This window comes from Pseudomonas sp. 3B-A001-10F (assembly GCF_056313565.1).
Genome location: NZ_JBQYFW010000002.1, coordinates 1 through 57,671 on the forward strand (window position 1 = coordinate 1; position 57,671 = coordinate 57,671).

Below are 57,671 nucleotides of genomic sequence, written 5' to 3' on the forward strand. Positions count from 1 at the left end.
TTGGTTACATCTTTGATTTCTCGCGGAGTAACTTGTGATGCTGATAATCTTGTTGACTATCAGTCTGACTCCACAAGCACCCACACGAATTGCTTGATTCAGTTGTTAAAGAGCGATTGGTTAAGATCTTTCGTCTCAACCGAGGCGCGAATTCTACAGCAGCCTCATTTGCTGTCAAGTGATTATTTTCAGAAGCTTTCGAAGATTTCTTCAACAACTTCAACCACTTGCGCCTCCGATCTCTCGTCAGCGGGAGGCGAATTCTACAGCGTTACACGCTGATGTCAACACCTCTTTTTCAACTTCCTTTCGGCTTCGATGAACTGAAGCAACCTGCCGCCGAAACCTACATAACTCATTGAATCTCAAGGAGTTTTCCGTTTCGGCTGCGCCGGAAGTGGGGCGAATTATAGACATCCTGAATCTGCCGTCAACCGTTAATTTCACTTTTCTATCGATAGGCGGAAAAGACGGCCTTTATATAGACGTAATGGCAACGAATGCGCAGTATATTGCCCACTATCAAAATAAAACCCTGCTTTTTTACCTTGGACGATGCCGCGCAATGAATGACCAGCCACGCTCTCTTGCCTCAATGCTGTTCCCGGTTGGCCTGCTATTAATAGCCATGGCATCAATCCAGTCCGGCGCCTCACTTGCCAAAAGCATGTTCCCCATCGTTGGCGCTCAGGGAACCACTACGCTGCGGCTGATCTTTGCCAGTGTCATCATGCTGTTGATACTGCGTCCCTGGCGAGCCAGGCTGACCGCCAAGTCGCTACGCACGGTCATCGTTTACGGCATGGCTCTAGGCGGAATGAATTTCCTCTTCTATATGTCATTGCGCACTGTACCGCTGGGGATTGCCGTTGCCCTCGAGTTCACCGGGCCGCTGGCCGTAGCCATCTATGCCTCCCGTCGTGCTATCGACTTTCTCTGGATCGCTCTCGCCGCCGCAGGATTGACGTTGCTGATTCCAACAGGTGCCACCAGCGCCGGAATCGATCTGGTCGGTGCTGGGTATGCATTGGGAGCAGGTATCTGTTGGGCGCTATATATCCTGTTCGGCCAGAAGGCAGGTGCCGATAACGGTGTGACGACCGCAGCATTAGGCGTAATGATCGCGGCATTGTTCGTGGCCCCTATTGGCATCGTGCATGCTGGTTCAGCGCTTTTGACCCCCTCCCTGATTCCCATTGCCATTGGCGTCGCCATTCTATCCACCGCCCTGCCCTACACACTGGAGATGGTCGCCCTTACCCGCATGCCGGCACGGACATTCGGCACACTGATGAGTATCGAACCGGCTTTCGGAGCCTTATCGGGACTGCTGTTTCTGCACGAATTCCTCACACTGTCACAATGGATGGCGATCCTGTGCATTATTCTGGCGTCTGTCGGCGCAACCATGACCATGGGTAGCGCCGCGAAGCCTGCAATAGCGGCTGATTGAAAGAGGTTTTGACGAAGGTCTGGCAATTGGTGCGTATTTAGGCCATGTTTAGACCTGTAACCCAATGCCAGACATGGATTTTTTCGGACAGGGATTTCAAAACGCTTAGAGCGCAGGCGAACACAGGCAAACCCGGGCATTAGACTCGTGGCCGCTATAAGGACGGTAATGAAACGAATTTTGATACTGATCGCCATACTGGCTATTGCGGGTTGTGCGGCGACTTCGGAAACCAAGGTAAAACGCGGAAAAAAAGGGCTGCACATCAACTGCTCAGGGCTATCGTCCTCCTGGGACAAATGCTACGCCAGCGCCGCCAATGCTTGCTTGCCGAAAGGCTATAAGGTCATCGCCAAATCCGGTGACACCGTCGAAGAGCCCGGCGATTACCCGTTCGGTCTCAATCCTGCGGGTTACACCAGTCGCAGCATGATTGTCATCTGTAAATAGATCAGCGCTGCCCGGCGATCTGCCGGCCAATTTCTTCATGGCTGGACTTCAGCACCGCTTGCTGAACGTCCGGCGTGGCCAACATGCGCGCCACCACCAATGCCCCAACGCATTGCGACAGCACCGACCACGCCAGGGTCTCGCTCTCAAGTATCTGTGCCCAACGCTCCTGAAGCCGGCAAATCCACAGCTCGGCCTGCTCGCGCACCCGAACATCCGATCGAGCAATTTCTGCGCCCAACGCCGGCAATGCGCAACCGGCCTCAGGTTGCTCTACGTGAGCCATGCTCAGGTAGTGCTTGAGACAGCGCTCCAGTCGCTCACGATCCCGCGTGCCCTCCCCGCCCAATCGTTCAAGGCTTTGACCCAACTCGCGCTCGACGATGGCGGTGAACAACGCATCTTTCGACGAAAAGTGACTGTAGAACGCCGCGCCACTCAATCCGATAGCCTTCATCAAGCCGTCGACGCCTACCGTGGAAAACCCCGAACGCTTTGCTGACAGCGAGCTGCTCTGCAATAGCTTTTCCCGGGTTTCCAACTTGTGACTGGCGGAGTAACGCATGTGTTTGCCCTCGAATCGACTGCCTTGACGTGGTCTGGATCCTAGCATAACGTTCGTTCACTTAACGATCGTTTAATAAAGGCACCTACCCATGAATAACAAGAAGGTCGTATTAGTGGTTGGCGCTGGCGATGCCACGGGAGGGGCGATTGCCAAGCGTTTTGCCAAAGAAGGATTCATCGCCTGCGTCACCCGGCGCAGTGCCGATAAACTTCAACCGCTGGTGGACGCGATCAAGGCTGAAGGCGGCGAGGCCCACGGCTTTGCCTGCGATGCGCGCAAGGAAGAAGACGTCATCACCCTGATTGAAGACATCGAAACCCGCCTCGGTCCGATCGAAGCCTTTGTGTTCAACATCGGCGCCAATGTGCCATGCAGCATCCTCGAAGAAACTGCCCGCAAGTATTTCAAGATCTGGGAAATGGCCTGTTTCTCAGGCTTCCTCAATGCCCGTGAAGTGGCCAAACGCATGGTCACGCGCAATCGCGGCACGATTCTCTTCACCGGTGCTACCGCCGGACTTCGCGGTGCTTCCGGATTCGCCGCCTTCGCCGGTGCCAAGCACGGCATCCGCGCCCTGGCGCAAAGCATGGCGCGGGAACTCGGGCCGATGAACATCCACGTCGCCCATGTGGTGGTCGATGGAGCGATCGACACCGATTTCATTCGCAACAGTTTTCCGGAAAAGTACGCGACCAAAGATCAGGATGGCATCCTCAATCCCGAGCACATCGCCGAGAACTACTGGTTTCTACACAGTCAGCCGCGGGATGCCTGGACGTTCGAGCTGGATCTGCGCCCCTGGAATGAACGCTGGTAAGCCAACGCCATAACAATAACGACAGAGACGCGAAAATGACTAAAACCGTGGAGTTCTATTTCGACCTTGGCAGCCCTGCCACCTATCTGGCCTACACCCAATTGCCGAAGATTTGTGCCGAGACGAACAGTGAGCTGATTTACATCCCGATGCTGCTCGGTGGCGTATTCAAGGCAACCGGCAACGCATCACCGGCAATGATTCCGGCGAAGGGTCGGTACATGTTTCAGGATCTGGATCGCTACGCGAAACGCTACGGGGTGCCGCTGAGATTCAATCCGCATTTCCCGATCAACACACTGATGCTGATGCGTGCGGTCACGGGTATCCAGTTGCGTCAGCCAGAACGCTTTGAGGCGTTTATCGATGGTCTGTTCACTGCGCTGTGGGTTGAAGGACGCAGCCTCGACGAGCCCGCGACTGTCGTCGCTGTACTGAGCGAACACGGTTTCGACCCGCAGGAAGTTCTGGCGCTGAGCAACGATGAATCTGTCAAAGCAGCGCTTAAGGAGAACACCGAAACGGCGGTTAAACGCGGCGTGTTCGGCGCACCGAGCATGTTCATCGGTAATCAGCTGTTCTTCGGCCAGGATCGGCTCGACTTCGTTGAGGAAGCCTTGCGCCAGGGCTAGGCGATCATTCAGGCGCTGGTAACAGCGCCTGAATTGCAACCAGTCAGATGGCGGCAGTACGGGTGTTCAGCCATTCCAGCGCAGCACCCTCAAGCAACGGACTCAAGCGCTCACGCACTTGTGCGTGGTAAGCGTTAAACCATTGCTTCTCTTCCTCAGTCAGCAGCGCCGGCAGCAGGCATCGGGTATCGATCGGGCACAGCGTCAAGGTTTCAAACCTGAGGAATTCACCGAACTCACTGCTGCCCGCCTCGCGGTTCATCGCCAGGTTCTCGATACGCACACCCCAACGGCCCGGACGATATGTACCCGGCTCGATCGACGTGATCATCCCCGGCTGCATGGCCGTCTGCGGTGCCGGCGCGGCCTGATAGGCAATCACCTGCGGGCCTTCATGGACATTGAGGAAATAGCCAACGCCGTGACCGGTGCCGTGGCCGTAATCCACGCTGTCGGCCCAGATCGGCGCACGGGCAATGGCGTCCAGCAGCGGCGAGAGAATGCCTTTCGGGAACTGCGCGCGCGACAGCGCGATCACGCCCTTGAGCACGCGCGTGCAATCGCGCTTCTGCTCTTCGCTCGGCGTACCGACCGGCACCATCCGCGTGATGTCCGTGGTGCCGCCCAGGTACTGTCCACCCGAGTCGATCAGCAGCAAGCCGTCACCCTCGATCACCGCGTGTTCTTCTTCGGTCGCGTGGTAATGCGGCATGGCGCCATTGGCGTTGAACGCGGCAATCGTGTTGAAGCTCAGCGAGACATAATCCGGACGACGCTCGCGAGCAGCGGTGAGCTTCTCATCGATGGTCAGTTCGGTAATGTGTTCGCGGCCCCACGCAGATTCCAGCCAGGCAAAGAATTCGCACAGCGCCGCACCGTCCTGTTCCATCGCTTGGCGGATGTGTTGAGCATCGGCTTCACTTTTCTGCGACTTGGCCAGCGTGGTCGGGTTCAAGCCTTCGACCAGTTTCACTGCGCTGTCGAGATTATCCAGTAAACCGCTGGTCACTCGTGCCGGATCGACCAGCAGGCTCGCGCCACTCGGTACGGCACGCAGGGCATCAGCGACTTCGCTGTAATCACGCAGCGTTACGCCATCCTGTTCCAGCACAGCGCGCAATTCGCCATCAACTTTGCTCAGCGCCACGAACAACGTCGCCTGCTGCTGATCGATCAAGGCAAACGAAACAAACACCGGGTTGAACGACACATCGCCGCCGCGCAGGTTGAACAGCCAGGCAATGTCGTCGAGGGTGGAGATGAAATGCCAATCGGCCCCGCGCTCCCGCAAAGTTTCGCGCAGTTTGGCGAGTTTCTCGCCACGGCTGACCGTCGCCTGCGGTGGCAGATGCTGATAGATCGGTGCATTCGGCAGGCCCGGACGATCGCTCCAGACTTCCTGCAGCAGATCGATATCGGTACGCAGGCGCGCACCGCGTGCTTCCAGCTTGCTGCTCAGGGTACGCGCCGACGCCACGGCCATCACCGCACCGTCAACCGCGACCACACCACCTTCCGGTGTTTGCTCAGCCAGCCAGTCCAGCGGACTCGGCTGACCCGGTTGCAGTTTGACCAGTTCGATGCCGCTGTCCTTGAGCTCCTTGGTCGCTTGCTCCCAATAACGGCTGTCAGCCCAGACACCGGCGAAATCAGCTGTGACGATCAACGTCCCGACCGAACCATGGAAGCCCGACAGCCACTGCCGGCCCTGCCAGTAACCCGGCAGGTATTCCGACAAGTGCGGGTCGGCGGACGGCACCAACAACGCATGAATGCCCTCACGGCGCATCAGTTCACGGGTCTGCGCCAGGCGCTGGGGCACCGATCCTTCGGTCGAGGTCTGGGTACTCATCATGTCTCCTGCTAATCACTTCATCGTTATTGTTCGTAGCCGAGAGGTCGGCTCGTTTAAAGCCCGGTCGCCCAGAATGCCGGAGCACTGGCGCAGGCGGTCTTGATCAATGCACTAGCCTTGTCGATATCTTCGGCGGTGGTGAAGCGGCCGAGGCTCAGCCGAATGGTGCGACCGGCCAGGTGCGCGTCATGCCCCAGCGCCAACAACACGTGGGATGGCGTGTTACTGGCCGAGTTGCAGGCGGAGGTCGCGGAAAAGGCAATCGAATGGCTCAACGCCGCGCTGTTGAATTCACCTTCGCTGAAGGTCAGGCTCAAGGTGTGCGGAATGCGTTGAGTGGCGCAACCATTGAGGCGTACGCCCGGCAGGCTGAGCAGTTGTTCGAGCAAGCGTTCACGCAACGCGACAATAGTTTTTTTCTCGTCATCGAACGTCTCGGCGGCCAGCGCGAACGCTGCGCCCATGCCGGCAATCTGGTGCGTCGCCAACGTCCCGGAGCGCAAGCCACCTTCGTGTCCGCCGCCGTGAATCTGCGCCTGCAACCGCTGCTGCGCCCGAGGGCCGACATACAACGCGCCAATGCCTTTGGGGCCGTAGAGTTTGTGTGCGGAGAAGGACATCAGATCCACCGGCCATTGCCCCAGATCGATGGCCACTTTGCCGGCGCCCTGCGCCGCATCGACATGGAACAACGCCTCGCGGCTACGCACCACTTCGCCAATCGCTTGAACATCATTGACGGTACCCAACTCGTTGTTGACCAGCATCAGCGACACCAGAAAGGTATCGTCGCGCATAGCTTCACTGACCGCTTGCGGGGTGATCAGGCCATCGGCGTCCGGCACCAGATAGGTTACGGCGATGCCGGCGTCCTGCAATTGGCGGGCGGTATCGAGAATGGCTTTGTGTTCGATCTGACTGGTAATGATGTGGCCGCCGGGGACACCGCGGGCCTGCGCCACGCCTTTGAGGGCGAGATTATTGGACTCGGTGGCACCGGAGGTCCAGACGATCTGCTCAGCCTTGGCGCCGACCAGTTCGGCGGCCTGTCGGCGGGCCTGCTCGACCGTGTGTCGGGCTTGCTGGCCGAACGCGTGGGAGCTGGAAGCCGGGTTGCCAAAGTTACCGTGAAACCCCAGACACTCGATCATCACCTGGATGACCCGCTCGTCAACCGGGGTGGTGGCGGCGTAATCGAAATACAACGGACGTGTGTTCATAAAAGACTCGCAGAGCGTGTTCCGGGATCAGGAGGCTCGTGTCTGCAAACGGCACGGCGCAGCCTTGTGAGCTGCGCGTCGGTTCGAGAGCGTCATCAATACCTGATCGGATGCCGTTAAAGAAGAACAACTTCATTTAAAAGTGCGTAGGAACGCTCCTGAAGCCGAGCTTAACAGGCATCCGGCCTGCGGTTGAAGCAATGCGTCAGCTAAAGCTTTCGAGAAGTAACGGGTACAGCGAAATCACCAGCAATGCGGCCATGCCCCAGTTGAACACGCGCAACCAGCGCGGATCCTTCAGCACATTGCGCAACAACGTACCGCAGGCCGCCCAGACGCCGACGCTGGGCAGGTTGATGATGGCGAACACCGCGGCAATCACCACGACATTGGTGAAATAGCCCTGCATCGGCGTGTAGGTGCTGATGGCCCCGATGGCCATGATCCACGCCTTGGGATTGACCCACTGAAACGCGGCGGCGCCGAGGTAGCTGATCGGCTTGGACTCGCCTTCGGCGCTGTCGCCGACCGGTCCTGAGTGAGCGATTTTCCACGCCAGATACAGCAGATAGGCCGCGCCAACATAGCGCAGAACCGTGTAGAGAATCGGGTAGGTCTGAAACACCGCACCGAGGCCAAAGCCCACGGCCACGACCAGAACGAAGAAGCCGCAAGTGATCCCGAGCATGTGCGGGATGGTGCGGTTGAAGCCGAAATTAACTCCCGATGCCAGCAACATGGTGTTGTTCGGCCCCGGCGTAATCGAGGTGACAAGGGCAAACAGGGCAAAGCCCAACAGCAGGTCAAGCGAGAGGTTCATGGCAGGCAATCCATCAGGGTCATTCAGGTGTAGACCCTATCCCACACCGCCCGGCAAGCCCACGGACAGTTGGGGAAAACTTCCAGCAGTACAGTTTGTTTTCAGCTAGGACGACCGTGCAGCTGTACGGCACGTTCGGCACTCATTTCAGCTTTCTTGTCGAACTGCGACTGGCCGAGCAGTTGGGCTTTTTTCGCGTGGTATTCGTCGAAGGACAAGCCGCTGCGATTCAGTGCTTCCATCGCCAATTCACGGGATTCTTCATCAGTGTAAGGGCGCAGCTCAGGCGAAACATGTCCGGCACAACCGGCGAGTACGGAGACAGCGAGCAACAGGGAGACAGTCAGTAAACGATTCATGGGAGCGTCCTGGCGAGCAATGGGGAGTCGATGGACAAAGGCTACGCCCGGGCACGCGTGCGCAGAAATCAACGCTCTCAATAGTGGCTATCAGGAAATCGACACGTGCTGGCACATATCTCTTAACGATCTATAAATATCAATTAACGTTCTTTTACGGAATAACAAACTGCCTTTATAACTCCCTGCATGGGCTGAGCACTGTTGCTCCAGCAACTGTTGCTCAGCCAACACTGATTCAACAAAGCGCCCTGCTACTCACAGGGGCGACCGCCGCACTAAAGCTCAACGCCTTGTAAACCGGGGCTTCCAGGAGTTGGTACAGCGCTTGCTCTGACCCGGTGACTCACTCACTGCTCGCTGAGCAACTGTTGAAAAAAGGAACTGATCATGTCGCGTCCCCTGAAAGTCGTCGCCCTCTCCGGCGGCACCTGGCGTCCGTCCCGCACCCTGGTACTGACCCAAGCTTTGATCGCCGAACTGGCCGAGCACTTGTCCATTGAAAGCCATTTGATCGAACTCGGTGATATCGCTCGCCCGCTCGGCGGCGCGCTGTCGCGTCAGGAACTCAGTGCAGAGGTTGAAGCCGAGCTGCAAGCCATTGAACAGGCCGATCTGCTGATCGTTGCCGCGCCGGTTTATCGCGGTTCCTACCCGGGCCTGCTCAAGCACTTGTTCGACCTGATCGACCTCAACGCCTTGATCGACACCCCGGTGCTGCTCGCCGCTACCGGCGGCAGCGAACGCCATGCGCTGGTGCTCGATCACCAGTTGCGGCCGCTGTTCAGCTTCTTCCAAGCCATGACCTTGCCAATCGGCGTGTACGCCACCGAAGCCGACTTCGCCGATTACCAGATCACCAGCGAGCTGCTGAAGGCGCGCATCCGCCTGGCCGCCGAACGCGCTGCGCCGCTGTTCGCCACACAAATCAAACCCTTGCTGAAAATCGCCTGAGGAGCCGTTCATGGATGTTTTCTGGTTCCTGCCGACCCACGGTGATGGCCACTATCTGGGCACTACCCAAGGTGCGCGCCCGGTCACCCTCAACTATCTGAAACAAGTGGCGCAGGCGGCTGACAGCCTCGGCTACCACGGCGTGCTGATCCCCACCGGACGCTCCTGCGAAGACTCCTGGGTGATCGCCTCGGCGCTGGTGCCGTTGACCGAACATCTGCGTTATCTGGTGGCGATCCGTCCGGGAATCATCTCGCCGACGGTGTCGGCGCGCATGGCTGCGACGCTTGACCGGTTATCCAACGGCCGTTTGCTGATCAACGTCGTGACCGGTGGCGATCCGGACGAGAACCGTGGCGACGGCAGTTTTCTCAGTCACGCCGAGCGCTATGAAGTTACCGATGAATTCCTGAAAATCTGGCGCCGCGTGTTGCAGGGCGAGGCGGTGGATTTCGACGGCAAACACCTGAAGGTGCAGAACGCCAAAGCCCTCTATCCGCCCGTGCAGAAACCCTATCCGCCGCTGTACTTCGGCGGCTCCTCCGATGCCGCGCATGATCTGGCTGCCGAACAGGTCGATGTCTATCTGACCTGGGGCGAACCGCCGGCCGCGGTTGCGGAAAAACTCGCCGACGTGCGCGAACGCGCGGCGCGGCATGGGCGCAAGGTGAAGTTCGGCATCCGCTTACACGTGATCGTGCGCGAGACCGCCGAAGAGGCGTGGAAAGCGGCGGACAAACTGATCGAACACATCAGCGACGAGACTATTGAGGCCGCGCAGAAATCCTTCTCGCGCTTCGACTCGGAAGGTCAACGGCGCATGGCGGCTTTGCACGATGGTCGTCGCGATAACCTCGAGATCGCTCCGAATCTGTGGGCCGGTGTCGGTCTGGTGCGTGGCGGTGCCGGTACGGCGCTGGTCGGCGATCCGCAGCAAGTGGCGGCGCGGATCAAGGAATACGCGGATCTGGGCATCGAGAGTTTCATCTTCTCCGGTTATCCGCATCTGGAAGAGGCTTACCGCTTTGCCGAGCTGGTGTTCCCGCTGCTGCCCGAGCCTTACGCCAGTCTGGCCGGGCGTGGCGTGACCAATCTGACCGGGCCGTTTGGCGAAATGATTGCCAATGATGTGCTGCCCACAAAAGCCTCGGCGTAAACCGGATCTCTTGTGTAAGAGCTGCCGCAGGCTGAGTGAATTCAGGAGTGTTGGTGTGACCGCCAAACCGCAAAGTACTTTGTTATCCCCATTGCAGACCGCCCGCCAACTGGCTGCCGAGTTTGCCCTGACCGCCGTCGAACGTGACGAACGTGGTGGCACGCCAAAAGTCGAGCGCGATGCCCTGCGCGACAGCGGCCTGCTGGCCCTGAGCATTCCCACCCGCTACGGCGGCCTCGGCGCGAGCTGGAGTGAAACCCTGCAGGTCGTTCGCGAATTCGCCAAGGTCGACAGCTCGATCGCCCACGTTTTCGGTTTTCATCATTTGATGCTCGCCACCGTGCGCCTGTTTTCCCGGCCGGAACAATGGCAGCCGTGGTTCGAACAGACCGCGCGGCAGAACTGGTTCTGGGGCAATGCGCTCAACCCGCTCGACACTCGGACCGTGGTCAAGGATCTCGGCGGCTGGCGCGAATTTTCCGGGAAGAAAAGCTTCTGCTCCGGCGCCAGCGACTCACAAATGCTGATCGCCTCGGCCGTCGATGAGAGCGCTGGCGGCAAATTACTGATCGCGGCGATTCCCAGTGGCCGCAGTGGTATCACCCTGCACAACGACTGGAACAACATCGGCCAGCGCCAGACCGACAGCGGCAGCGCGACCTTTGAACGGGTGCGGGTCGAAGAGTCGGAATTGCTCCTCGATCCCGGCCCGCTGAGCACGCCGTTCGCCTGCCTGCGGCCATTGATCGCGCAGCTGACGTTCACGCATATGTTTCTCGGGATTGCCGAAGGCGCCTTTGAAGAAGCGCGGCAATACACCCTCAGCGAAACCCGGCTCTGGCATAAATCCACGGCGCGTGATGTGCGCGAAGATCCATACGTGCTCGCGCATTACGGCGAGTTCTGGGTGGCGCTGGAAGGTATTCGTCTGCTGGTCGAACGCGCGGCCGCATTGCTCGATGAAGCCTGGGCCAAGGGTGCGAATCTCAGTGCCGAGGAGCGCGGCCAAGTCGCGACAGCGATTGCCACCGCGAAAGTTGCCGCCAGCCGTCAGGGCCTGGAAATTTGCAGCCGTCTGTTCGAAGTGACCGGCGCGCGTTCCACCCACGCCTCCCTGCGCCTCGACCGCTACTGGCGCAACCTGCGCACGCAAACCCTGCACGACCCGCTGGACTACAAACTCCATGAGCTGGGCGACTGGGCGCTGAACCAGTCGCTGCCGGTGCCGACTTTCTATTCCTGATCTGCCTGCATTTGAACTAAAAAGAAGGACGAGCCCATGCAACTGCTGACCCTACCCCCCTCCCCCGCGCTCGCCACGTCGATCCGCGCCACCGCGCAGGTGTTCGAAGACCCGAAATCCCAGGCCCTGCTCGCGCATTTGCAACAGGTCGCGCCGAGCGAAGCCAGTGTGCTGATCATCGGTGAGACCGGCACCGGCAAAGAGCTGGTAGCGCGGCATATTCATAACCTCAGCAACCGCCGTCATCGGCCGTTTATCGCGGTCAATTGCGGGGCGTTTTCCGAGTCGCTGGTGGAGGCAGAATTGTTCGGTCATGAAAAAGGCGCGTTCACCGGTGCGCTGAGCGCCAAGGCCGGATGGTTCGAGGAAGCGGACGGCGGCACCTTGTTTCTCGATGAGATCGGCGATCTGCCGATGGCGATTCAGGTGAAGTTGCTGCGGGTGTTGCAGGAGCGCGAAGTGGTGCGGCTGGGCTCGCGCAAAAGCATTCCCATCGATGTGCGGGTGCTGGCAGCGACCAACGTGCAGTTGGAGAAGGCCATCAATGCCGGCCATTTCCGCGAGGATCTGTATTACCGCCTCAACGTGGTCAATCTGGAATTGAGCCCGTTGCGTGAGCGTCCCGGCGATATCCTCCCGCTCACGCGCCATTTCATCGAGGCCTACAGCCAGCGCCTCGGTTATGGCCGCGTCAGTATCAGCCCCGGTGCCGAGCACAAACTGCGTGGCTACAGTTGGCCGGGCAACATTCGCGAACTGGAAAACGTCATCCATCACACCCTGCTGATCTGCCGCAATGGCGTGATCGAACGCGATGATCTGCGCCTGTCGAACCTGCGTATCGATCGCCCGGACGATCATCACAGCAGCGCCGATGATTCACCGGAAGCGTTGCTGGAACAGGCCTTTCAAAAACTGTTCGCGCAACAGGCCGGTGCTTTGCACGAGAAAGTCGAAGACGCCTTGCTGCGCGCAGCGTATCGCTTTTGCCATTACAACCAGGTGCACACCGCAGCACTGCTCGGTCTGAGCCGCAACGTCACCCGCACGCGTTTGATCAAGATCGGCGAACTGGCAGTCAACAAGCGGCGACTCACGGAAAACCTACAGGGCGAGCGCCTGATCCAGTTGTCGATCTAGCCGACCAGGTGGCAGTGCAGCGCATCGTCGGGACTGCGGGCGATGCTGCTCAACATCTGAAACGAATTGAAGGTGATGGTTTTCGCCTGATGGGTGTGAATCAGTTGCCAGAAATCCTGCTCGCCGCTTTCAAAGCTGCGAAACGCCGCCTCCCCTGCCTCGCGGGTCTGCCATTGGAGAAAACTCAGCACGCGCCGGCCGTCATCGCTGGCCTGCACACTGGCGCTGACAAAACCGTCGTAGCGTTGAGCCAGACGCTCGGTTTGCCTCGATAGTGCAGTCACCAGCGCAGATTGTTGGCGTGGTTCGATTTCAAATTCGATCAATTGGGTAAAACTGCGGTTGTTCATGGAATGCCCCCACTCAGCGTAAGACGAGCCTTGCGACTCGAAGACCTGCAGGGTAAAACCTCTAGTTAAGTCAAGGTCAAGAGCTGTCTGCAGATGATCAGCAAAGAAAATGTGCACAAGCCGTTAACAGTCGGCGAAGTCGCGGCGCGCAGCGGTGTCGCCGTCACCGCCCTGCACTTTTATGAGTCCAAAGGCTTGATCAAGAGCCAGCGCAATGCCGGCAATCAGCGCCGTTATCCGCGCGAAGTGCTGCGCCGGGTGGCGTTGATCAAAGTCGCGCAGCGGCTGGGGATTCCATTGGCGGAGATTGGCGAGGCGCTGAAAATCCTGCCGGATGATCGTGCGCCCAGCGCGGCCGACTGGAAAACCCTCTCGGAGCAATGGCGCCGAGAGTTGGATGAACGGATCGAACAATTGACGCTACTGCGTGACCGGCTCGATGGCTGCATCGGTTGCGGGTGTTTGTCGATGGAGGCTTGCCCGCTGCGCAATCAGGGCGATGTACTCGGCGAACAAGGCCCGGGGCCGCACTTTCCAAAGGATTGACTGCTCGTCGGGCAAAAACCTGCACGGCGAGGACGGTTCTATAGTGAATCTTCCACAAATCCGGTGGAGTCCTGTCCCATAGAACAACAATTCAGGGAGAACGTCATGAGCGTCAAACCCATTCCCGAGGGGTATCACAGCATTACCCCGTATCTCGGCATCCACAAAGCCGCCGAGGCCATCGATTTCTATAAAAAAGCCTTCGGCGCCACCGAAGTCATGCGCCTGGCCATGCCCGGCGGCGGCATCGGCCACGCCGAACTGCGCATTGGCGACAGCGCGATCATGCTCGGCTCGCCGTGCGATCAGGGGCCGTTGAGCAATCCTGATAAAAGCGTGTCAGTTGGTTTGCATCTGTACGTGACCGATGTCGACAAGTCCTTTCAGCGCGCGCTGGACGCGGGGGCGACGACGGTGTCCGAGGTCAAGGATCAGTTTTACGGTGATCGCAGCGGCACCTTGAAGGACCCGTATGGGCATCTGTGATTTCTGGCCTCGCGCAAGGAAGATCTGACTGAAGAACAGATCAAGCAGCGGGCGATGGAGATGTTTCAGCAGGGTTGAGCATTTCAGTGTCTGGACTGGCCTCTTCGCGAGCAAGCTCGCTCCCACAGGGTTTCGTTGGGTGGCATAGATAATCGTCACACCGGAAACTACTGTGGGAGCGAGCTTGCTCGCGAAGGGGCCGGCACCGAAAACACATAACCCCATCAACACACTTCATGAACCTGCCGACCACGCTTTGCCCCTTGCCGCGAACGCCGGACGATTTCAGGATGCAGCCAACCAGAACCCTGAAAAAGGATCAGCCCGATGTTTGCCGGATTCCGCAAAGACCAGCGTCACGTCAACGGCGTCGACATTGCCTACCGCCTCGGCGGCAGCGGCCCGGGCCTGTTGCTGTTGCACGGGCACCCGCAGACCCATGTGATCTGGCACAAGATTGCCGAACAACTGGCCGAACACTTCACCGTGGTCGCCGCCGACCTGCGCGGTTACGGCGACAGCAGTCGCCCGGCCGCTGATGAGCTGCACGCCCATTACTCGAAACGCGAAATGGCCCGCGACAATGTCGAGTTGATGCAGGCGCTGGGCTTCGAGCAGTTTTCGATTCTCGCTCACGACCGTGGCGCGCGGGTCGCCCATCGTCTCGCGCTTGATCACCCGAACGCCGTGCAGCGCATGATGCTGCTCGACATCGCCCCGACCCTGTCGATGTATACGCAAACCAACGAAGCCTTTGCCCGCGCGTATTGGCACTGGTTTTTCCTGATCCGCCCGGCACCACTGCCGGAAACCCTGATCGAAGCGGATCCGGAAGGCTATCTGCGCAGCGTGATGGGCAGCCGCAGCGCCGGGTTCAAGCCGTTTACCGATGCAGCCTTTGGCGAATACCTGCGCTGCCTGCAACGACCGGGCAGCGCTCGCGGCATCTGCGAAGACTATCGCGCCAGCGCCGGCATCGATCTTGTGCACGACCGCGCCGACATCGCCGCCGGGCATCAGCTGAATCTACCGCTGCGCGTGTTGTGGGGCGCCGAAGGTACGGTCGGGCGCTGCTTCGATCCGCTCAAGGAATGGCTGCAAGTGGCGTCGAACGTCAGCGGTCAGGCATTGCCCGCTGGCCATTACATTGCCGAAGAAGTCCCCGAACGGTTGCTCGCCGAAGCACTGGCCTTTCTGCGCTGACCGGAAACACTGGATCTCGGTGCTATGCTGGCGGCTTCTGCCGCCAGTGTTCGTTTTTGACATGTCCCAGAAGAAAGACACCGTGCCCCTGCCCGAAGACCTGCGTGTACTGCTCACCGTAATCCGCAAGAACGGCTTTGCCGCTGCAGCAGATGAACTAGGCCTGTCACCGGCCTACGTCAGCAAACGCATCCAGATTCTCGAAACCACCCTCGGCACGCGTCTGTTGCACCGCACCAGCCGTCGCGTCTCGCTGACCGAGGACGGCGAGCGCGTGCAGCGCTGGGCGTTGCGCATTCTCGATGATTTCCAGCAGTTGCACGATGAACTGTCCGACGCCCACGACAGCCCGCGTGGGCGTTTGCACATTTGCAGCAGTTTCGGTTTCGGTCGCAATCACGTAGCCCCGGCGGTGTCGTTGCTGGCCGAACGTTATCCAGACTTGGAGATTCGCCTCGACCTGTTTGACCGGGTGGTGGACATCATCAACGAAGGCTTCGATCTGGAGATCCGCGTCGGCGATGACCTGCCCGGCCAGCACATCGGTCGACACCTGGTCAGTAACCGGCGGGTGCTGTGCGCCGCTCCCGGTTATCTGCAACGGCGCGGTACGCCGCAGACGCTGGACGAACTGCAACAGCACGATTGCCTGGTGATCAAGGAGCGCGACAACGCCTTTGGGATCTGGAATCTGGATCGCGATGGCGGGCAAGAGAGCGTGCGCGTCAGTGGGCCATTGTCATCAAACAACGGCGAAATCGTTTTGCAATGGGCGCTGGATGGACGTGGGGTTTTGTTGCGGTCGTTGTGGGATGTGAAGCCGTTGCTGGAGCAAGGACGCCTGGTGCAGGTGCTCGACGATTACAGCCAGAGCGCCAATGTCTGGGCGGTGTACCCGACGCGGCTGGCACACTCGGGGAAACTGCGCGCGTGTGTGGAGTTTTTGCAGGCGCATTTCAAAGGGCTTTCCCTTTAGCTGAAACACCCGATATCAAATGTGGGAGCGAGCCTGCTCGCGAATGCGTCCAGTCAGTCAACATTGATTTCGACTGAACGACCGCTTTCGCGAGCAGGCTCGCTCCCACAAGGGATCAGCGGTGGGTCAGGACAGCCAAGGGTTGTTGGCCAAATGCTCGCGCTCGAAGATCTTGATCTGTTCGCGGCGTTGCAGGGTGCTGCCGATGGCATCCAAGCCGAGCAGCAATGCGGTTTTGCGCAGGGTATCAATCTGGAACTCGATCACCGTGCCATCCGCCAGACTGATCTGCTGAGCCTCCAGATCAATAGCGATCCGCGCCGTTTCAGGCTCACTGACAAGTTGTCCGATGCGTTGCACCTGCGCTTCATCCAAGGTGATCAACAACACCCCGTTACGCTGGCAATTGTCGTAGAAGATCCCGGCAAAACTGCTGCCGATCAACGCGCGGATGCCCATCTGCTGCAAGCCCCAAACCGCATGTTCGCGGCTGGAACCGCAGCCAAAATTCGCTCCGACTACTAGAAAACTCGCGCCCTGCCATGTCGGTTTGTTCAACACAAAATCGGGATCGGGGCTGCCATCGCGCAGAAACCGCAGATCGAAAAACAGCCCGCGATCGAGTCCTTGGCGATCAATGCCTTTGAGGAATTGTTTGGGCATGATCACGTCCGTGTCGACGTTGGCCGCCAGTAACGGTGCGGCCCGACCGCTGATGTGGGTGAAGGGTTGCAGGCTCATGGGCGTTCTCCAAATTGGCGAATATCGGTGAGTCGACCGCAGATCGCAGCGGCGGCGACCATGGCCGGGCTCATCAAATGAGTGCGCGCACCGGCGCCCTGACGGCCTTCGAAATTGCGGTTGGTACTCGACGCGCAGCGGTCGCCGGGCGCAAGTACGTCGTCGTTCATCGCCAGGCACATCGAGCAGCCGGACTGACGCCACTCGAACCCGGCATCGATAAAGATCTGCGCCAACCCTTCGGCCTCGGCCTGAGCGCGAACTTCGCTGGAGCCGGGGACGATCATCGCCCGCACATGTCCGGCCACCTGCTGACCGCGCACGACGCTGGCGGCATCGCGCAGGTCTTCTATCCGCGCGTTGGTGCACGAGCCGATAAAGGCGTGGCTGATAACAATGTCGCTGAGCGCCATGCCCGCTTCGAGGCCCATGTAACTGAGGGCGCGACGCATGTCCTGACGCAGGACCGGATCGCTGATCGCTTGCGGATCCGGCACCCGCGCACCGATTGCAGCGGCCTGATCGGGGCTGGTGCCCCAAGTGACCATCGGTTCCAGAACGCTGGCGTCGAGGTGAATCTCGCGGTCAAACCGCGCACCGGGATCACTGCGCAGTTCGCGCCACTTCTCCACGCCCCGTTGCCAAAGCTCACCTTGCGGCGCACGCGGCTTGTCCTTGAGATAGGCGAAGACTTTGTCATCCGGGGCCATGAATGCGCCGCGCGCTCCAGCCTCGACAGCCATGTTGCAAATGGTCATGCGCGCTTCAACGCTGAGGGCATCAATGGTCGAGCCGCAGAATTCGATCGCGTAACCGCTGGCCCCGGACGCGCCGATCCGGCCGATCAGGGCCATGATCACGTCTTTCGAGGTCAAACCCGGCGCCAACCCGCCGTCGACGGTCACGCGCAGGCTTTTCAGTCGTTTGTAGACCAGCGTCTGCGAAGCCAGCAGGTGTTCGATCTCGGAGGTGCCGATGCCGAAACCGAAAGCACCGAGTGCGCCATAGGTGGTGGTGTGGCTGTCGCCAGCGGCAATGACCATGCCAGGCAGAATAAAGCCCTGCTCGGGGGCGATAACGTGTTCGATGCCCTGACGCTTGTCGAGGATGTCCAGCAACTCGATGCCGAAGTCCCGGCAGTTCTCCGCCAGATACGACACTTGCCGCGCGCCGCCGGCGTCGGGCATTACTGCGATGCGCACAGGCGTGGTCGGGTTGACGTGATCGACCACCGCCAGCGCCGTGCCCGGCCGCCAGACGTCGCGCCCGGCCGCGCGCAAACCGCTGAAAGCCTGCGGGCTGGTGTATTCGTTGATCACCTGACGATCGATATACAACAGGACATGACCCTGATCGTCGAGGCGGCACACCGTGTGCGAATCGATGTGTTTGTCATAGAGGGTTCTGGCGGTCATCAAGGCGCTCACTCAGGGAAATCAGGTGATTCCCATCATAGGGAGCGCGGGTCGGCCATCAATTGGCAGACAGTGATGGCGTGGATCATGAATCGTGTTTGATCCCCTGTACGCAGCAAAGCCCTGTGGGAGCGAGCCTGCTCGCGAAAGCGGTGGATCAGGCAACGGATGAAGTGACTGACCCGGCGCTTTCGCGAGCAGGCTCGCTCCCACAAAGGGATTTGTGGTGAGCGGGGAATTGGGAAACATTTGCTTTCATATCACCTTTCGGGATTTGTCCCGCTCATTCGTCCTATAGAGATGCAGGCCGTTCGCGTAGGCAAAAGCCACGTTCGGTCTTTCGGGGTCTGCCGTGCTGCGAAGCCCGTAGCCACGCGCCCTTTCACCGCTATCAAGACGCGCAATCATGTCGAAGAAATCCCGCTCCAAACTGTGGTTCCTCGTTCATAGCTGGCTGGCGTTACCGATCTGGTTCTTTGTCCTGATCGTCTGTGTCACCGGCACGCTGGCGGTGGTCAGCCAGGAAATCGTCTGGCTGGCCAACCCGCAGATGCGCGCCAGCCAGCCTGCGGACGATGCGCCGCTGCTCAGCTATGACCAGATCATGGCAGCGATCAAAACAGCCGAACCGCAGACCATCGTTGAAAGCATCAGTCGTCCCGACGAATCCCACTTCGCCCTCGACGTTGCGGTCAGCTATCCGGACGGTCGTTCGCAGACGGTCTACGTCAATCCTTACACCGGGGTGATTCAAGGCCCTGCCCCGACGTTCGATTTCAAGGCCTTCACCCGCGCCCTGCATGGCTGGTGGCTGGTGCCGTTCACCAACGGTTTCAGTTGGGGCTGGTATCTGGTGTCGTTCCTCGGCGTGCCGATGCTGGTGTCGCTGATCACAGGCCTGGTGGTCTACAAGCGCTTCTGGAAAGGTTTTCTGCGTCCGACCCTGCGCGTGCGTCACGGCGCGCGGATCTTCTGGGGTGACTTCCATCGCTTGTGCGGTATCTGGTCGATCTGGTTCATTGCGGTGATTTCCATCACCGGGATCTGGTTTCTGATTCGGGCGATTCTGTTCGACAACCAGATCGCCATTTCCAGCGAGCCGATCATTCCGGCCATGTCCCGCGAGAGCGTGCCGATCTCTGCCACCGGCACACCGCCGCCACGGATCAGCCTGGACCGTGCCGTCGAGCTCGCGCAAGAGAAGATTCCGGGGCTGGAAGCCAGCTTCGTCAGCCTGCCGGGCAATGCCTACAGCCACATGAGCGTCGGTGGGCGCGGCTGGTATCCGTTGATGTTCCAGACCGCCACGCTCAATCCGTACAACGGCGACATCGCCGCTTCACGGCTTCTGTCCGATCGTTCGTCGCTGGAGTTCGTCACCGAGTCCATGCGGCCACTGCACACCGGCGACTTCGGCGGCATCTGGATCAAGCTGATCTGGTTCTTCTTCGGTTTGATCCTGAGCATGATGATCCTCAGCGGCTTGTTGATCTGGACCAAACGCACTGCGCTGGCCACCGCCAACGCGTTGAAGCGCGAAGACAAGAAACACCGCCTCAAGGCACAACCGGCGATGAGCCGTGAAACCTCGGAGGCCAGCCTGTGAGCAGATCCATCACCAAGGCACAGCCTTCTCGACTCGCGCGTTTCTGGCACACATGGCGCTTCCACATCAATGTCCTGCTGCTGTTGATCCCGCTGGGGTTCATGCCCAAATACTTCGCCGACGCCTCTCTGTTTCGCGGTGACAGCGGGCTGGGCCAACATGAAATCGGCAATATCCAGGTTGGCCCGTGGAGCCTGCGCCTGGCCGAACTGCGCAACGAAGCGCCGGTGCTCACTGGCCCGGCCGGCTACATGAAAGACTTCAGCGCCGCCCTTTGCGATGCCTGTGTCGAGCAGGTCAAGGCCACCTACCTGCGCATCGGCAAGCCACGCAGCCTGCGCGCCGCCGGTACGATTTTCTTTGGCACGCCATACCGCATGGGCACGCAGATGCCGATCCCGGAGAAGACCAGACCCGACGCCGAACTGTGGATCACCATGGAAGGCTGGGACGGCAGCATGCATCAGGCTTCGATTCCCCTGAGTCAGGCCTCCCCCGCCACCTTCGCCTGGCTGAACAAACAAGGAGTCAAACCATGACTTGTTCCCAACGCCCTTCCCGCCTGCGCCTGAAGGCCGTGCTGCTGGTGCTGTGCGCCGGTTTCAGCGCCAGTGCGCTGGCTCACAACCCGATGTGCGAATGTAAAGCCATCGACGCCGAGCAGATCAAATGCACCGGCGGGTTCTCCGACGGCAGCGGCGCGCCGGGGGTGACCCTCGATGTGATCGGTTACGACGAAACCATTCTGGTGCCGGGCAAACTCGGCGCCGATTCCACACTGACGTTCAAGAAACCCGGCAGCGAATTTTACGTGCTGTTCGACGCGGGCCCGGGCCACGTGGTGGAAATCGACCAAGCGGATATCGAAGCCCCATGAGTACGCCCACTCGACAAATCGTGCGTCCGGCCGGTGCCGGTCATGAAACCCTCAATGTGCTGCTGTTGTGCCTGTTGATCCTCGCGGTCGCAGGTTCTGTGGTCGCGTGGCGCGGGGTTTCCCATGAGCCCGAGCCAGTGGCGACTCACCAACTCGACGCACGCCGCGACCTCAGTGCTGCCGAGCAAGGCATCTATGCCGACCTGCGGGTGACCCTCGATGAAATCCGCTTGCTGCGCGAGGAACAACAAGCCCTGCCGACGCCGCAGAATCTGGCCGACGAAGGGATTGCGCCATTTGCCCAGGATGCGAGTTCGGTCAGCCGCGGTGGTCATGCCTGGCAATTGCTGGCGGACGCCGCGTATTTCGGCCAAAGCCAGAATCCGGCCGTCGCCGGTTCGTTTGTAATGCTGCTCAGCGCCGATGACAAGGCTGCGCCGGACATCTGGCTCAGCCGCGATGCGGCCGCTCAAGCCCCGGCGCAACTCACCGCGGCGGCGCTGTCCGCTGCCGGCTGGAAACAGATCGTCGCGCAATACGATGCCGGGGTTACCCGCGAACATCGCCATTGATTCCTCGCCCTCCTCCGAGAGAAGACCGCTTGCCCATGTCTATTTCATCGCCACGCCGTCCATTGTTACGCCTCTTTTTATTGGGCCTGTGTGCCTGCCTGCTGAGCCCGTTGGCCAGTGCCGATCAGGCCAAACGCCTGCGCATCGGCATCACCCTGCACCCTTACTACAGCTATGTGGCCAACATCGTCGGCGACAAGGCCGAGGTGGTGCCGCTGATCCCGGCCGGTTTCAACCCGCATGCCTACGAGCCACGGGCCGAAGACATCAAACGCATCAGCGGGCTGGATGTGATCGTGCTCAACGGCGTTGGCCATGACGACTTCGCCGACCGCATGATCGCCGCCAGCGAAACGCCAAACATCAAAACCATCGAAGCCAACGAAAACGTGCCGTTGCTGGCGGCCACCGGGGTTGCCGCGCGCGGGGCCGGCAAAGTGGTGAACCCGCACACGTTCCTGTCGATCAGCGCTTCCATTGCCCAGGTCAACAACATTGCCCGCGAACTGGGCAAACTCGATCCAGACAACGCCAAGACCTACACCCAGAACGCCCGCGCCTACGGCAAACGCCTGCGGCAGATGCGCGCCGACGCCCTGGCAAAACTGACGCAAGCGCCGAACGCGGAACTGCGCGTGGCCACGGTGCACGCGGCTTACGACTATCTGCTGCGTGAGTTCGGCCTGGAAGTGACCGCCGTAGTCGAGCCGGCCCACGGTATCGAGCCCAGCCCAAGCCAGTTGAAGAAGACCATCGACCAGTTGCGTGAACTGGACGTGAAAGTGATCTTCTCGGAGATGGATTTCCCGTCCACTTACGTCGACACCATTCAGCGTGAGTCCGGCGTGAAACTGTACCCGCTGTCGCACATTTCCTACGGCGAATACACCGCCGACAAGTACGAAAAGGAAATGACCGGCAACCTCAACACCGTGGTGCGGGCGATTCAGGAGTCTGGCGCATGACTTCCAGAGAAACGATCTCGACCGAATTCGAATCCCCTGTGGGAGCGAGCTTGCTCGCGAAGGCGCCAGGTCAGCCAACATCTTTATCGAATGACACACCGCATTCGCGAGCAAGCTCGCTCCCACAGGTTTCGGGGCCGACTTTGGATTTTGCGGAGGTTTGTCTGACGCTGGGGCGCACGACGATTTTGGATAACGTCACCTTCCAGGTGCAGCCCGGCAGCGTACATGCTCTCGTCGGCCCCAACGGTGGCGGCAAGAGTTCGCTGATCAAAACCCTGCTCGGGCAAATGCCCCATCAGGGCCAGCTCAGCCTGCAATGGCCCGGCGAACCCGGCACCATCGGTTATGTACCGCAGGCGCTGGAATTCGATCGCGGTCTGCCGATGACGGTTGACGATTTCATGGCTGCCATGTGCCAGCGGCGTCCGGCGTTTCTCGGTTTGAGCAAGCGTTACGCCGGCGCCATTGGTGAAGCGCTGGAACGCGTCGGCATGCAGGACAAACGCAAGCGCCGCATGGGCGCGCTGTCTGGCGGTGAGCGGCAGCGGGTGCTGCTCGCCCAAGGGCTGATCCCGGCGCCGCAATTGCTGGTGCTGGATGAGCCGATGTCGGCCCTCGATGAAGCCGGGATTCAGGTATTCGAACGTCTGCTCGGCGATTGGCGTGCAGCGGGCATCACCGTGCTGTGGATCGAGCACGATCTGGAAGCGGTCGGGCGTCTGGCCAGCCGTGTCACGGGTCTAAACCGCCGCGTGCTGTTCGATGCCTCACCGCAAGAGGCGCTGACCCCGGAACGTCTGCTGACCTTGTTCTCGACCCATCCACGGAGCGCTGCCTGATGAGTTACGAAGCCTTTCGTTTGATAGTGCAAGGCTGGGCCTCGTCCGGTTATCTGCCGGAAGCGCTGGCCTACGGTTTTGTGGTCAATGCGTTGCTTGCCGGCCTGTTGATCGGCCCGGTACTCGGCGGCCTCGGCACGCTGGTGGTGGTCAAGCGCTTCGCGTTTTTTTCCGAAGCGGTGGGCCATGCGGCGCTCACCGGTGTAGCCATCGGCATCCTGCTCGGCGAACCTTACATCGGGCCCTACGGCAGCCTGTTCGGCTATTGCCTGCTGTTCGGCATCCTGCTCAATTACCTGCGCAACCGTACCGGTCTGGCACCGGACACTTTGATCGGCGTATTCCTCTCGGTGTCACTGGCACTGGGCGCGAGTCTGCTGCTGATTCTCGCGGGCAAGATCAATGTGCACATTCTCGAGAACGTACTGTTCGGTTCGGTACTGACGGTCAACGGCAACGATCTGGCGGTATTGGCCATCGTCGGTTCGCTGGTCATGGCCCTTGCCTTGCCACTGTACAACCGCATCATGCTCGCCAGTTTCAACCCGCAACTGGCGGCGGTGCGCGGGGTGGCGGTGAAGACCCTGGACTATCTGTTCGTGATTCTGGTGACGCTGATCACCGTCGCAGCGGTGAAAGTCATCGGCGCGATTCTGGTCGGCGCGCTGCTGGTGATTCCAGCGGCGGCGGCACGTTTGCTCAGCCAGTCGCTCAAGGGCTTCTTCTGGTGCTCGGTGTTGATCGCCACGGTCAGCACACTGTGCGGGATCCTCGCGCCGATCGTGTTTGATCTGCCGATTCCGTCCGGCGCCGCGATCATTCTGGTCGCCGGCATTGCCTTCGCCCTCGCCGCCATTGCGCGCGGGGTTGTCCCGAGTCTGAAAGGGAATCTTGGATAAATGACTTTTTCACTGCGCAAACTGACCTTGGCCATGACCTTGTGCGGCGTGATCTGCACGCCGTTGATGGCCGCAGAAAACACTAAACCGCTGCGAGTGCTGGCCTCGTTGCCGATCACGTATGGCTTGGGCGAAGTGCTGCTCAAAGGCACTGACGTCAGTCTGGAACGTGCAGCCCCCGCCAATTTGCCAGGCAGTCGCCAGACCGCGTATTTCACCGGTCGCGGTGCGCCGGCGCTGAGCAAACTGGCAACCGGCGCGGACGCGGTCATTGGCGTGCGTTCACTGTGGGCCGATGATCCGCTGTATCCGATCGCCCGTCGCAGCAATATTCGCATCGTTGAAGTTGATGCGGCGCGCCCGGTCGACGGCGCCCTCCCGGGCATTGCCGTGCAACCGGATCTGAAGGTTGATGGTTTGAACAGTCAGCCATGGCTGGCCAGCAACAACATGGGGCGCATGGCGGATGTGATGGCGGCGGATCTGGTGCGCTTGGCACCGGGCGCCAAACCGAAAATCGAAACGAATCTGGCGACGTTGAAGCAGCGTTTGCTGAAGCTCAGCGCCGATAGCGAAGCGCGACTGGCCAGTGCCGACAATCTCAGTGTGATGAGTCTCAGCGATCACTTTGGTTATCTGATCGGCAGCTTGAATCTGGAACTGATCGGCGAGGATTCACGGCCGGATGCCGAATGGACGCCGGAGGATCTGAAAAAACTCACAGCAACGCTCAAGGACAATGATGTCGCGGTGGTCCTGCATCATCGACAGCCATCGGACGCGGTGAAAGCGGCAATTGCCGAGTCGGGCAGTCATCTGGTGGTTTTGAGCACCGATGCGGCGGATCCGGTGGCGGAGCTGGAAGGCAATGTTGATTTGCTGCTCAAAGGGCTGAGCGGAGCTTAGTTTTAGCCGAAACCGCGTTATCGTTCTTCGCGAGCAAGCTCGCTCCCACATTGGATCTGTGTCGTTCACAACTCACCTGTGGGAGCGAGCTTGCTCGCGAAGAGGCCTGACCTGACAACACAAACTCCAGCCATGAAAAAACCCGCTGACTGTTTCCAGTCCAGCGGGTTTCTTTTTGCCCGGTCGCTTATTGCGCGGCGGCCTGGGCTTCCATCTTCTGACGCAGACTCAGCGGACGCATGTCGGTCCAGACTTCTTCGATATAGGCCAGGCATTCCTTTTTCAGGCCGCTCTTGCCCACGGTGCGCCAGCCTTGCGGCACGGCTTTATATTCCGGCCAGATCGAGTATTGCTCTTCGTGGTTGACCACGACCTGAAAGAGGATGTCCTCGCGGTCGAATACTGACGTCATGCTGGTTCTCCATCGTTATAAGGGTGGGCTGCACGCTGAGTGCAGCCGGGTATGTAGAAAGAACGTTCGGCGCGGCGAAAAATTTACAGCGCAGCGGTGGCAGCGGCCAAAGCACGGCCAAAGATTTCTGCGACACGGTCGATTTCGGCGGCAGTGATCACCAGCGGCGGCAGGAAACGTACTACTGCGCCATGGCGACCGCCCAGCTCCAGAATCAGCCCACGCTTGAGGCATTCGCGCTGGACCAGCGGCGCCAGTCGTGCGAACGCCGGCGGATGACCGAGCGCATCCGGTGTGCCGTTCGGCTCGACCAGCTCGACGCCGAGCATCAGGCCGCGACCACGAATGTCGCCCAGTTGCGGGAAGTCCCGTTGCAGGATGTGCAGGTGCTCGCTGAGGCGCTCGCCCATGGCAGCAGCGTGTTCGCAGACCTTGTGCTCAACCAGATAACGCATCACCGCAGAACCTGCCGCCATGGCCATCTGATTGCCACGGAAGGTGCCGGCGTGTGCGCCCGGCTGCCAGGTGTCGAGCCAGTCGCGATAGACCACCACGGCCAACGGCAGGCTGCCGCCGATGGCTTTGGACAACACCACCACATCCGGGGTGATACCGGCGTGTTCGAAGGCAAACATCTTGCCGGTGCGGGCGAAACCGCTCTGGATCTCGTCGACGATCAACGCCACGCCGGCCTTTTCGGTGATCCGGCGCAAGCCGCGCAACCACTCGATGTCCGCCGGAATCACACCGCCCTCGCCCTGCACCGCTTCGACGATCACCGCTGCGGGCAGTTGCACGCCGGCTTCCGGATCGTTGAGCAAGTTTTCCAGATAGCTCAGGTTGGCCTTCACGCCCGCCGCGCCACCGAGGCCGAACGGGCAACGGTAGTCATACGGGAACGGCATGAACTGCACGCCATTGCTGAGCAACGCACCTAGCGGTTTTTTCGGCCCCAGGCTGCCCATCAGGCTCAGCGCGCCCTGGCTCATACCGTGATAACCACCGGAGAACGACAGCACGGTGCTGCGCCCGGTCGCCGTGCGTACCAGCTTCAATGCCGCTTCCACGGCATCGGTGCCGGTCGGGCCGCAGAACTGGATTTTCGCTTGCGCCGCCAGGGCGGGCGGCAGCAGGCCGAACAGGTCCTGGACGAACTGATCCTTGACCGGCGTGGTCAGGTCGAGGGTATGCAATGGCAATTCATCGGCCAATACCTGCTGGATCGCTTCGATCACCACCGGGTGGTTATGCCCCAGCGCCAGCGTGCCGGCCCCGGCGAGGCAGTCGATGAACGTGCGCCCTTCAACGTCTTCGACATACAGGCCTTTGGCGCGCTTCAGTGCCAATGGAATGCGTCGTGGATAGCTGCGCGCGTTGGACTCCTGCCGGGCCTGACGAGCCAGCAATGGCGATTCGTTGAACTGGTAGAGCGTTTCGGCCGGCGCCGAGGTAACCCGGGCCGACGACTCTTCGATAAGGCTGGTGGCGACTGACATCTCTCGACCCCTCAATTGGCTATGGATAGTGACCAAAACAGCACACCGGACAGGTGCGCATTCCGATCGCGGGGCGCACTTGCAGGTTTTCCTGTTCTGGAAACGCTTAAGGGGCCTGAGGATTTAGCCCGTGATCGTGTTGTCAGGCCGGCGCTGCCAACGACTTGTGCATGGGCAGGGTCTGCACGCCTTGGTATTCGACGGGCGGCGCTGACTCGCGATAGCCCAGACGGCGATAAAAAGCACGACCGGTGCGCGTGCTGTTGAGATTCGCTTGAGCAACGTCGCGAACCCGCAACCAGCCTTCCAGATCGTGCATCAACGCGCGCCCGACGCCCCGGCGAAAGGATTCCGGCTGCACGTAACACAGGGAAATGTCACCACTGGCCTGTGCCATGCCGACTCCGACCGGTTTGTCCGCCAGTAAAGCCATGCATAAATAGAAGTGCGGGTCGGCGAGGCGGGCGCTGATGAAGTCGGCGGATTGCTGAGTGATCCAGGTGCTGACCCGTGTCGGATCGTTGCGGTGGTCGAGTGCACAACCGATGCGGATCGAACGTTCGATGATGCGGCTGATGATGCCGGCGTCGGCCAGTGTGGCGGGACGAATGCAGATGGGTGCTTCCATGGCGCAATTCCCTCAATCCATTGAGTCAAAGCTGCGTTGACCTTACCCCCACCCCTGCCGGATAGCGAATGTCGAAAAGTTACATTTGATGTGCCAAAACATCCGCCCTTGTGGAAGCGAGCCTGCTCGCGAACGCGTTTTGTCAGCCACTTGGATGCTGACTGTGCCGCCGTCTTCGCGAGCAGGCTCGCTTTCACAGGGGATTTGTGGTCAGGTCAGACAGGTTGCAACGGCATGGTCAGTTCGACGCGCAGGCCATCCGGGCGGCTGTCGAAATGCAGGGCGCAGTCGCAGCGCTGGACGATCGCCTGAACAATCGCCAGGCCAAGGCCGCAACCGGTGCTCTGGCCGTTGCGCCAGAAGCGTTGGGTCAGGTGTTGCAGATCATCCGGTGCAATGCCCGGGCCATGATCACGCACGACAAACCGCACGCGGTTGCCAATGGTTTCCAGACTCAGTTCGACTGCGCAGTCCTCAGGGGTATGGCGCAAGGCGTTGTCGAGCAGATTGCGCAGCGCCGCGATCGACAGCACCGCCGGCATGTGCAGCGGTGCAGCGCTAAGCCCGGCCGGCAGTTGCAGTTTGATGCGCTGGTGCTCGCCACCGGTGGCGTCCTGGATCGCCAGGCGTGCCACTTGCTCGGCGCTGCACTGCGAACCGTCATCGAACGACAGGCTGCCCTCGACCCGCGCCAGCAACAACAACTGTTCGAGGGTGCGATGCAAGCGATCGGCGCCCTCCTCGGCCCGCGCCAGCGACTGATCGCGGGCGCTGCCATCGGTCATGCGCGCAACTTGCAGGTGGGTCTTGATCGCCGTCAGCGGGCTGCGCAGTTCATGTGCCGCGTCACCGGTCAGACGGCGCTCACGCTCGATGGTCTTGCCGATGCGTTGAAACAACTGATTTTGCGTTTCCAGCAGCGGCTTCAATTCGCTGGGGAAGGTCTGGATCTGCAACGGCTCAAGCGAGTCGGCATTGCGCCGCATCAGCGCCTCACGCAGACGGTTGAGCGGCGCCAGCCCCTGGCCGATGCCCAGCCACAACAGGCACAGGCAGCCGAGCAGCGCCACGCCCACCGGCACCGACGCCGCCAGCAGGATCGACATGTTCAGGGCTTCGCGCTCAATCTGCCGGTCGGCCGTGGTGATGCGCACATCGCCCCGCGCCAGGGTGAAGCTGCGCCACGGCGCGCCATCGATCATCTGGTCATGGAAGCCCATTTTCTCGGCTTCCAGCGCTTGTTCGGGATTATTGTGACTGCGCGCGAGTATTTCCCCGCGCAACGAGCTGACCTGACAGGCCATGCCACCGGGGATATTCAGTTGTTCGGCACTGAAATGCGTGCCCTCGCCCTTGCTCGGCAGCGTCGGCAACTGTTCCAGCAGCCCGGCGACCATGCGCGCCGAGGCCACCAGACGCTGGTCGAGAGAGAACATCATCTGATTGCGCAGGTCACTGAGCATCCAGGCCGCCGCCAGCGCCCAGATCAGCGCAAACGCAGCGCCGAGGGTCAGGCTCAGGCGCAGTCGCAGGCTCATCACTTGCCTTGATCTCCACCGTCGGCCGGGCCGAGGCGATAGCCCAGACCGCGCACGGTTTCGACGATGCCTTTGCCCAGTTTGCTGCGCAGGTGATGGATGTGCACGTTCAGCGCGTTGCTTTCCAGTTCATCGTTGAAGCCGTAGACGCTGTCCTTCAACTGCTCGGTGGACAGCACCCGGCCACGATTGTGCAGCAGCGCCTGCAAAAGCGATTGCTCGCGGCGCGACAAGTCCACCGGTTGCCCGGCCAGGGTGGTTTCGCGGCTGCTCGGATCGTACGTCAGCGCGCCATGCTCGATCAGGTTGACGCTGCGCCCGGCAACCCGGCGCAACAGGGTTTGCAGGCGGGCGAACAGTTCGCGCAGATCAAACGGCTTGAGCAGGTAATCGTCAGCCCCGGCCTGCAAGCCATCAACGCGGTCGGTGACCGAGTCGCGCGCGGTCAGGATCAGCACTGGAATCTCCAGGCCACTCTGACGCAGTTGTTGCAGCAACTTGAGGCCATCTTCGTCGGGCAGGCCAAGATCGAGCACCATCACGTCGAATTCGGCGACTTTAAGTATCGCGCGGGCCTTCGATGCCGTGTTGACGTGTTCGACGGTCAGGCCTTGGGCACTGAGTCCCGCAACAATACCGCTGGCGATCAGTTCATCGTCTTCGCAAACCAGTACGTGCATGGTGAGTCCCGTAGAAAAAAGCCGATTAGGCAGTTGGCCGATTAAGCTGACATTATGCCCCGAACGTCACAGCGACAAGGGCGTGGCGGTTAATCATCGGTTAATCGCCGCCGCCCATTGTGCACCTCACTTGCACAGGGACAAGGCTCCTCCATGCGTCATTTTTTTCTTTTGTTTGCTCTGCTGATCTCCAGCCTGGCCCACGCCGGGAACAATCCATTTGAGACAAAACCGGAGTTTCTCCTGGTCGACCAGGCATTCGTGCTGACGTCCGAGCGCCTGGAATCCGGTGAGACCCAATTGTTCTGGCAAATCGCCGACGGTTATTACCTGTATCAGAAACGCCTGAAATTCGAAGGGCTGAGCGCAGAGCAACAGCCCGCGCTGCCTGAAGGCGAATCCCACAGCGACGAGTTTTTCGGTGAGCAACCGGTCTATCGCCAAGGGCTGGAAATTAAAATTCCAGCCTCGGCCACGGGGCAGATCAAGGTCGGCTATCAGGGCTGTGCCGACGCCGGCCTGTGCTATCCACCGCAAACCCGGGTCATCGACCTGGGCGGTAAAGCGCCAGCCACGACAACACCGGCGACAACAGCGGTAACAACGACAACGAACGACCAGGCACCGGATCAAGCCCTGGCCAGCAGCCTGCAAGAACACGCGTTGGGCTGGAGCTTGCTGGCGTTTTTCGGTTTCGGCTTGCTGCTGGCATTTGCGCCGTGCTCATTGCCGATGCTGCCGATTCTGGCCGGTATGGTCGTCGGCAGTGGTGCCACTCCGCGTCGCGGATTCGTACTGGCCGGCAGTTATGTGATTTGCATGGCGCTGGTGTATGCAGCGATGGGCGTGATTGCCGCGCTGCTCGGCGCGAACCTGCAGGCCTGGTTGCAAAATCCATGGCTGCTGGGGACCTTTGCCGCGATCTTCGTGGTGTTGGCGTTGCCGATGTTTGGCTTCTTTGAATTGCAATTGCCGGTGGCCCTGCGCGATCGCCTGGAACACGCCTCGCGCAGTCGCAGCGGTGGCAGCGTGATCGGTGCCGGAGCGCTCGGTGCATTGTCCGGTCTGCTGGTCGGCCCGTGCATGACCGCGCCACTGGCGGGTGTCTTACTGTATATCGCGCAGACCGGCAACGCGCTGCACGGTGGTTTGATTCTGTTTTCGCTGGGCATCGGCATCGGTGTGCCGCTGCTGTTGCTGGTGACCGTTGGCAATGGCTTCCTGCCCAAACCCGGTGCGTGGATGAACCTGCTCAAAGGCGTGTTCGGATTCTTCTTCCTCGCCACTGCACTGGTGATGTTGCGCCCGGTGCTGGATGCGTCGTTATGGCTGGGCCTGTGCGGCGCGCTGCTGTTGATCGCCGCGTTCTGCGCCTGGAAACAGTCCGAAGGTTTTGGCCGCGTTGCGCAGTTGTTCGGCGCCAGTTCGCTGCTGCTCGGGCTGTGGGGCAGTTTGCTGGTGATTGGTGCGGCGGGCGGCAGCGATGATCCGTATCAACCGTTGCAGGTCTACAGTGCCGGTCGTGCTGGCGCCACCGCGCCTTCGGGTCATGAAGCGTTCACCACGATCAAGGAGCCGGCGGCGCTGCAACGCGAACTCGATGCCGCCAGGGCTCAGGGACAGTGGGTGCTGCTCGATTACTACGCCGACTGGTGCAAGTCTTGCCTGATCATGGAGAAGCAGGTGTTTGGCAAGGACAACGTGATGCAGGCGCTGAGCAACGTGCGCCTGCTCAGGCTTGATGTCACCGACGACAATGCCGCCAGCGCTGAACTGCTCAGCCGCTACAAAGTGCCGGGACCGCCGACGTTCATCTGGATCGGTGCTGATGGTCTGGAGCGCCGCAGCCAGCGCATCACCGGCGAAGTCGACGCCGAGACATTCCTGCAACACTGGACTGCCACCCGAGATGCCCATTAATGCTGACTTTCACCCTCGGCACCTTTGCCATCGCGCTTAACCACCTGCTGCTGATCAGTGCCCTGGCGCTGGCAACCTTTGTCGGCTGGCGGGTGGCCAAGCGTGGCGGTGATAACCCCGAGTCAGCATTGTTCAGCCTGTTTCTGCTGGGCATGCTCGCGGCGCGAATTGCCTTTGTGCTGCTGTACTGGTCGCACTATCGCAATGACCCGTGGCAGATCATCGATTTGCGCGACGGTGGTTTCCTCGCCTGGCCGGGGGTGATCGTATTGTTGCTGGTCGCCCTGTATCGCGGCTGGCGGCGTCCAGGGCTGCGTCGCCCGTTGGGGTTTGGCGTGGCCAGCGGCCTGGCGTTCTGGCTGTTGGCGACACTGTCGTTGAACCTCTACGAACAAGGCACCCGACTGCCGGACATCTCTCTGCGCAATGCGGCCGGGGAAACCATCCAGCTCAGCGACTATCAGGGCGGCCCGCTGGTAATCAACCTGTGGGCGACCTGGTGCCCGCCGTGCCGGCGCGAGATGCCGGTGCTGGAAAGCGCTCAGCAACAACGCCCGGATCTGACCTTCCTGTTCGTCAATCAGGCCGAAAGCATGCAGAGCGTGGCGACGTTTCTCGAAACCCAGGGCCTGAGCCTCAATAACGTGCTGTTCGACCGCAGTGGTCGGCTGGGTCAGGCCGTCGGTTCCATGGCATTGCCGACTACGCTGTTCTATAGCCCTGACGGTCGGCTGCTGACCAGCCACCTGGGTGAGCTGTCCAACGCCAGCCTGGCGCGCGCGCTGGAAAACTTCGCCGCCCCAACCCCGAATTCGAACCCGGCCACTGCACCGGCCACCTCTGCAAGGAAACTGCCATGCCCCGCCTCCGCCACCTGCTGACGCTGACTCTGGGCACCGCCCTGCTGCACTTGCCGTCGGTGCAGGCTGCTGAAGAACTGCCCGCGGCGATCAAGCAGATCGAAGCCAAAGGCGCGAAAATCGTCGGCCAGTTCGACGCCCCCGATGGCCTGCGCGGGTATGCGGCGCAATATCAGAATCGCGGCATGGCGCTGTACCTGACCCCGGATGGCAAACACGTGTTGCTGGGCAATCTGTACGACGCCGACGGTAAAGACCTGAGCAGCGAGCCACTGCAAAAACTGGTCTATGCGCCGATGGCCAAGGAAGTCTGGGCCAAATTCGAGGCGAGCAACTGGATTCAGGACGGCAACAAGGATGCACCGCGCACGGTGTACCTGTTCAGCGATCCGAACTGCCCGTACTGCAACATGTTCTGGGAACAGGCACGGCCATGGGTCAAGGCCGGCAAGGTGCAACTGCGGCACATCATGGTTGGCATCATCCGCGAGGACAGCCCGGGCAAATCCGCCGCGTTGCTGGCCGCGAAAGATCCGGCCAAGGCCCTGGAAGATCACGAAAAGGCTGGCAAGGGCAGCTCGCTCAAAGCGCTGAAAGATATTCCGGCGGCCGTGCAGACCAAACTGGCGGCCAACATGCAGTTGATGGAAGACCTCGACTTGCAGGCGACGCCGGCGATTTTCTATATGGATGACAAGGGTGAGTTGCAACAGCAGCAAGGTGCGCCTTCGCCGGACAAGTTGGCGAAGATTCTCGGGCCTAAATAATTCCGGGTTTGTTGGCGCCTGAAATGACGCCTTCGCGAGCAGGCTCGCTCCCACAGGGATCGAATGTGTTCACAGACTCTGTGTTCAATGCGGTCACTGTGGGAGCGAGCTTGTCTCCGGGCGGCGTTCCGACGAAGAATGATTACTCGGTCTAACGGTTGCGCTCGCTGAGGAAGGTAAACAACACCTCGGTGACAAACTGCGGATTCTCCAGATTGGAGATATGCCCCGCCTCCGGCACCAGTACCCACGGACAACCGATCAACTCGGCCATTTCCTTTGCTTCGGACGGCGGTCGCGGCTTGTCCTGATCGCCGCACATTACCAGCGTGGTCGCCGCATTCAACTTGCCCAACCGTGGCAACAAGTCATCACGGCCAAAGGTGATTCGCCCCATCGGCACGATGCTTTCGCGCAGCCGATCCGCAGAGTACGCCGCCAGTTTCGCGCGGAAATCCTGATACAGCGCCGACTGCGCATCGATGCCCGGGCGGAAGAAGATCGGTACGACGATATCGAGCAGTTGCTCGGAAATCTCTCCGCTTTCTTCGATCTGTTTGAACAGCGAGAAATAGTACTGACGAGTCGGCTCCGGTTCGACGCCGACGTAGGTATCCATCAACACCAGACCGTTGATCCGCTGCGGTGCCGACAACGCCAGACGCACGCCCCACATGCCGCCGACCGACAGGCCAACCAGCGTGACGCGGTCGATATCCAGATGATCGAGCAGAGCCTGCGCCTGACTGGCAATGTCATCCAATGATGTCGTGCCTTCAGGCAACCGTCCCGATTCGCCATGGCCCCACAAATCCAGTGCAATCACCCGATAGTGCGGCGATAACGCGGCGATCTGCGGTGCCCACATCGCGTGATCCCACAGATAGCTGCCGGCCAGCAAAACTGCCGGACCAGTGCCTTGATCAATGTAATGCAGCGCTTGTCCGTCCACCGTGAAAAAAGGCATCGACCACCCCCGCGACAAAAAAGAGAACCGGCAGACTGAGCTGCCGGTTCTTTATCGTCAACCTTGGAAATGTACATGAATGTACCGGCCTCATCGCGAGCAGGCTCACTCCTACATTTTGGAATGCGTTCCCCTGTAGGAGTGAGCCTGCTCGCGATGAGGCCAGTGCAGGCACTAGAGAATCAGAGGCCCTCCAGCTCCGCCATCAGATCATTCAACCGATCAACCTTCTCCTCGGTGATATCACTCGCCGCCAATCCATCGACGTACTCAGCCAACTCCTCCACCGTGCTGCACTCGAACATCGCCCGCAGCGGCACATCGCGTTGCAGGGTTTTCTGCACCCGCGAGGCGATCTGCGTGGCCAGCAACGAATGCCCGCCCAGCTCGAAGAAGTTGTCGCGTACACCGACCTTTTCGACCTTCAGCACCTCGGCCCAAATATCAGCCAACGTCTGTTCAAGATCATTGCGCGGGGCCAGATAATCCTCGCTCTGCAACAGGCCGATCTCCAGCTCCGGGAGGGCCTTGCGGTCGAGCTTGCCGTTGGCATTCAGCGGCATTTGCTCGAGCCACAACCAGTGCAGCGGCACCATGTACTCTGGCAGTTCGGCGCGCAGGCGCTGCTTGATCCGCTCCAGGCGTTCGCTCGGATTGAGTGCTGAATCGGCCGCAACCAGATAACCGACCAAGTGTTTACCGTTGACGCCCTCCTGCACAGCGACCGCGCCATCGCGCACTTCCGGCTGTTCATGCAGGCGCGCTTCGATCTCACCCAGCTCGATGCGATAACCGCGAATCTTCACTTGGTGATCGACCCGGCCAACGTACTCCAGCACACCGTCGCTGCGACGCCGCGCCAGGTCACCGGTGCGATACAGACGCTCGCCCGGCGCACCGAACGGGTTGGGCACAAACACCGGCGCGGTGCGCAGCGGATCGCTGACATAGCCGCGCCCGACGCCGGTCCCGGCAACACACAACTCACCCACCGCGCCCAACGGCACCAGTTCCAGCGCGCCATCGACCAGATAGAGCAAGTTGTTGTCGGTCGGCGTGCCGATCGGCAAGTAACTGCCGCGCGTCGACGCCATGTCGACACGGAAGAACGCCACGTCGTCCGAGCACTCCGCCGGGCCGTACGCGTTGACCAAACCAATTTCCGGATAACGCAGCAGCCATTGGTGCGCCAGCTCCGGCGGCATTGCTTCACCGGTCGGCAGCATCCAGCGCAAGCCATCCAGACTCAGGCGCTCCGAGGCGAGCATGCCCTGAATCAGCGACGGCACACTCTCCAGCACGGTGATGCCCTGCGCTTGCACATGCACCAGCAAACCTTGCGGATCGTGGGCGATGGTGTTCGGCACGATGTCCACCCGCGCGCCGAATAATGGCGCGGCAAGGAATTGCCAGACCGAAATATCGAAGCTTTGCGATGCGGTCTGCGCAATCACATCGGCGTCGCTCAGGTTCAGATACGGCACCTTGCTCAACTGGTTATTGAGCATGCCGCGCTGTTCGACCATTACGCCTTTCGGCAGGCCGGTCGAACCCGAGGTGTAGATCACGTAAGCGAGGTTGTCCGGGCCGCTGTAAATGCCAAGGTTCTGCGCCGCTGTCGCTGCCGCTTGAATCTCTTCCCAGACCAGCAAGCGCGGGCGATTGGCGCAGCTGAATTCATCCAGCAAAGTCTGCGCTTGTTCAAAGCATGCTTTGGAGCAGACCAGCACCGGCGTGCGACTCAGCTCGATGATGCGTTGCAGACGCTGGCTCGGCAGGCCCGGATCCAGCGGCAGATAACCCGAGCCAGCCTTGAAGCTGCCGATGATCATGCCGAGCAGATCGAGATTGCGTTCGCCGAGCAAGGCCACCGGTTGATCCATCTGCACACCGGCGGCGACCAGTGCATGGCCGAGACGGTTGGCGTTGTGGTTCAGCTCGGCGTAGCTCTGTTGTTGATCAAGGCACGTAGCGGCGATGCGCTGCGGATGCGCGACAACCTGCGCTTCAAACAGCGCCACGTAGCTCTGCTCCAGCGGATAATCGTGGGCACTCTGGTTGCAACCGTGGAGCAGGAAGTCCTGTTCCTCACTGCCTAGCAGCGGCAGGTCGGCCATATCACCATGGAAGCCATCGACCAGCGCCAGCAGCAGGCGTTTGAACTCGCCGAGCATGCGCTCGATGGTCGATTCGTCGAAATAACGCTGGTCGTACGACAGGTGCAGACCGAGGTCATCACCCGGGTAACACACCGCCGTCAGCGGGAAGTTGGTGTGGGTACGGCCTGAATCCGAGGTCGCATTCAGGCTCTGCGCGCGGTCCAGTACCGAGACTTCCACCGGGGCATTCTCGAAGACGAACAGGCTGTCGAACAGCGGCTGGCCTTTCGGCAGTTCGCTTTGTTCCTGAATGTTCACCAGCGGCAGGTATTCGTATTCGCGCAGCTGCATGTTGCTGTCGAGCAAACCACTGAGCCACTGACGCACGCTGCTGCGCTGATCGTCCCCGGGCATTTTCACCCGCAGCGCGATGCTGTTGATGAACAGACCGACGGTGCGTTGCATCTCCGGCATGTCCACCGGACGCCCGGCCACGGTAACGCCGAAGAGCACGTCACGATCACCGCTCAGACGGCGCAGCACCAGCGCCCACGCCGCTTGGGCGAAGGTGTTGATGGTCAGTTGATGGGCCTGCGCCAGTTCCCGCAGACGCGCACCGTCCTCGACATTGAGGCGCGTGTAGCGGTCGCCGACGACCATGCCGCCGCTTTCACCGGCATGTTCACGCAGGAATGGACGGTCGCTCGGAATCGGCGTGGTGCGCTCGAACCCTTGCAGGTTCTGCTGCCACCACTGCCGCGCTTCGGCGAGGCTCTGGCGCTGCAGCCAGCCGATGTAATCGCGGTAACGCGGTGGTACGGCGAGTTGCGCTTCACGACCCTCACCCAGCGCGGTGTAAATCTCGAAGAAGTCGTTCATCAGCAACGAGCGGCACCAGGCATCGATGAGGATGTGGTGGTTGCTCATCATGAACCAGTAACGCGCCGCGCCGACCTTGATCAGGCGCAAGTGGAACGGCGCCTGATTGAGCAGATCGAAACCGGCCTCGCGCTCGCTTTTCAGCAGGGCTTGCAGCTTCGGTTCCTGCTCGTTTTCAGCAATGGCGCTCCAGTCCAGATATTCGATTGGCGTACGACCCGGCGTATGAATCACTTGCAGCATGTCTTCGCCGACGTTCCAGCAGAACGAGGCTCGCAGCGCTTCGTGACGGGCGACCACCGCTTGCCAGGCCTCAGCGAAACGCTGCGGGTCGAGTTCGCTGTTGATGCGGTAGCGATCCTGCATGTAGTACAGGCCAGTGCCCGGTTCGAGCAAGGTGTGCAGCAACATGCCTTCCTGCATCGGCGTCAGCGGATAAACGTCTTCGATGTGCGCGGCCGGCACCGGCAAGGCATCGAGTTGCGCCTGAGTCAGTCTGGCCAGCGGGAAGTCCGATGGCGTCAGGCCGCCGGCCTCGTCTTGCAGGCAATGGGTGATCAGGCTTTGCAGTTCACCAAGGTAGGCGTCGGCCAGATCGTTGATGGTTTGCGCGTCATAACGCTCGGCGCTGAAGGTCCAGCGCAGGAGCAATTCACCGCCGTAAACCTGACTATCAATGCTCAACTCGTTGGGCAATGGCGCCTGCGGATCGTGGGCGGCACCGACCGGCTCGTCCAGCGGACGGAACAGCGCATCACTGCCGAAGCTCTGGTCGAACTGGCCGAGGTAGTTGAAGGTGACCGGCGCATGCGGCAGCGCGGCCATGCTGCGCTGGCTGAGGTCATCGGCGAGATAACGCAGCACGCCATAACCGAGGCCTTTGTGCGGCACCGCGCGCAGTTGCTCCTTGATTGCCTTGATCGAAGCGCCCTGCCCCGCAGCTTCTTCGATGTTGTGCGGGGTCAGACGCAGCGGGTAAGCGCTGGTGAACCAGCCGACGGTGCGGGTCAGGTCGATCTCGTCGAACAGGGTTTCGCGGCCGTGACCTTCCAGTTGAATCAGCGCCGACGGTTGACCGCTCCAGCGGCACAACACTCGGGCCAACGCCGTCAGCAGCAGGTCATTGACCTGCGTGCGATAGGCCGCCGGAGCCTGTTGCAATAACTGTTTGGTGTGCTCGGCATCGAGGCGCACGCTGACGGTTTGTGCGTGACGATTCTGCTGGCCGCCCTGTGGATTTTCGCAGGGCAGATCAGCGTTCGGCCCGGCCAGTTGGGTCTGCCACCAGTCGAGTTCTTCGCGCAGTGATTCGCTGCCGGCGTAGGCCTGCAAACGCGCAGCCCAGTCCTTGAAAGAGCTGGTTTTCGCCGGCAGTTTTACCGCTTGTTCGGCGTCGAGTTGGCGATACACGGTTTGCAGATCGTCGAGCAAAACGCGCCACGACACGCCGTCGACCACCAAGTGATGGATGGCGATAAACAGGCGTTGTTGATCTTCAGGGCCATCGACCAGCACGGCACGCACCAACGGGCCTTGTTCAAGATCGAGACTGCGCTGAGCATCAGCGAACAGTGCTTCACACTTGTCCATCGAGGTCACGCGCACTTGCCACAACACCACCGCATCGGAGGCTGGTTGATGCGTCGCTTGCCATTGGCCGTCGGCCTCGGTGAAGCGCAGACGCAAGGCGTCATGCTGCTCGATCACCGCCAGCAGCGCCTGCTCCAGACGATGCGGTTCCAGCGGCACGGTCGGCTCCAGCAACAGCGCCTGGTTCCAGTGCTGACGCTCAGGAATTTCAGTGTCGAAGAACCAATGCTGAATCGGCGTCAGGCGCGTTTCACCGGTCACTAGACCTTGCTCGGCCGTCACTTGTTCGGTGCGGCTGGCCACGGCGGAGAGGGTTTGCACGGTCTGATGCTGGAACAGATCACGCGGGCTGAAATGAATGCCTTGCTGACGCGCACGGCTGACCACTTGGATCGACAGAATCGAGTCGCCACCGAGTTCGAAGAAGTTGTCGTTGAGGCCGACCTGCTCGACGTTGAGCACCTCGCACCAGATCTGCGCCAGGGTCTGCTCCAGTTCGTTACTCGGCGCGACGTAGTCCTGACGACTCAACTCAGGGTCCGGCGCCGGCAACGCGCGGCGGTCGAGTTTGCCGTTGGCGGTCAGCGGCATGCTCGCCAGCAGGATCAGGTGGGTCGGCACCATGTAATCCGGCAATTGCGCCTTGAGGTGCGATTTCAGGGCTTCGCGCAGTTCAGCCTGACGGGCTTCACTTTGCTCAGCAACCTCGGTGACGAGATAGCCAACCAGTTGCTTGCCGCTCGGGGCATCCAGTGCGAGCACCACGGCTTCGCGGATCGAGTCGTGATCGAGCAGACGCGTTTCGATTTCGCCCAGTTCGATACGGAATCCACGGATTTTCACCTGATGGTCGATTCGTCCCAAATATTCCACCAAACCATCGGCACGCTGGCGCACCAGGTCGCCAGTGCGATACATGCGCCCGCCATCAGTGGCGAACGGGTCAGCGACAAAACGCTCGGCGGTAATGCCCGGACGGTCGTGATAGGCCTGGGCCAGACCGGCCCCACCGACGAACAACTCACCGGTCGCACCTTGCGGTACCAATGCCAGATCGGCGTCGAGAATGTACGCGACACGCGCGCCAATCACGCTGCCGATCGGCACGCTGCCGGCGCCCTCGTCCAGCACCTCCGGCGCCAGACTGGCCAGCGGCATGACCACGGTTTCGGTCGGGCCGTAGGCATTGAAGAACATCGCCGGTTGGAACGCCGCGCGAATCCGTTGCAGGTGTTCACCGGTCAGCGCTTCGCCGCCGGTGATGATCATCCGCACCGGGAGGGTTTCGTTTTGCGTTGAGAGGAACTGCGCCAACTGACTGCCGTAGCTCGGAGTGAAACCAAGCACGTTGATTTTATACGTGCGGATCAAACCGCAGATTTCTTCCGCGTCCCACTGACCCTGCGCACGCAACACCACCTGCGCGCCACTGAGCAACGGCACCAACAGACGCTCGGTCGCCGCGTCGAAGTTGATCGAATAGAAATGCAGTTCGCAGTCGTCCGGGCGCATGCCGAAACGTTCGATCACGGCTTGGCAGTGCATGGCGATTTCGCCGTGGGAGACCACCACGCCTTTCGGCTTGCCGGTGGAACCCGAGGTGTAAATCAGGTAGGCCTGATGCTGCGGCAGGCTGATAAATGGCAGCTCGCTGACCGGGTAATCAGCGAGTGCCGCGCTGTCATCTTCCAGGCACCAGCGCGCCACACTTGGCGGCAGATCGCCAAGGGCTTTGAACATGGCGCGATCACTGAGCAGCAGACCAATGCGGCTGTCTTCGATCATGTAATGCAGACGGTCGAGCGGGTATTCCGGGTCCAGCGGCACATACGCACCGCCAGCCTTGAGAATCGCCAGCAGGCCGACGACCATTTCCAGCGAACGCTCCAGTGCCAGGCCGACCCGCACTTGCGGACCAACACCGCGCTCACGCAAGGCCCAAGCCAGACGATTGGCGCGGGCGTCGAGTTCGGCGTAGCTCAGGGTCTGCCCGGCGAAGGTCAGGGCCGGCGCGTCTCTGCGGGCCAGCGCCTGTTCGGCGAACAGGTGATGGATGCACTGATCGAGACGATGCTCGCCCGACTCGATGCCGAGGCTGTCGAGCAGGTGCTGTTGCTCAGGCGCATCGAGCAGCGGCAATTCACTCAGGCGCTGCTGCGGATCGGCGATCAGCGCTTCGAGCAGATTGCACCAATGCTTGGCCATGCGCGCGATGGTCGGCTCGTCGAACAGATCGGTGCTGTAAGTCAGGCAGCAACCGAGGCGATGGTCGAGGTCGGTGACTTCCAGGTTGAGGTCGAACTTGGTCGCTCGTGCATCGTTGGCCAGGTACTCGACGGTCATGCCAGCGAGCATGCGGCTCTGCTGGAATTCCCAGCGCTGCACGTTGCACATCACCTGAAACAGCGGGTTGTACGCAGCGCTGCGCGGCGGTTGCAAGGCTTCAACCAGATGATCGAATGGCAGATCCTGATGCGACTGGCCTTCGATCACGGTGTGACGCACCTGCTCGAACAGTTCGCCGACCGACATCATGCCGTCGAGCTGGCAACGTAGCACTTGGGTGTTGAGGAATGCACCGATCAGCCCTTCACTTTCCGGGCGAATGCGGTTGGCCACCGGCGCGCCAATGCGCAGATCGGTCTGGCCGCTGTAGCGGTAAAGCAGCGTGGCAAGCGCGGCGGTCATGGTCATGAACAGGGTCAGACCGTTTTGCGCATTGAACGCACGAACCCGCGCGGCGAGGTCGTCGCTGAGGTCGAAACGGAACAGCTCACCCTGATGGCTTTGCACTGGGGGACGCGGACGGTCCCCCGGCAATTCCAGCAGCGGATGTTCACGACCGAGTTGCGCGGTCCAGTAGTCGAGTTGGCGCTGACGCTCGCCGGATTCCAGCCAGTTGCGCTGCCAGACGCTGTAGTCGAGATACTGCACCGGCAGCGGCTCAAGCGGCGAATCACGGTCATCGACGAAGGCTTCGTACAGCGCACTGAGTTCCCGGGCGAAAATGTCCATCGCCCAGCCTTCGGTGACGATGTGGTGCAGGGTCAGGACAAAGTAATGTTCGTGCTCGGCAGTCTTCACCAGACAGACGCGCAGCAACGGGCCGGTTTCCAGATCGAACGGCAGATGCGCTTCGTCATCGGCCAGTTGCTGAACCTTTTGCTCACGCACATCGGCGGCAAGTTTTGAGAAATCCTTCCAGCCCATGCGCACACCGGTTTCGCTATGCACTTGTTGGCGGGCGACGCCGTCGGCACTCGGGAAGGTGGTGCGCAGGGTTTCGTGACGCAGGATCAGCGCTTGCAACGCGGCCTCGAAACACTCGACATGCAACACGCCGCGCAGGCGCGCCATGCCGCCAACGTTGTACGCCGGGCTGTCCGGCTCCATCTGCCAGAGGAACCACATGCGCTGTTGCGAGTACGACAACGGCACCGGTTGGCTGCGATCAACCTTGTCGATCGGTGGCTGTTTGTTGGTGCGACCGCTGGCCTGGATCAGGTGGATCTGTTCGGCAAAATCACCGAGTTCGCTGTGTTCGAACAAGGCGCGCAACGGCAGCTCGACGTCGCAGGCCTGACGAGTACGCGAGATGATTTGCGTAGCCAGCAACGAATGACCGCCGAGGGCGAAGAAGTCGTCGCGCAGGCCGACTTGAGGCAGACCGAGCACTTCGCGCCAGATCGCGGCGATCTGCTGTTCCAGTGCAGTGACCGGTTCGACGTGTTCACGCACTTGCCATTGCGGCTCGGGCAAGGCGCGGCGGTCGAGTTTGCCGCTGGGGCTCAGGGGCATTGCGTCCAGACGCATCAGTTGCGCCGGGACCATGTACTCCGGCAGCTCGGCGGCCAGCGCGGTTCTCAGCCGGGTGATTTGCTCGTCAGGATTTTCACTGGCATCGGTCGCGGTGAAGTAGCCGATCAGCTGCGCACCGGCAGCGGTTTCGCGCACCAGCACCACGGCTTGGGCGACGCCGTCCTGGGCGAGCAAGTGTGCTTCGATTTCTTCCGGTTCGACGCGGAAGCCACGCAGTTTGACCTGCTGATCGAGGCGGCCGAGGTATTCGATGACGCCATCGGATGTCCAGCGTGCGCGGTCACCGGTGCGGTACAAACGGGCGCCCTGCTCACCCAATGGATCGACGACAAAACGCTCGGCAGTCAACGAAGGACGGCCGAGGTAACCACGGGCCAGACCGATGCCGCTGATGCACAGTTCACCCGGCACACCGGCCGGCAGCGGATTGAGATCGGCGTCGAGCACGCGGCAGATCACGTTGCCCAGCGGACGACCGATCGGCGAGCGCTCACCATCGGCAGTGGTGCAATGCCAGTGGGTGACGTTGATCGCGGTTTCAGTCGGGCCGTAACGGTTGTGCAATTGCACCGCCGGCAGTTGCGCGAGGATGCGGTTGCGCAGTTCGGCTGGCAGCGCTTCGCCGCCGGAGAACACCCGGCGCAGGCTGGTGCATTCGGCGCTCAGCGGCTCGTCGATGAACAGCGCGAGCAGCGGCGGTACAAAGTGCAGCGTGGTCACGCCATAGGCCTGAACCAGCTGGGCGATGCGATGCGGATCGCGATGTTCGCCGGGGCCGGCAATCAACAGACGCGCGCCGGTGATCAGTGGCCAGAAGCATTCCCACACCGACACGTCGAAACTGATCGGCGCCTTTTGCATCAGCACATCGGTTTCATCGAGGCGGTAGGTGTTCTGCATCCATTGCAGACGCTCGGCCAGTGCCGCGTGGGTGTTGCCGACGCCTTTCGGTTGGCCGGTGGAACCCGAGGTGTAAATCACGTAAGCGAGGTTGTCGCCGTGCAAGTGCAGACCCGGTGCCTGGCTCGGCCAGTTTTCCAGGTGCAACGCGTCCATGGCAATGACACTGACGCCGTCGCTGGCCGGCAAGCGGCCGAGCAATTCGGTTTGGGTCAGCAGCAGTTCGACGCCGCTGTCGCGGAGCATGTAAGCCAGACGATCCGCTGGGTAATCCGGGTCCAGTGGCACATAGGCGCCGCCGGCCTTGATGATCGCCAGCAAGCCGATCAGCAGTTGCGGCGAACGCTCGGCGGCGATGGCCACGCAGACATCCGGGCCGACGCCTTTGTCGCGCAGATAATGCGCAAGGCGATTGGCTTGCGTATGCAATTCGGCGAAGTCGAGGCTGCCGCCGTCCCACACCAGCGCGGTGCGTTCCGGGGTCAGGCGCGCCTGTTCGTTGAGCTGTTCTGGCAGCCATTGTTGCGCCGGGGTGCATGGCGCAACACCCCAGTGTTGTTGCTGATCGTGCTCAGTGGCGGTCAGCAGTTGCAGATCACCGATGGCTTGCTCAGGACGTTCGCAGACGTCGCGCAACAGGTTGCTGAAATGCTCGGCCAGACGCTCGATGGTCGCCACATCGAACAGTTCGCTGGCGTAGTCGAACGACAGCGTCAGGCGACCGTTGCGATCTTCTTCGCTGTGCAATTGCAAATCGAACTTGGCTTCGCGGCTGTGCCACGGCAGTTCTTCGGCGAGCAGACCCGGCAGACGTTTGAGCGCACTCAGATCACGTTGCTGGTGGTTGAACATGACCTGGAACAGACCTTGTTCGCGGGCCTGCGGGAAGGCTTCGAGGAGTTGTTCGAAGGGCAGATCCTGATTCGCCTGGGCACCGAGTGCGGCGTTGCGGGTCTGGGCCAACAGCGCAACGAATGACAGGCGCGAATCGATCTCTGCTCGCAGCACTTGGGTGTTGATGAAGAAGCCGATCAGGCCCTGGGTTTCCAGGCGTGGACGGTTGGCGTTCGGTACGCCGATGCGGATGTCGCGCTGACCGCTGTAGCGATGCAGCAGGCTCTGGAATGCCGCGAGCAACAGCATGAACGGGGTCGATTGCTGAGCCTGTGCCGTGTTACGGAGCGCATCGCTGAGGCTCGCGCCCAGACGCACGGTGTGGCGTGCGGCGCTGTGAGTTTGCTTGGCGGAGCGTGGGTAATCGGTGGCCAGTTCCAGCGCTGGATGCTCGTCGCCCAACTGCGCTTTCCACCAGGCCAGTTGCCGCGCGCTCTCGCCTTGCGCCAGCCATTGACGCTGCCAGCTGCCGTAGTCGGCGTACTGGGTTGGCAATGGCGCGAGGTTGGCCGTCAGCCCTTGCGAAGCGGCGGCGTACAGGCGCGAGAATTCATCGATCAGTACGTTCAGCGACCAGCCATCGGCGATGATGTGGTGCAGCGTCACCAGCAATTGGTGATCTTCGTCGTCGAGACGCACCAGCGTCACCCGCAGCAGCGGACCTTTTTCCAGGTCGAACCGGGTGCGTGCTTCGTCTTCGCGGATTTGTTGCGCACGGGCCTCGCGCTCGTGCGCCGGCAAGTCGCTGATGTCGATCAGTTGCAGGTTGAATTCGGTGCCGGCAGTCACTTGTTGCAGAGCCACGCCGTCGCGCTCGAAGAAACGCGTGCGCAGGGATTCGTGGCGCTCGATCAGTTGCTGGAAGCTGGCATGCAAGGCGTCTTCGTCCAGTTCGCCGCGCAAACGCAGGGCACCGGGAATGTTATAGGCGCTGCTCTGTGGGTCGAGTTGCCAGGTGATCCACAAACGGTTTTGTGCCAGCGATTGCGGCATCGGCTCGCTGCGCGACAACGCGGAGATTGCACCTTGGGCACTGCCGCCGTCCTGCTGCTGTTGCGCAACGGCTGCGGCGAACGCTGCCAGGGTCGGAGCTTCGAACAACAGGCGCAGGTTCAGCTCAAGCGCGAGCTCTTCACGCACGCGGGCGACCACTTGCGTAGCGGCGATCGAGTTGCCGCCGAGCAGGAAGAAGTGATCGTCGGCGTTGACCTGTTTGACGTTGAGTTGCTCAGCCCAGATCTTGCCGATCAAGCCCTCAAGTTCTGAGGCGCTGGTGACTGCGTCCTGGCTTTCAGCGGTGCTCGACGGGAACACCGCGTAGCTGTCGAGGCTGCCATCGGCCAGACGATTGCGGCACGCCGAGCGCTGCAATTTGCCACTGGAAGTTTTCGGCAAGGCGCCGGGATTAAGCAGCACCACCACGCTCGGAGCTTCCTGAAAAGCCTCAGCCACGGCTTGGCGAATGGCTTTGATCAACGCCTCCGGCGGGAGGATTTTCTGCACGCTGCGGCTGATTTCCGCCGCGATGCCGATGCCCTCTTCGCCGTTCTGACTGACCGCAAATGCAGCGACGCGACCCTTGCGCACCACTTCCACTTCGTTCTCGACCGTTTTCTCGATGTCCTGTGGATAGAGGTTGTGGCCGCGCACGATCAGCATGTCTTTCAGGCGTCCGGTGATGAACAGCTCCGCGTCGCGCATGAAGCCCAGGTCACCGGTGCGCAGCCAGGTGCGGCCGGCGTGCTGGACGAAGGTCTTGGCGCTCGCTTCAGGATTGCGCCAGTAGCCGTGGGCGATGCTCGGGCCTGCGGCCCAGACTTCGCCGACCGCGTTGTCGGCGAGTTCGACGAGTGTGTTCGGCTCGACGATCAGCACCGCGTGTTCCGGTTGGCTGATACCACAACTCATGATTGGGCTGCCATCGCCCGGCTCGGCGCGGTTTTGTGCCAGCGCCTGATCGTCCACGCGCAGTGCCGGGATACCGGTGCCGCGCGGGGTGCCGGCGACGAACAGCGTGGCTTCGGCCAAACCGTACGAGGCCATGAAGCTGTGCTCACTGAAACCGCATGCGGCGAACTTCTCGGCGAAGCGCTCAAGGGTGTCGAGACGGATTGGCTCGGAACCGGAATAGGCCACGCGCCAGCGACTCAGATCGAGACGTTCCAGCGCCGACTCGCTGACCCGTTCGCTGCACAAGCGATAGGCGAAGTCCGGTCCGCCGCTGATGGTGCCGCCGTATTCGCTGATCGCTTCCAGCCAGCGCAATGGCCGACCGAGGAAGTACGCCGGCGACATCAGAATGCATGGCACGCCGCTGAAAATTGGCTGCAGCAGACCACCGATCAAACCCATGTCGTGGTACAGCGGCAGCCAGCTGACGATGACATCGTCAGGGTTCACGTCGATGCCGAAACCGTGACGGATCAGGAGTTCGTTGGCGACCAGATTGCCGTGGCTGACTTGCACGCCTTTGGGCAGTGCAGTCGAGCCGGAGGTGTATTGCAGGAAAGCGATGTGGTCTTGCGGCAGGCTCGGTTCAACCCATTTTTGCGCCAGTGTCTTGTCGAGAGTGTCGACACACAACAACGGCGGCGCACCCTCGATCTGCTGCAAGGCGTCGCGCAGGTCGGCGCTGGTCAGCAGCAGACGCGGTTCGGCGTCGGCAATGATCGACAGCAAACGCTCCTGATGGTGACGGCGCGCGGATTCCGGCGGATAGGCCGGCACTGCAATCACGCCGGCGTATAGGCAGCCAAAAAATGCCGCGACGTAATCCGGACCGCTGGGAAACAGCAGCACCGCACGGTCGCCGAATTCAGCGTCAGCCTGCAACGCGGCGGCGATCATACGTGCGCGCTCATCCAGCTCACGATAACTGAGTACCACAGCCTGCTCTTCGTTTTCGGCGAGAAAACGCAAGGCCAGTCGATCCGGCGTCAGGGCCGCGCGGCGCTGGAGGGCTTGGACCAGGGTGCTGGGTAGTTCGAACGCGTCGGTCATGAGGTTTCCTGCCTGAATTCGGCTTGCTAATGGAATCGGGTTTGCTGCGTCACGCCCCTCGAAGGGCATGCAGGGCGCGGTCTGTGCCGACCGCGCAAGGCTGCGGAATGCGGTGTGGCCGGGGTTGTGCACCGGGAACCATTCACCAATGAGAACGGATGACGTCTTGAAATAATTAGTCGGCAGGCTGGATCGCCAATGGGGCCGGGGTGTGGCGGCGTGTCGCAGTTCTCAGAACGCACCTTTGTGGCGCATTACTTCTCTTTCTCAATTGACAATCATTATCATTCAACATAATTTGTCGCTCGATGTGTAGGACGCCCCCATCCCCCAAGGCGTCCCACGAACCTATTTGGCAGCAAGGTGATTTCCATGACGGAACAAGTATCCACAAGCAAGTGCGATTCACCGCTACTTCAGGCATTCGTCGACAATCGACTGATTCTGGTCAAGATTGCAGCCCGCATTACCGGCTGCCGGTCGCGCGCCGAAGATGTGGTGCAGGATGCGTTTTTCCGACTGCAATCGGCGCCACCGATCACGTCGTCGATCAAGGCTCAACTGAGCTATCTGTTCCAGATCGTGCGCAACCTCGCCATCGATCACTACCGCAAACAGGCGCTTGAGCAGAAATACTCCGGCCCTGAAGAGGAAGGGCTGAATGTGGTCATCCAGGGTGCTTCGCCGGAAACCTCGCACATCAATTTCTCAACCCTGGAAAACATCGCCGACGCGCTGACCGAGCTGCCCAGCCGCACGCGCTATGCGTTCGAGATGTACCGGCTGCACGGCGTGCCGCAAAAGGACATCGCCAAGGAACTGGGCGTTTCGCCAACCCTGGTCAACTTCATGATTCGTGATGCACTGGTGCACTGCCGCAAGGTGTCGGGCAGTCGGCGGGATGCGGTGATTGCGGGTCGTCGCTAGGATCTGAATTCGGCGTCAAGTCATTCGCGAGCAAGCTCGCTCCCACATTAGATCTGTGTATGCAGAAACCATGTGGGAGCGAGCTTGCTCGCGAAGACGGACTCAAAATCACAAAGATCCTGAGCCCGATCAGCTCACGCCAACCTGCACCGATCAAAAAACCGCTCACGCCCCAGCATCATCAGCGCCGCGCGCTTGTGCGGAAAGTCGAATTCCTTCTCGCAGTGGAAGCACTGATTCTGCATGTACCCGATCATCTTCGCGTTGTCGGCTCGCGGCTCGGCGACCACCCGCTGAGTGCGCGGATCATCAAGAAACAGGTAATGCACCAGCGCCGATAACCAGCTCGCCACTTTATGCGGGCCACGGTGCTCTTCCTCGCCGACCAGCATGTGAATACCGCGATCGTAGTTGTCGGCATCGTAGAACGGCGCGATGCGGTCTTCCTTGGCCCAGTAGGCTTCGAAATAGGCAAACGGCTGATCATCGAAACAGCCAATCAGCGTCAGCGTATGCGGGTCAGCATCGAGCTTGCTCAGGTATTCGCGATGCTTCTCGAGGCTGCCCTCTTCCTGCCAGAAACTGGCGACGCGCGGGCTGTTTTGCCAGCGGTTGAAGCGCGCCAGGTCTGCTTCGATCTCTACAGTGCGCAGGGAAACCCACGCACCAAGACGGGCATCGAAACGCCGATACACTTCACCGCGCGGTTTGACTGGCCGCAGCGGATGACGCTTGCCCTGGCTGATGACCATCTGCTGCGGATAACTACCACTCAGCGAAGTGCCGAGCCACGGTTGCGGCAACTGCCAGAACAGCGTGCGCTCGCAGCGATATTCGCCGGCCACTTCGGTGCTCACCAGCAAGCCACTGAGCAAGGCTTCGGTCGGTGGTTGATCGAGTTGCCAGGTCAATTGCCGGCACGCCGGATCCCGTGCGAACAGCCAGTAACAGGCTGCCCACAACGCCTGCCCGGGCGGCAACGCAAAACGCTCATCGATCTGGATCGGCCCCTTTGCGTCTCGATCAAGGCGCAAGCGGATCAGCGGTTGTCCGTCCAGGCTCAGGCTCAGACGGTTTTCGCTGACATCAGCGATCAGTTGACTGCCCGCAGGCAAGGCCAGGGAAGTCAGGTCATTCAGATTGGACATGGGTCGGGCTCACGATAATCGTCGACAGTTCAACGATGGGACGTGATCCGGGAGGGAAAATTTAGGCTTTGCCCGCAAATCGCTGCCTCAGTGGTGAGGCACCGGCACTACGGCAATCTTGTACGGATCGAAAATCTTCAGCATTTCACCGTTGTCGCGCAAACCCTGCAACAACTTGCCAAACGCCGCGCCGGTGATCGGCGCGGTCGGACGAAGAATCGCGTAATGGTGATAGACCTGATCGATGCGCTGCGACACCAGCAACTCGTCGCGCACCTTCTCGTTACGCAGCAGGTAATCGAACAGATAGGAACGGGTCACCAAGGCAACATCGGCGCGCCCGCGCAGCACCATCAGCAGGTTGCTGTCGTGGGAATAGGTCAGCGTGGCGTTGTAATTCTGTGCGAGGTATTTCGGGTCAGCGTTGAAGTTGGCGAACTCGTAGTGATAACCGCTGAACAGAGCCAGGCGCTTGCCAGTGAGGTCGGCGAAATAATTCTGCTGCCGGCCATCTTCGCGTTGTGCGACGAAAATTTCCGCATCCTCAAGACCCATGTCGACATCTGTGTGGGGAATTTCCTTCCAGCCCCAATCGGGATTCTCGAAAATTGCCATGTCGATCCGGCCCTGCTTGAAGTCACCGAAACGCCGGGGAATCGAGGTGGGCACGAGGACGAACTGATAGTCGCTTTGCAGGCGATTGAGGGCCTCGACCAATTGCGGCAGAAGGCCTGTGTCGGCACCGTTTTCCGGGCGAACGGTGTAAGGCGGAAAATGCGCCGCGCCGACCCGGACCAATTGCGCTGCCTGAGCGGGCAATACCCAAAATGCAGCCAGCGCTGCGAGCATCAAGCCCGCGGCCGTCCGAATTGGCAAAGACTTCAAAACACCCCACTCCCCGAAAAAATACCGATCAATGCATTCAAGCTAGGCGGTTTCGCCCAGTTAGCCAGTTTCCCGGCCGGATAGAAAGTGCTTCAACGCGCTTCGAGGACCAGAATCAGCGCCTCGTCGGCCAACTGATCGAGGCTCAAACTGCCGCCGGCACGGAACCAGGTGGTCGTCCAGGACAGTGCGCCAGTGAGGAAACGTCGGGTAATAAATACATCGCCACGGATAAATCCTGCGTCCTTGGCCTCACCCAGCACTTGCAGCCAGATGTCCTCGTAGACATCGCGCAGTGCCAGCACTTTGGCCTGGCCTTCTTCGGACAGCGAACGCCACTCATAAACCAGCACCGCCATGGCTTCACCGCTGCCGCCCATGATTGACTGCAGTTCGCAGCGAATCAGCGCCAGCACGCGTTCGCGCACATTGGCCGCATCGGCCAGAGCTGCCCGCATTAACGCGGTGTTGTAGCGGATGGTTTCCTCCATCACCGCCCGGAGGATTTCATCCTTGCTTTTGAAGTGATGAAAAATGCTTCCCGACTGGATGCCGACGGCGCCGGCCAGATCGCGCACCGTGGTGCGTTCATAGCCTTTGTTGCGGAACAGGTGAGCAGCCACTTGCAGCAATTTGCCGCGGGCGCTGTCGGGGTCGGTCAATTGGCCTTCATCAACCAAATCGCGCATGACCCTCAGGGCTTTTTGCTCGTCCACCCGTTCTCTCCTACAGTCGATCAGTCTGTTGCCCCCTGAAACCGCAGGGTTGCGCGCAATTTAAGCCGCCAGCGGCAACCAAGCAAGCGCTTGGGCAGAAGATAGTTTCAACTGTTTACAAACCAAGCGCTTGCTTGGTAGCCTCCAGACACTTCTGTCGCAGGTTGCTGAGTCGGAGATAAAAATGCCCACCACCGTTCGCATCGGATGCGCCAGTGCATTCTGGGGAGACACCTCGACCGCCGCCGCGCAGTTAGTGGACGGCGGCAAGCTGGATTATCTGGTGTTCGATTACCTGGCCGAGATCACGATGTCGATCATGGCCGGGGCACGCATGAAGAACCCACAGGCGGGGTTTGCCGGCGACTTCATCGACGCGCTGACACCTCTGCTGCCACAACTGGCCGAGCAGAACATCCGCGTGATCAGCAATGCCGGCGGGATCAATCCGCAAGCCTGCGCCGCCGCCCTGCAAGCGGCCTGCGACAAGGCCGGCGTCGCACTGAAAATCGCCGTATTACTGGGCGATGATCTGCAACCACAGCTCAAACAGCTCAGCGGCATCACCGAAATGTTCAGCGGCGCCCCGCTGCCGCCAATGTGCGTGTCGACCAACGCCTACCTTGGCGCGCCGGGCATTGTCGAAGCGCTGCGCCTGGGGGCCGACATTGTCATCACTGGGCGCGTGGTCGACAGCGCGGTGGTCAGTGCGGCGCTGGTGCATGAATTCGGCTGGTCATGGCACGACTACGACAAACTCGCCCAGGCTGCGCTCGCCGGGCACATCATCGAATGCGGCGCGCAATGCACCGGCGGCAATTTCACCGATTGGCGCGAAGTGCCGGATTACGAACACATCGGTTTCCCTATCGTCGAAGTCAGCGCCGACAGCCAATTTATCGTCAGCAAACCCGAAGGCAGCGGCGGACTGGTCACACCGCTGACCGTCGGCGAGCAGATGCTGTATGAAATCGGCGATCCGCAGGCCTATCTGTTGCCTGACGTGGTCTGCGATTTCACTCACGTCAAACTCCAGCAACAAGGTAAAAACCTCGTTCACGTCCACGGCGCCAAAGGCCTGCCGCCCAGTGATAAATACAAGGTCAGCGCCACGTATCCGGACGGTTTTCGCTGCACCGCCAGTTGCCTGATCGCTGGCATCGATGCGGTAGAAAAGGCGCAACGCGTCAGTCAGGCGATCATCACCAAGACAGCGGAAATGTTCAGCCAGCGCGGCTGGCCGCCTTACACCGAAACCGATATTGAATTGCTCGGCAGCGAAGCCACCTACGGCCCCCACGGCCAACGCCACGACAGCCGCGAAGTGGTGATCAAACTCGCTGTGCGTCACCCTAATAAACAGGCACTGGTGCTGTTCTCCCGGGAAATCGCCCAGGCCGCCACCGGCATGGCACCAGGCCTGACCGGCATCGTCGGCGGACGGCCAACGGTGTACCCGCTGATTCGCCTGTTTTCATTCCTGATCGATAAAAGTGCCTGCACTTTGCAGATTGATCTGGCCGGCGTTCGCCATCCTTGTGCCCTGCCCTCATTGGCAGCGCTCGACAGCGAAGATTTGCCGATTGCCCAGCAACCGCCGAAACCTCAGGGCCGCGCCGATGCCAGTGTGGCGTTGGTGAAACTGGCCGTGGCGCGCTCCGGTGACAAAGGCAACCACAGCAACATCGGTGTGCTGCCGCGCAAGCCCGAATACCTGCCGTGGATCGCTGAAGCGCTGACCCCGGCCGTCATCGTCGACTGGATGAGTCATGTGCTCGACCCGATTCACGGCCGGGTCGAACGCTGGTATCTGCCCGGCACCCACAGCCTGAATTTTCTCTTGGAAAACGCTCTTGGCGGGGGCGGCGTGGCCAGTCTGCGCATCGATCCGCAAGGCAAAGCCTTCGCCCAGCAACTGTTGGAAATCCAGATCCCGGTGCCGCAGAGCATCGCCGAACAGCTCGACTAGAGGATTGTTTGCATGGCTTACGCGTCGATTTTCAACGCAGGTCTGTTCAGCGGCCAGACCATCATCGTCACCGGTGGCGGCAGTGGCATCGGTCGCTGCACCGCCCATGAACTGGCGGCCCTCGGCGCCAATGTACTGCTGGTCGGGCGCAAGCCGGAGAAACTGCAAAAGGTCGCCGACGAAATCGCCGAGGACGGCGGCCGCGCGCACTGGAAGGCTTGCGATATCCGCGATGAAGAAGCGGTAAAACAACTGGTCAGCGAATTGATTGCTGAACACGGACCGATCCACGGTCTGGTCAACAATGCCGGCGGCCAGTACCCGTCGCCCTTGGCCTCGATCAATCAGAAAGGTTTCGAAACCGTGCTGCGCACCAATCTGGTCGGCGGTTTTCTGATGGCGCGGGAAGTGTTCAACCAGTCGATGAGCAAACACGGCGGCAACATCGTCAACATGCTCGCCGACATGTGGGGCGGCATGCCCGGCATGGGTCACTCTGGCGCGGCGCGGTCGGGCATGGACAACTTCACCAAAACTGCCGCGTTCGAATGGGGTTATGCCGGCGTGCGGGTCAACGCGGTGGCGCCGGGCTGGATTGCCTCCAGCGGCATGGACACTTACGAAGGCGCGTTCAAAGCGGTGATTCCGACCCTGCGCGAACACGTGCCGCTCAAGCGTATCGGTACCGAGTCGGAAGTCAGTGCGGCGATTGTTTTTTTGCTTAGCCCGGCCGCCGCATTTATCAGTGGCAGCACCTTGAAAATCGACGGCGCGGCCAGCCTCGGCAGCCGTGCATGGCCGTTGCACAAGGCGACCCACAGCGAGTCGTTCAACGGTTTCCACCGCGCGTATTTACCCGATGTGCTGAAGGACAAGGAGTAAGCCATGCCGCAGATCCAGTCCCGACTCGACCCGCACAGCGAAGCGTTTGCCCGCAACCGCTCGGCCATGCTCGCGGCGATCGAACATGTGCAGCAACTCGAACAGAGCCTGCTGAACAAGGCTACCGAAGCCAAAGCCAGGTTCGACAAGCGCGGGCAACTGCTGCCCCGTGAGCGCTTGAATCTGTTGCTCGATCCCGGCGCGCCGTTTCTCGAACTGGCCAGCCTCGCCGGCTACAAGTTGCACGACGACAAGGACGGCAGTTCCGCCGGTGGCGGACTGATCGCCGGTATCGGTTACGTCTGCGGCATTCGCGCGATGGTGGTGGCTAACAACAGCGCAATCAAGGGCGGGACGATCTCGCCCACTGGCCTGAAAAAATCCCTGCGCCTGCAACAGATCGCCCAGGAAAACAAACTCCCGGTGATCACCCTCGCCGAAAGTGGCGGCGCCAACCTCAATTACGCCGCCGAGATTTTTGTCGAAGGCGCGCGCAGTTTTGCCAATCAGGCGCGGATGTCGGCAATGGGTTTGCCGCAGATTACCGTGGTGCATGGTTCGGCCACGGCCGGTGGCGCTTATCAGCCGGGGTTGTCGGATTACGTGGTGGTGGTGCGCGGCAAGGCCAAGCTGTTTCTCGCCGGTCCGCCACTGCTCAAAGCGGCCACCGGCGAAGTCGCCACCGATGAAGAACTCGGTGGTGCCGAGATGCACGCGCAAGTCGCCGGCACGGCTGAATACCTCGCTGAAAACGATGCCGATGGCGTGCGTCAGGTCCGTGAAATCCTCCATATGCTGCCGTGGAACGAGCAACTGCCGTGGTTGCCGGAGCCGCAATACAAAGAGCCGCTCTACCCCATCGATGAATTGCTCGGGCTGATCCCCGACGATCCGAAAAAACCTTACGACGTGCGCGAAATCATCGCGCGCATTGCCGACGAATCCTGCTTCGTCGAATTCAAGGGCGAGTTCGATCAGCAAACTGTTTGCGGCCAGTTGAAGATTCAGGGCCGCGCCTGCGGGTTCATCGGCAACAACGGCCCAATCACACCCAACGGCGCGAGCAAAGCGGCGCAGTTCATTCAGTTGTGCGATCAGAGCCAGACGCCGCTGCTGTTCTTTCACAACACCACCGGTTTCATGGTCGGCACCGAATCCGAGCAGCAAGGCGTGATCAAACACGGCTCGAAACTGATTCAAGCGGTAGCCAATGCACGGGTGCCTAAACTGACGATGGTCGTCGGCGGTTCCTACGGTGCCGGCAACTATGCGATGTGCGGACGCGGACTCGATCCACGCTTCATCTTCGCCTGGCCGAACAGCCGCACGGCGGTGATGGGCGGTGCGCAGGCCGGCAAAGTCTTGCGCATCGTTACCGAAGCCAAGCAGTTGAAGGACGGCCTGACGCCAGACCCGAAAATGCTCGACATGCTCGAACAGGTCACCGCGCAGAAACTCGACAGCCAGTCCACCGCTCTCTATGGCAGCGCCAACCTGTGGGACGACGGGCTGATCGACCCCCGCGACACGCGCACCCTGCTTGGCTACTTGCTGGACATCTGCCACGAGGCCGACACTCGCAAGCTGCAACCCAATAGCTTCGGCGTCAGCCGGTTCTGACCGCCACGGATCTTACGGAGAACAATAAAAAATGATCTTCACCCCGGAACACGAAGCCCTGCGCCGCACCGTCCGCCAGTTCGTCGAGCACGAGATCAATCCGCACGTCGATGAATGGGAAAAGGCCGGGCGCTTTCCCATTCACGAAATTTTCCGCAAGGCTGGCGACCTCGGTTTGCTGGGTATTTCCAAGCCGGAAAAATTCGGCGGCATGGGCCTCGATTACAGCTATTCGATTGTCGCTGCCGAAGAGTTCGGCACCATTCATTGCGGCGGCATTCCGATGTCGATCGGCGTGCAGACCGACATGTGTACGCCTGCCCTCGCCCGTTTCGGCTCCGATGAATTGCGCGAAGAGTTCCTGCGCCCGGCGATCACTGGCGAGCAGGTTGGTTGCATCGGCGTCTCCGAAGTCGGTGCAGGCTCCGACGTCGCCGGGCTGAAAACCACCGCGCGCAAGCACGGCGACGACTATGTGATCAACGGCAGCAAGATGTGGATCACCAACTCGCCGAGCGCCGATTTCATCTGCCTGCTGGCCAACACCTCGGACGACAAACCACACATCAACAAATCGCTGATCATGGTGCCGATGAACACGCCGGGGATCAGCCTCAGCTCGCACCTGGACAAGCTCGGCATGCGCAGCTCGGAAACCGCACAGGTGTTTTTCGACAACGTGCGCGTGCCACAGCGCAATCGCATCGGCCATGAAGGCGCCGGGTTCATGATGCAAATGTTGCAGTTTCAGGAAGAACGCCTGTTCGGCGCGGCAAACATGATCAAGGGGCTGGAATATTGCGTCGACAGCACCATTGAGTACTGCAAGGAGCGCAAGACCTTCGGCAATGCCCTGATCGACAACCAGGTCATCCACTTCCGCCTCGCCGAATTGCAGACCGAAATCGAATGCCTGCGCGCGCTGGTCTATCAGGCCACCGAGCAATACGTGAAAGGCCAGGACGTCACGCGGCTGGCGTCGATGGCCAAGCTCAAGGCCGGGCGCCTCGGCCGCGAAGTCAGCGACAGCTGCCTGCAATATTGGGGCGGCATGGGTTTCATGTGGGACAACCCGGTGGCCCGCGCCTACCGCGATGTCCGGCTGGTATCGATTGGCGGCGGCGCCGACGAGATCATGCTGGGGATTATCTGCAAACTGATGGGCATCCTCCCGGGGAAAAAGAAATGAGCAGCCTGCCGCAATGCCAGACGCTGTTGCTGGAACTGCATGGCGGCGTGCTGCACGTCACCCTCAATCGGCCGGACAGTCGTAATGCGATGAGCCTGCAGATGGTCAGCGAACTGCGCACGGTGCTGGCGGCTGTGCGTGATGACCACGCTGTTCGGGCGTTGGTGCTCAGCGGTGCCGGCGGGCATTTTTGTGCCGGCGGCGATATCAAGGACATGGCCAACGCCCGCGCTCAGGGCACCGAGGCTTACCGCGATCTGAATCGCGCGTTCGGCGCCCTGCTGGAAGAAGCCCAGCACACGCCGCAAGTGCTGATCACCGTGCTGCAAGGCGCTGTGCTCGGTGGTGGTTTCGGTCTGGCCTGTATCAGCGACATCGCGATTGCCGATCATCAAGCGCAATTCGGTTTGCCGGAAACCAGTCTCGGTTTACTGCCGGCGCAGATTGCGCCGTTTGTGGTGCAGCGCATCGGCCTCACCGAAACCCGTCGACTGGCACTGACTGCCGCACGTTTCGATGGGCACCAGGCACGCCGTCTAGGGCTGGTGCATTTCGTCGAAGAGGATTCGCAGGCCTTGGCTGAGCGGCTGGATGAAGTGTTGCAACATGTGCTGTGTTGCGCGCCGGAGGCGAATGCCATGACCAAGAATTTGTTGTTGGCGAGTGCCGGGCAGCCTTCAAGTGAATTGCTCGATGAGGCGGCGCAGTGGTTTAGCGAGGCAGTGACTGGCGCCGAAGGTGTGGAGGGAACCATGGCTTTTGTGCAGAAGCGTAAACCTCGGTGGGCCACTTAAAAGCATCGCGAGCAAGCTCGCTCCCACATTGGATTTGTATC

At 60.7% G+C, this 57,671-nt stretch carries 46 protein-coding genes and 1 pseudogene; 29 read left to right on the top strand and 18 right to left on the bottom strand.

Annotated features, from left to right (window positions below):
* The first annotated feature begins 565 nt into the window (after positions 1-565).
* Together rhtA and AC0ZWN_RS02355 are read left to right on the top strand one after the other, a co-directional pair.
* Positions 566-1,453, top strand: coding sequence for a threonine/homoserine exporter RhtA (rhtA, locus tag AC0ZWN_RS02350; protein ID WP_093435527.1), 888 nt, complete (start codon positions 566-568; stop codon positions 1,451-1,453).
* A gap of 168 nt (positions 1,454-1,621) precedes the next feature.
* Complete coding sequence (locus AC0ZWN_RS02355; RefSeq protein WP_093434980.1) at positions 1,622-1,903, top strand: hypothetical protein; 282 nt, start codon at positions 1,622-1,624, stop codon at positions 1,901-1,903.
* A 1-nt stretch (position 1,904) separates the two neighbouring features.
* Here AC0ZWN_RS02355 and AC0ZWN_RS02360 read toward each other — a convergent pair whose 3' ends face one another.
* Positions 1,905-2,468 carry a TetR/AcrR family transcriptional regulator gene (locus tag AC0ZWN_RS02360; protein ID WP_116256572.1) on the bottom strand — a complete coding sequence of 188 codons (564 nt, stop codon included), beginning with the start codon at positions 2,466-2,468 and terminating at the stop codon, positions 1,905-1,907.
* 91 nt (positions 2,469-2,559) lie between these two features.
* Here AC0ZWN_RS02360 and AC0ZWN_RS02365 point away from each other — a divergent pair, with 91 nt between their 5' ends.
* Both AC0ZWN_RS02365 and AC0ZWN_RS02370 read left to right on the top strand, forming a co-directional pair.
* Positions 2,560-3,288: an SDR family oxidoreductase gene (locus tag AC0ZWN_RS02365; protein ID WP_476333924.1), complete on the top strand. Its 729-nt coding sequence runs from the start codon at positions 2,560-2,562 to the stop codon at positions 3,286-3,288.
* 35 nt (positions 3,289-3,323) lie between these two features.
* Positions 3,324-3,920, top strand: coding sequence for a 2-hydroxychromene-2-carboxylate isomerase (locus AC0ZWN_RS02370; RefSeq protein WP_476333925.1), 597 nt, complete (start codon positions 3,324-3,326; stop codon positions 3,918-3,920).
* Positions 3,921-3,963: 43 nt separating this feature from the next.
* Here AC0ZWN_RS02370 and AC0ZWN_RS02375 read toward each other — a convergent pair whose 3' ends face one another.
* The 4 genes from AC0ZWN_RS02375 to AC0ZWN_RS02390 form a co-directional block, all read right to left on the bottom strand.
* The gene (locus AC0ZWN_RS02375) at positions 3,964-5,772 is read right to left on the bottom strand and encodes an aminopeptidase P family protein (RefSeq protein WP_476333926.1); all 1,809 of its coding nucleotides are present in this window, start codon (positions 5,770-5,772) and stop codon (positions 3,964-3,966) included.
* 56 nt (positions 5,773-5,828) lie between these two features.
* On the bottom strand, positions 5,829-6,995 hold the full coding sequence (locus AC0ZWN_RS02380; protein WP_476333927.1) for an aminotransferase class V-fold PLP-dependent enzyme: 1,167 nt from the start codon (positions 6,993-6,995) through the stop codon (positions 5,829-5,831).
* Positions 6,996-7,200: 205 nt separating this feature from the next.
* Entirely contained in the window at positions 7,201-7,815 is a 615-nt protein-coding gene (locus tag AC0ZWN_RS02385; protein ID WP_116256570.1) for a LysE family translocator, read from the bottom strand.
* A gap of 101 nt (positions 7,816-7,916) precedes the next feature.
* Positions 7,917-8,174, bottom strand: a complete 258-nt coding sequence (locus AC0ZWN_RS02390) for a hypothetical protein (protein WP_093434993.1) — start codon at positions 8,172-8,174, stop codon at positions 7,917-7,919.
* A 390-nt stretch (positions 8,175-8,564) separates the two neighbouring features.
* Between AC0ZWN_RS02390 and msuE the strand changes: the two genes are divergently transcribed.
* From msuE to AC0ZWN_RS02410, 4 genes are read left to right on the top strand one after another with little or no spacing between them, the layout of a single operon-like run.
* Positions 8,565-9,128, top strand: coding sequence for an FMN reductase (gene msuE, locus AC0ZWN_RS02395; protein WP_093434995.1), 564 nt, complete (start codon positions 8,565-8,567; stop codon positions 9,126-9,128).
* A gap of 10 nt (positions 9,129-9,138) precedes the next feature.
* The gene (ssuD, locus tag AC0ZWN_RS02400) at positions 9,139-10,284 is read left to right on the top strand and encodes an FMNH2-dependent alkanesulfonate monooxygenase (protein ID WP_476333928.1); all 1,146 of its coding nucleotides are present in this window, start codon (positions 9,139-9,141) and stop codon (positions 10,282-10,284) included.
* A gap of 55 nt (positions 10,285-10,339) precedes the next feature.
* Complete coding sequence (locus tag AC0ZWN_RS02405) at positions 10,340-11,527, top strand: acyl-CoA dehydrogenase family protein (protein WP_476333929.1); 1,188 nt, start codon at positions 10,340-10,342, stop codon at positions 11,525-11,527.
* A gap of 36 nt (positions 11,528-11,563) precedes the next feature.
* The gene (locus AC0ZWN_RS02410; RefSeq protein ID WP_220556626.1) at positions 11,564-12,667 is read left to right on the top strand and encodes a sigma-54 interaction domain-containing protein; all 1,104 of its coding nucleotides are present in this window, start codon (positions 11,564-11,566) and stop codon (positions 12,665-12,667) included.
* On the opposite strand, the gene AC0ZWN_RS02415 is transcribed toward AC0ZWN_RS02410, so the two are convergent.
* Positions 12,664-13,017, bottom strand: a complete 354-nt coding sequence (locus AC0ZWN_RS02415) for an antibiotic biosynthesis monooxygenase (protein ID WP_476333930.1) — start codon at positions 13,015-13,017, stop codon at positions 12,664-12,666. The genes AC0ZWN_RS02410 and AC0ZWN_RS02415 overlap by 4 nt on opposite strands.
* A 93-nt stretch (positions 13,018-13,110) precedes the next feature.
* Here AC0ZWN_RS02415 and soxR point away from each other — a divergent pair, with 93 nt between their 5' ends.
* The 4 genes and pseudogenes from soxR to AC0ZWN_RS02435 all read left to right on the top strand — a co-directional run bounded on the left by soxR (position 13,111) and on the right by AC0ZWN_RS02435 (position 16,228).
* Complete coding sequence (gene soxR / locus AC0ZWN_RS02420) at positions 13,111-13,563, top strand: redox-sensitive transcriptional activator SoxR (protein WP_476333931.1); 453 nt, start codon at positions 13,111-13,113, stop codon at positions 13,561-13,563.
* A gap of 105 nt (positions 13,564-13,668) precedes the next feature.
* A pseudogene (locus tag AC0ZWN_RS02425) lies at positions 13,669-14,127 on the top strand (VOC family protein).
* A 249-nt stretch (positions 14,128-14,376) separates the two neighbouring features.
* Positions 14,377-15,252 (top strand): alpha/beta fold hydrolase, encoded by an 876-nt coding sequence (locus tag AC0ZWN_RS02430; RefSeq protein ID WP_476333932.1) that lies wholly within the window; start codon positions 14,377-14,379, stop codon positions 15,250-15,252.
* Between the two features lie 61 nt (positions 15,253-15,313).
* The gene (locus tag AC0ZWN_RS02435) at positions 15,314-16,228 is read left to right on the top strand and encodes a LysR substrate-binding domain-containing protein (RefSeq protein ID WP_476333933.1); all 915 of its coding nucleotides are present in this window, start codon (positions 15,314-15,316) and stop codon (positions 16,226-16,228) included.
* Positions 16,229-16,354: 126 nt separating this feature from the next.
* On the opposite strand, the gene leuD is transcribed toward AC0ZWN_RS02435, so the two are convergent.
* Positions 16,355-16,969, bottom strand: a complete 615-nt coding sequence (gene leuD, locus AC0ZWN_RS02440) for a 3-isopropylmalate dehydratase small subunit (RefSeq protein ID WP_476333934.1) — start codon at positions 16,967-16,969, stop codon at positions 16,355-16,357.
* On the bottom strand, positions 16,966-18,384 hold the full coding sequence (gene leuC, locus AC0ZWN_RS02445) for a 3-isopropylmalate dehydratase large subunit (RefSeq protein ID WP_476333935.1): 1,419 nt from the start codon (positions 18,382-18,384) through the stop codon (positions 16,966-16,968). The genes leuD and leuC overlap by 4 nt, the downstream gene beginning before the upstream one ends.
* A 406-nt stretch (positions 18,385-18,790) precedes the next feature.
* Here leuC and AC0ZWN_RS02450 point away from each other — a divergent pair, with 406 nt between their 5' ends.
* The 8 genes from AC0ZWN_RS02450 to AC0ZWN_RS02485 are packed head-to-tail and all read left to right on the top strand — an operon-like array spanning position 18,791 to position 25,051.
* Complete coding sequence (locus AC0ZWN_RS02450; protein WP_460129629.1) at positions 18,791-19,990, top strand: PepSY-associated TM helix domain-containing protein; 1,200 nt, start codon at positions 18,791-18,793, stop codon at positions 19,988-19,990.
* On the top strand, positions 19,987-20,529 hold the full coding sequence (locus tag AC0ZWN_RS02455; RefSeq protein ID WP_257355686.1) for a thiamine pyrophosphate-binding protein: 543 nt from the start codon (positions 19,987-19,989) through the stop codon (positions 20,527-20,529). Before AC0ZWN_RS02450 ends, AC0ZWN_RS02455 begins: the two co-directional genes overlap by 4 nt.
* Positions 20,526-20,867 carry a hypothetical protein gene (locus tag AC0ZWN_RS02460; protein WP_095125122.1) on the top strand — a complete coding sequence of 114 codons (342 nt, stop codon included), beginning with the start codon at positions 20,526-20,528 and terminating at the stop codon, positions 20,865-20,867. The genes AC0ZWN_RS02455 and AC0ZWN_RS02460 overlap by 4 nt, the downstream gene beginning before the upstream one ends.
* Positions 20,864-21,439 carry a DUF6162 family protein gene (locus tag AC0ZWN_RS02465; RefSeq protein ID WP_476333937.1) on the top strand — a complete coding sequence of 192 codons (576 nt, stop codon included), beginning with the start codon at positions 20,864-20,866 and terminating at the stop codon, positions 21,437-21,439. Before AC0ZWN_RS02460 ends, AC0ZWN_RS02465 begins: the two co-directional genes overlap by 4 nt.
* 35 nt (positions 21,440-21,474) lie before the next feature.
* On the top strand, positions 21,475-22,404 hold the full coding sequence (locus AC0ZWN_RS02470; RefSeq protein ID WP_093435032.1) for a metal ABC transporter substrate-binding protein: 930 nt from the start codon (positions 21,475-21,477) through the stop codon (positions 22,402-22,404).
* Positions 22,401-23,246, top strand: coding sequence for a metal ABC transporter ATP-binding protein (locus AC0ZWN_RS02475; RefSeq protein WP_476333938.1), 846 nt, complete (start codon positions 22,401-22,403; stop codon positions 23,244-23,246). Before AC0ZWN_RS02470 ends, AC0ZWN_RS02475 begins: the two co-directional genes overlap by 4 nt.
* Entirely contained in the window at positions 23,246-24,145 is a 900-nt protein-coding gene (locus AC0ZWN_RS02480; RefSeq protein WP_476333939.1) for a metal ABC transporter permease, read from the top strand. The genes AC0ZWN_RS02475 and AC0ZWN_RS02480 overlap by 1 nt, the downstream gene beginning before the upstream one ends.
* Complete coding sequence (locus tag AC0ZWN_RS02485; protein ID WP_476333940.1) at positions 24,146-25,051, top strand: metal ABC transporter substrate-binding protein; 906 nt, start codon at positions 24,146-24,148, stop codon at positions 25,049-25,051.
* A 187-nt stretch (positions 25,052-25,238) separates the two neighbouring features.
* On the opposite strand, the gene AC0ZWN_RS02490 is transcribed toward AC0ZWN_RS02485, so the two are convergent.
* The 5 genes from AC0ZWN_RS02490 to AC0ZWN_RS02510 form a co-directional block, all read right to left on the bottom strand.
* Positions 25,239-25,463: an MbtH family protein gene (locus AC0ZWN_RS02490; protein ID WP_476333941.1), complete on the bottom strand. Its 225-nt coding sequence runs from the start codon at positions 25,461-25,463 to the stop codon at positions 25,239-25,241.
* A gap of 83 nt (positions 25,464-25,546) precedes the next feature.
* Complete coding sequence (locus AC0ZWN_RS02495; RefSeq protein ID WP_460101016.1) at positions 25,547-26,959, bottom strand: aspartate aminotransferase family protein; 1,413 nt, start codon at positions 26,957-26,959, stop codon at positions 25,547-25,549.
* Between the two features lie 142 nt (positions 26,960-27,101).
* Complete coding sequence (locus AC0ZWN_RS02500; protein ID WP_095048415.1) at positions 27,102-27,587, bottom strand: GNAT family N-acetyltransferase; 486 nt, start codon at positions 27,585-27,587, stop codon at positions 27,102-27,104.
* Positions 27,588-27,802: 215 nt separating this feature from the next.
* Positions 27,803-29,125 (bottom strand): ATP-binding protein, encoded by a 1,323-nt coding sequence (locus AC0ZWN_RS02505; protein ID WP_093435043.1) that lies wholly within the window; start codon positions 29,123-29,125, stop codon positions 27,803-27,805.
* Positions 29,125-29,805 (bottom strand): response regulator, encoded by a 681-nt coding sequence (locus AC0ZWN_RS02510; protein ID WP_034155191.1) that lies wholly within the window; start codon positions 29,803-29,805, stop codon positions 29,125-29,127. Before AC0ZWN_RS02510 ends, AC0ZWN_RS02505 begins: the two co-directional genes overlap by 1 nt.
* A gap of 153 nt (positions 29,806-29,958) precedes the next feature.
* Between AC0ZWN_RS02510 and dsbD the strand changes: the two genes are divergently transcribed.
* Genes dsbD through dsbG form a run of 3 tightly spaced genes read left to right on the top strand, consistent with a single transcriptional unit; the run spans position 29,959 to position 33,352 of the window.
* The gene (dsbD, locus tag AC0ZWN_RS02515; RefSeq protein ID WP_476333943.1) at positions 29,959-31,725 is read left to right on the top strand and encodes a protein-disulfide reductase DsbD; all 1,767 of its coding nucleotides are present in this window, start codon (positions 29,959-29,961) and stop codon (positions 31,723-31,725) included.
* Positions 31,725-32,606, top strand: coding sequence for a TlpA disulfide reductase family protein (locus AC0ZWN_RS02520; protein ID WP_257355696.1), 882 nt, complete (start codon positions 31,725-31,727; stop codon positions 32,604-32,606). Before dsbD ends, AC0ZWN_RS02520 begins: the two co-directional genes overlap by 1 nt.
* Positions 32,582-33,352, top strand: coding sequence for a thiol:disulfide interchange protein DsbG (dsbG, locus tag AC0ZWN_RS02525; protein WP_034155195.1), 771 nt, complete (start codon positions 32,582-32,584; stop codon positions 33,350-33,352). The genes AC0ZWN_RS02520 and dsbG overlap by 25 nt, the downstream gene beginning before the upstream one ends.
* A 151-nt stretch (positions 33,353-33,503) precedes the next feature.
* On the opposite strand, the gene AC0ZWN_RS02530 is transcribed toward dsbG, so the two are convergent.
* Positions 33,504-34,319, bottom strand: a complete 816-nt coding sequence (locus AC0ZWN_RS02530; RefSeq protein ID WP_476333945.1) for an alpha/beta fold hydrolase — start codon at positions 34,317-34,319, stop codon at positions 33,504-33,506.
* Positions 34,320-34,501: 182 nt separating this feature from the next.
* Complete coding sequence (locus tag AC0ZWN_RS02535) at positions 34,502-47,500, bottom strand: non-ribosomal peptide synthetase (RefSeq protein WP_476333946.1); 12,999 nt, start codon at positions 47,498-47,500, stop codon at positions 34,502-34,504.
* 372 nt (positions 47,501-47,872) lie between these two features.
* On the opposite strand from AC0ZWN_RS02535, the gene AC0ZWN_RS02540 reads away from it, so the two are divergent.
* Complete coding sequence (locus tag AC0ZWN_RS02540; RefSeq protein WP_141127401.1) at positions 47,873-48,427, top strand: RNA polymerase factor sigma-70; 555 nt, start codon at positions 47,873-47,875, stop codon at positions 48,425-48,427.
* Between the two features lie 134 nt (positions 48,428-48,561).
* On the opposite strand, the gene AC0ZWN_RS02545 is transcribed toward AC0ZWN_RS02540, so the two are convergent.
* The 3 genes from AC0ZWN_RS02545 to AC0ZWN_RS02555 form a co-directional block, all read right to left on the bottom strand.
* Complete coding sequence (locus AC0ZWN_RS02545; protein ID WP_476333947.1) at positions 48,562-49,575, bottom strand: GNAT family N-acetyltransferase; 1,014 nt, start codon at positions 49,573-49,575, stop codon at positions 48,562-48,564.
* A gap of 87 nt (positions 49,576-49,662) precedes the next feature.
* Entirely contained in the window at positions 49,663-50,460 is a 798-nt protein-coding gene (locus tag AC0ZWN_RS02550; RefSeq protein WP_093435061.1) for a substrate-binding periplasmic protein, read from the bottom strand.
* A 92-nt stretch (positions 50,461-50,552) separates the two neighbouring features.
* On the bottom strand, positions 50,553-51,176 hold the full coding sequence (locus AC0ZWN_RS02555) for a TetR/AcrR family transcriptional regulator (protein ID WP_093435063.1): 624 nt from the start codon (positions 51,174-51,176) through the stop codon (positions 50,553-50,555).
* A 184-nt stretch (positions 51,177-51,360) separates the two neighbouring features.
* Here AC0ZWN_RS02555 and AC0ZWN_RS02560 point away from each other — a divergent pair, with 184 nt between their 5' ends.
* From AC0ZWN_RS02560 to AC0ZWN_RS02580, 5 genes are read left to right on the top strand one after another with little or no spacing between them, the layout of a single operon-like run.
* A complete protein-coding gene (locus tag AC0ZWN_RS02560; protein ID WP_476333949.1) occupies positions 51,361-53,145 on the top strand; it encodes an acyclic terpene utilization AtuA family protein in 1,785 nt (594 codons plus the stop codon).
* A 12-nt stretch (positions 53,146-53,157) separates the two neighbouring features.
* Positions 53,158-54,027, top strand: coding sequence for an SDR family oxidoreductase (locus AC0ZWN_RS02565; protein ID WP_258708605.1), 870 nt, complete (start codon positions 53,158-53,160; stop codon positions 54,025-54,027).
* A gap of 3 nt (positions 54,028-54,030) precedes the next feature.
* Complete coding sequence (atuC, locus tag AC0ZWN_RS02570; protein ID WP_476333950.1) at positions 54,031-55,647, top strand: geranyl-CoA carboxylase subunit beta; 1,617 nt, start codon at positions 54,031-54,033, stop codon at positions 55,645-55,647.
* Positions 55,648-55,678: 31 nt separating this feature from the next.
* Positions 55,679-56,836, top strand: a complete 1,158-nt coding sequence (gene atuD / locus AC0ZWN_RS02575; protein ID WP_476333952.1) for a citronellyl-CoA dehydrogenase — start codon at positions 55,679-55,681, stop codon at positions 56,834-56,836.
* Positions 56,833-57,630, top strand: coding sequence for an enoyl-CoA hydratase/isomerase family protein (locus AC0ZWN_RS02580; RefSeq protein WP_476333953.1), 798 nt, complete (start codon positions 56,833-56,835; stop codon positions 57,628-57,630). Before atuD ends, AC0ZWN_RS02580 begins: the two co-directional genes overlap by 4 nt.
* Positions 57,631-57,671 lie beyond the last annotated feature (41 nt).

What these genes read in the sequence shown, in the direction of transcription:
- rhtA (WP_093435527.1), top strand. Translation starts at nt 566, where the DNA reads ATGAATGACCAGCCACGCTCTCTTGCCTCAATGCTGTTCCCGGTTGGC.
- AC0ZWN_RS02355 (WP_093434980.1), top strand. Translation starts at nt 1,622, where the DNA reads ATGAAACGAATTTTGATACTGATCGCCATACTGGCTATTGCGGGTTGT.
- AC0ZWN_RS02360 (WP_116256572.1), bottom strand. Translation starts at nt 2,468, where the DNA reads ATGCGTTACTCCGCCAGTCACAAGTTGGAAACCCGGGAAAAGCTATTG.
- AC0ZWN_RS02365 (WP_476333924.1), top strand. Translation starts at nt 2,560, where the DNA reads ATGAATAACAAGAAGGTCGTATTAGTGGTTGGCGCTGGCGATGCCACG.
- AC0ZWN_RS02370 (WP_476333925.1), top strand. Translation starts at nt 3,324, where the DNA reads ATGACTAAAACCGTGGAGTTCTATTTCGACCTTGGCAGCCCTGCCACC.
- AC0ZWN_RS02375 (WP_476333926.1), bottom strand. Translation starts at nt 5,772, where the DNA reads ATGAGTACCCAGACCTCGACCGAAGGATCGGTGCCCCAGCGCCTGGCG.
- AC0ZWN_RS02380 (WP_476333927.1), bottom strand. Translation starts at nt 6,995, where the DNA reads ATGAACACACGTCCGTTGTATTTCGATTACGCCGCCACCACCCCGGTT.
- AC0ZWN_RS02385 (WP_116256570.1), bottom strand. Translation starts at nt 7,815, where the DNA reads ATGAACCTCTCGCTTGACCTGCTGTTGGGCTTTGCCCTGTTTGCCCTT.
- AC0ZWN_RS02390 (WP_093434993.1), bottom strand. Translation starts at nt 8,174, where the DNA reads ATGAATCGTTTACTGACTGTCTCCCTGTTGCTCGCTGTCTCCGTACTC.
- msuE (WP_093434995.1), top strand. Translation starts at nt 8,565, where the DNA reads ATGTCGCGTCCCCTGAAAGTCGTCGCCCTCTCCGGCGGCACCTGGCGT.
- ssuD (WP_476333928.1), top strand. Translation starts at nt 9,139, where the DNA reads ATGGATGTTTTCTGGTTCCTGCCGACCCACGGTGATGGCCACTATCTG.
- AC0ZWN_RS02410 (WP_220556626.1), top strand. Translation starts at nt 11,564, where the DNA reads ATGCAACTGCTGACCCTACCCCCCTCCCCCGCGCTCGCCACGTCGATC.
- AC0ZWN_RS02415 (WP_476333930.1), bottom strand. Translation starts at nt 13,017, where the DNA reads ATGAACAACCGCAGTTTTACCCAATTGATCGAATTTGAAATCGAACCA.
- soxR (WP_476333931.1), top strand. Translation starts at nt 13,111, where the DNA reads ATGATCAGCAAAGAAAATGTGCACAAGCCGTTAACAGTCGGCGAAGTC.
- AC0ZWN_RS02430 (WP_476333932.1), top strand. Translation starts at nt 14,377, where the DNA reads ATGTTTGCCGGATTCCGCAAAGACCAGCGTCACGTCAACGGCGTCGAC.
- AC0ZWN_RS02435 (WP_476333933.1), top strand. Translation starts at nt 15,314, where the DNA reads ATGTCCCAGAAGAAAGACACCGTGCCCCTGCCCGAAGACCTGCGTGTA.
- leuD (WP_476333934.1), bottom strand. Translation starts at nt 16,969, where the DNA reads ATGAGCCTGCAACCCTTCACCCACATCAGCGGTCGGGCCGCACCGTTA.
- leuC (WP_476333935.1), bottom strand. Translation starts at nt 18,384, where the DNA reads ATGACCGCCAGAACCCTCTATGACAAACACATCGATTCGCACACGGTG.
- AC0ZWN_RS02450 (WP_460129629.1), top strand. Translation starts at nt 18,791, where the DNA reads ATGTCGAAGAAATCCCGCTCCAAACTGTGGTTCCTCGTTCATAGCTGG.
- AC0ZWN_RS02460 (WP_095125122.1), top strand. Translation starts at nt 20,526, where the DNA reads ATGACTTGTTCCCAACGCCCTTCCCGCCTGCGCCTGAAGGCCGTGCTG.
- AC0ZWN_RS02465 (WP_476333937.1), top strand. Translation starts at nt 20,864, where the DNA reads ATGAGTACGCCCACTCGACAAATCGTGCGTCCGGCCGGTGCCGGTCAT.
- AC0ZWN_RS02470 (WP_093435032.1), top strand. Translation starts at nt 21,475, where the DNA reads ATGTCTATTTCATCGCCACGCCGTCCATTGTTACGCCTCTTTTTATTG.
- AC0ZWN_RS02475 (WP_476333938.1), top strand. Translation starts at nt 22,401, where the DNA reads ATGACTTCCAGAGAAACGATCTCGACCGAATTCGAATCCCCTGTGGGA.
- AC0ZWN_RS02480 (WP_476333939.1), top strand. Translation starts at nt 23,246, where the DNA reads ATGAGTTACGAAGCCTTTCGTTTGATAGTGCAAGGCTGGGCCTCGTCC.
- AC0ZWN_RS02485 (WP_476333940.1), top strand. Translation starts at nt 24,146, where the DNA reads ATGACTTTTTCACTGCGCAAACTGACCTTGGCCATGACCTTGTGCGGC.
- AC0ZWN_RS02490 (WP_476333941.1), bottom strand. Translation starts at nt 25,463, where the DNA reads ATGACGTCAGTATTCGACCGCGAGGACATCCTCTTTCAGGTCGTGGTC.
- AC0ZWN_RS02495 (WP_460101016.1), bottom strand. Translation starts at nt 26,959, where the DNA reads ATGTCAGTCGCCACCAGCCTTATCGAAGAGTCGTCGGCCCGGGTTACC.
- AC0ZWN_RS02500 (WP_095048415.1), bottom strand. Translation starts at nt 27,587, where the DNA reads ATGGAAGCACCCATCTGCATTCGTCCCGCCACACTGGCCGACGCCGGC.
- AC0ZWN_RS02505 (WP_093435043.1), bottom strand. Translation starts at nt 29,125, where the DNA reads ATGAGCCTGCGACTGCGCCTGAGCCTGACCCTCGGCGCTGCGTTTGCG.
- AC0ZWN_RS02510 (WP_034155191.1), bottom strand. Translation starts at nt 29,805, where the DNA reads ATGCACGTACTGGTTTGCGAAGACGATGAACTGATCGCCAGCGGTATT.
- dsbD (WP_476333943.1), top strand. Translation starts at nt 29,959, where the DNA reads ATGCGTCATTTTTTTCTTTTGTTTGCTCTGCTGATCTCCAGCCTGGCC.
- AC0ZWN_RS02520 (WP_257355696.1), top strand. Translation starts at nt 31,725, where the DNA reads ATGCTGACTTTCACCCTCGGCACCTTTGCCATCGCGCTTAACCACCTG.
- dsbG (WP_034155195.1), top strand. Translation starts at nt 32,582, where the DNA reads ATGCCCCGCCTCCGCCACCTGCTGACGCTGACTCTGGGCACCGCCCTG.
- AC0ZWN_RS02530 (WP_476333945.1), bottom strand. Translation starts at nt 34,319, where the DNA reads ATGCCTTTTTTCACGGTGGACGGACAAGCGCTGCATTACATTGATCAA.
- AC0ZWN_RS02535 (WP_476333946.1), bottom strand. Translation starts at nt 47,500, where the DNA reads ATGACCGACGCGTTCGAACTACCCAGCACCCTGGTCCAAGCCCTCCAG.
- AC0ZWN_RS02540 (WP_141127401.1), top strand. Translation starts at nt 47,873, where the DNA reads ATGACGGAACAAGTATCCACAAGCAAGTGCGATTCACCGCTACTTCAG.
- AC0ZWN_RS02545 (WP_476333947.1), bottom strand. Translation starts at nt 49,575, where the DNA reads ATGTCCAATCTGAATGACCTGACTTCCCTGGCCTTGCCTGCGGGCAGT.
- AC0ZWN_RS02560 (WP_476333949.1), top strand. Translation starts at nt 51,361, where the DNA reads ATGCCCACCACCGTTCGCATCGGATGCGCCAGTGCATTCTGGGGAGAC.
- AC0ZWN_RS02565 (WP_258708605.1), top strand. Translation starts at nt 53,158, where the DNA reads ATGGCTTACGCGTCGATTTTCAACGCAGGTCTGTTCAGCGGCCAGACC.
- atuC (WP_476333950.1), top strand. Translation starts at nt 54,031, where the DNA reads ATGCCGCAGATCCAGTCCCGACTCGACCCGCACAGCGAAGCGTTTGCC.
- atuD (WP_476333952.1), top strand. Translation starts at nt 55,679, where the DNA reads ATGATCTTCACCCCGGAACACGAAGCCCTGCGCCGCACCGTCCGCCAG.
- AC0ZWN_RS02580 (WP_476333953.1), top strand. Translation starts at nt 56,833, where the DNA reads ATGAGCAGCCTGCCGCAATGCCAGACGCTGTTGCTGGAACTGCATGGC.